The sequence below is a fragment of the Photobacterium sanctipauli genome (assembly GCF_003026495.1).
In the GTDB taxonomy this organism is placed as follows: Bacteria; Pseudomonadota; Gammaproteobacteria; order Enterobacterales; family Vibrionaceae; genus Photobacterium; species Photobacterium sanctipauli.
Window position 1 is genome coordinate 57,672 of record NZ_PYMA01000009.1, and the last position, 57,671, is coordinate 115,342.

Genomic DNA, 57,671 nt, shown 5'->3' on the forward strand with positions numbered 1-57,671 from the left:
AATGCGCTCAAACACTGCTCAAACAGCTGTCGAGCAAGGCTTTTCCCTAATGTAAACTCGTTAAATACTAGTAAAAAGTTATGCATTACAAACAAATTTAATAAATCCTTAAAATTACTATTGCAAAATAAACCCAGCTTCGTTAGTGTGAATAACAAGCAAGCGTTATATAAAGATTTATACAGAGTACATAGTTATGCGTATCCCAATGGTAAACCTACATCACCATCATCATCCTGATTAGTCTTTCGGGAGGATACGCCTCGCTCTGGAAGACGCAAAACTCTCTTCCAGCGGTCAGCGAAAAAACCAAATTCAGACCCTCGGAAGAGCACTCTTCCGAGGGTTTTTTCGTTTTTAGGCTCAACATCGAGTACAGGGATTAAAACAATGCAAACACAACGACTACGAATTGCAATTCAAAAGAAAGGACGCCTGAGCAAAGAGTGCCAAGATCTACTCAAACGCTGTGGGGTAAAATTCAACATGATGGGTGAGCGCCTAGTGGTTCACTCTGAAAACATGCCAATCGACCTACTGCTGGTTCGCGATGACGATATCCCTGGCTTGATCATGGATGGCGTGGTTGACCTTGGTGTAATTGGTGAAAACGAACTGGAAGAAGTTGGCTTGGAGCGCATTGCCCGTGGCGAGCCAGCTGAGTACACCAAACTGCGCCGTCTCGATTTCGGTGGCTGCCGCCTGTCTATCGCTATCGACAAAGATGCCCAATACAACGGCCCACAAGATCTACAAGGCAAGCGCATTGCAACAACCTACCCGCAACTTGTTAAGCGCTACATGGATGAGCAAGGCGTCGAATTCAGTACCTGTATGCTGAACGGTTCCGTTGAAGTCGCTCCACGTGCCGGCCTGGCAGACGCTATCTGCGACTTGGTATCAACCGGTGCAACCCTTGAGGCGAACGGCCTGAAAGAAGCAGAAGTGATCCTACGCTCGAAAGCCGTACTTATCCAGCGTGTTGGCGAGTTCTCGGCTGACAAGCAAGCCCTGATCGAGCGCCTGCTAACCCGTATGCAGGGTGTTATTCAGGCCAAGGAATCTAAGTACATCATGCTACATGCACCGACTGATCGCCTAGACCAGATCAAATCACTGCTACCGGGCGCTGAAGATCCGACGGTGATGCCGCTATCGCAAGATAAAACGCGTGTAGCCATTCACTTGGTCAGTTCTGAGAACCTGTTCTGGGAAACCATGGAACAACTCAAAGAGCTAGGTGCTAGCTCAATCCTAGTACTACCAATTGAAAAGATGATGGAGTAAGCCATGAAAACGGTTGTATGGCAATCACTGAGCGAGAACCAACAAGAGAGCCTGCTTGAGCGCCCGGCAATCACCGAAGGTGCCAACATTACTGCCATTGTCGCTGACGTTATCCAAGACGTGCGCAAGCGTGGTGATGAGGCGCTGCTTGAACTGACCGAAAAGTTTGATGGTCTAAAGCCCGCTTCTATCCGGGTGAGCCAAGAGGAAGTCTCAGCCGCCTCTGCTCGCCTGAGCGAAGAGATGAAGCAGGCACTGCAACAGGCCTATAGCAATATTGCGACCTTCCACAAGGCGCAAAAGCTCCCGACCCTACGGGTTGAAACCCAGCCGGGCGTGGTATGCGAGCAGGTAACGCGACCTATCAACTCTGTTGGCCTCTACATCCCAGGCGGCAGTGCGCCACTACCATCAACCGTTTTGATGCTTGGCGTACCGGCGCAAATTGCAGGCTGCCGTGAGGTCGTCCTCTGTTCGCCGCCGCCGATTGCCGATGAAATTCTATACGTCGCCGAGCTATGTGGCATCACTGAAATTTACAATGTCGGTGGTTCGCAGGCTGTGGCCGCAATGGCCTACGGCACAGAAACAGTTGCCAAGGTTGATAAGATTTTCGGCCCGGGCAATGCTTTCGTGACCGAGGCGAAGCGCCAGGTGAGCAACGACTTCCGTGGCGCGGCAATCGACATGCCAGCAGGCCCGTCGGAAGTACTGGTGATTGCCGATGATACCGCCGATCCAGACTTCATTGCGGCTGACTTGCTTAGCCAAGCCGAGCACGGCCCTGATTCGCAAGTGGTGCTGGTCACCCCAGACCCAAGCATTGCCGATCGCACCGCCGATGCTATCCAGCAGCAGCTTAAGGCGCTACCGCGTGCCGATATCGCCCGCGAAGCCCTAGGCTCAAGCATTTTGATTATTGCCGATAGCCTCACCCAGTGTGTATCTATCTCTAACCACTACGGTCCGGAGCACTTGATTGTCCAAACCCGCAACCCGCGCGAGTTGGTTTCGCAATTGGACAACGCAGGATCTATTTTCCTTGGCAACTGGTCACCAGAGTCGGTAGGCGACTATGCGTCAGGTACCAACCACGTACTCCCGACTTACGGTTACACCCGCACCTATTCAAGCTTGGGCTTGGCAGATTTCTCCAAGCGCATGACGGTACAAGAACTCTCCGCTAGTGGTTTGAGCGAATTGGCACCCACTGTTGTTGCCATTGCCGAGGCCGAAGGGTTGGATGCCCACAAGCGTGCCGTGACAATCCGGATAGAAAAACTCGCCGCACAGTCATCCCAGCAGGCAAAGTAAGGGACAAGATATGAGCATTGAACAACTTGCACGAAAAACCGTTCGCGAACTCACACCATACCAGTCGGCCCGTCGGCTGGGTGGTACCGGTGACATCTGGCTAAACGCCAACGAATCGCCATTTGCCAATGAGTACAACATTAAGTGCGACCGCCTAAACCGTTACAGCACTTGCCAGCCATCGGAGCTCATTGAAGCCTATGCCGATTATGCCGGTGTCCGCCCTGAGCAAGTACTGACATCCCGCGGTGCCGACGAAGGTATCGAATTGCTGATCCGCGCTTTCTGCGAGCCCAACCAAGACAGCATTCTTTACTGTCCGCCAACTTACGGTATGTACGCAATCAGTGCGCAAACGTTCGACGTCAATACCAAAACCGTGCCGCTGACCAGTGAATGGCAACTGGATCTCGACGGTATTCGCGACAACCTCGATGGTACCAAATTGGTGTTTGTTTGTAGCCCAAACAACCCAACCGGCAACTTGATCAACCGCGGTGATATCGAAGCCCTACTGGATATGACTGCAGGTAAAGCCTTGGTGGTGGTTGACGAGGCATATATTGATTTTTGCCCGGAAGCAACAACGGCCAACCTGCTTGATAGCTACCCTAACCTCGTTGTATTGCGCACCTTATCTAAGGCCTTCGCCCTTGCTGGCCTTCGCTGTGGTTTCACTCTTGCCAACCAAGAGGTTATCGAGTTACTGCTTAAGGTTATCGCCCCTTATCCGGTCCCAGTGCCGGTAACGGACATTGCAGTGCAAGCGCTGTCGCCAGCCGGCCGAGCTAAAACCAAATTCCAGGTGTTGGATATCAGTGCTAACCGTGCCTACTTGCAAGCAGGTCTTGGGATGCTGGACGGGGTCACCGTCTATGAAGGTTACGGCAACTACCTACTGGTGAAATTCCCAGACGCCGATGCGCTATTCAATGCGCTTTGGGATCACGGTATTATCCTAAGACGCTCACCGATTGAAAACTGTATCAGGATCAGTATCGGTAACCGCGACGAATGTGAAAAAACGCTGGCATTTATCCGCGAGCAGCTAGGACAGAATTAAGTATAAAGGACGTACATTGTGAGCAAGCAAAATATTCTATTTATCGACCGTGACGGCACCCTAATCGTTGAACCCCCTGTCGACTTTCAGGTAGACCGCCTCGATAAGCTCAAGCTAGAGCCTTTCGTCATCCCAGCCCTGCTGCAACTTCAGGATGCAGGCTACAAACTGGTGATGGTAACGAACCAGGATGGCCTTGGTACCGATAGCTACCCGCAAGCCGACTTCGATGCGCCGCATAACATGATGATGGAAATCTTCGAGTCGCAAGGGGTGAAGTTTGACGACGTCTTGATCTGCCCGCACTTCGACGAAGACAACTGCAGCTGCCGCAAGCCTAAACTAGGCTTGGTGAAAGAATACCTTCAGCAAGGGAAAGTGAACTTTGAGACTTCCGTTGTGATTGGTGATCGCCAGACTGATCTTCAACTGGCTGAAAACATGGCTATCCGCGGTATCCAATACAACCCAGAGACAATGGGTTGGCAACAGATCGTTAAAGATCTTACCACCCGCCCGCGGATCGCCGAGGTCGTACGCACCACTAAAGAAACCGACATCAAGGTGAAGGTCAACCTCGACGAAACGGGCGGCAACCGCATTGAAACCGGCTTGGGTTTCTTCGACCACATGCTGGATCAAATCGCGACCCACGGTGGCTTCCGCATGGAACTTACCGTCGATGGCGACCTGCACATTGACGATCACCACAGCGTTGAAGATGCTGCCCTGGCACTGGGCGAAGCCTTGAAACAAGCGCTCGGCGACAAGCGTGGGATTGGCCGTTTCGGCTTTAGCCTGCCAATGGACGAATGCCTAGCCCAATGCGCGCTGGATCTGTCCGGCCGCCCTTACCTTAAGTTCGATGCCCAATTCAGCCGCGAGCAAGTTGGCGACCTTTCTACCGAAATGGTACCGCACTTCTTCCGCTCGCTAACCGATACGCTGGCATGCACCCTGCACCTGTCGTCGGATGGCGATAACGATCACCACATCGTTGAAAGCCTGTTCAAGGCATTCGGCCGCACGCTGCGCCAAGCAATTCGCGTTGAGGGCAATGAGCTACCGAGCAGTAAGGGAGTGCTGTAATGACTACTTCAAACCAGCAGGTGGTGATCATCGACACCGGCTGTGCCAATGTGTCTTCTGTACGCTTTGCCATTGAGCGGCTTGGCTACACCGTCAGCGTCAGTAAAGACCCTGATGTTGTGCTCGCTGCCGATAAGCTATTCCTACCCGGCGTAGGCACGGCAAGCGAAGCCATGAAGAACCTTGAAGAGCGTGATCTTATCAACTTGGTCAAGCAGGTCGACAAACCGCTGTTGGGGATCTGCCTTGGCATGCAGCTGCTTGGCCAGCTGTCCGAAGAGCAAGGCCAAAATGGTGGCGAGCAGGTTAATTGCCTTGGCCTGTGCGAGGCATCGGTGAAAAAAATGGAAACCGGTGACTTGCCACTGCCACACATGGGCTGGAACACTGTGACCGCCGAAGACGGCCACCCACTCTTTAAGGACATTCCAGCAGGAAGTTATTTCTATTTCGTACACAGCTACGCAATGCCTGTGTTCGAAAGCGAACAACAAAGTGGTGGTCGCACGATTGCTCGTAGCGATTACGGCAACGCCTTCACTGCCGCAGTCCAGAGCGGTAATTACTATGGCGTGCAGTTCCACCCGGAACGTTCGAGCAAAGCCGGTTCGCAACTGATTAAAAACTTTCTTGAAATGTAAGGACACCAAAAGGACTTGTTATGATTATTCCCGCTCTCGATTTAATTGAAGGTCAGGTTGTCCGCCTGTTTCAAGGCGACTACGGCAAGGTCACCGAATACAAGGTTGACCCAGCCGAGCAGTTTAATTTATACCACCAAGCCGGTGCCAATTGGCTGCACTTGGTGGATCTAACGGGTGCAAAAGATACCTCAGCCCGTCAGCTCGACTTAATTGAAAAACTATTGGCAAGCACGCCGGCCAATATTCAGATTGGCGGTGGAGTACGCACAGAGCAAGATGTTGCCGACCTACTGAATGCTGGTGCACAACGTGTGGTGATCGGCTCAACAGCGGTTAAGCAGCCGGAGTTGGTAAAAGGCTGGATGGAAAAGTACGGCCCGGAGCACATCGTACTGGCACTGGACGTCAACATTGATGCCGATGGCAACCGCAAGGTGGCGGTGTCTGGCTGGCAGGAAGATTCGGGCGTGTCCATCGAGGCACTATTGGACGATTTCCTTAAGGTCGGCCTAAAGCACGTACTGTGTACCGATATCTCACGCGACGGCACCTTGGCTGGCTCAAACGTGGAATTGTATGTCGACCTGTGCGCGCAATATCCCCAAGTGCAATTCCAATCATCGGGCGGCATTGGCTCGCTGGATGATATCGCGGCACTGAAAGGCTCAGGCGTGGCCGGTGTCATTGTTGGGCGTGCGCTACTTGACGGCAAATTCACTGCCGAGCAAGCGTTCGCATTGTGGAATGAGTAAGGCAGAGGAGTAACACCATGCTAGCAAGACGTATTATCCCTTGCCTTGACGTCCGTGACGGCCAAGTCGTTAAGGGTGTGCAATTCCGTAACCACGAAATTATCGGTGACATCGTCCCACTGGCCAAGCGCTATGCCGAGGAAGGGGCTGATGAGCTGGTATTTTATGATATTACCGCTTCAAGCGATGGCCGTGTGGTCGACAAAAGCTGGGTTGCGCGCGTGGCAGAAGTCATCGACATCCCGTTCTGTGTGGCGGGTGGTATTAAATCCGCCGAGGATGCCAGCCGTATTCTGCAGTTTGGTGCCGACAAGGTATCCATCAACTCGCCAGCATTGGCCAACCCAGAGTTGATCACCGAACTGGCCGATAAATTCGGCGTTCAATGTATCGTGGTGGGTATCGACTCCTACTTCGACGCCGAAACTGGCAAATACCAAGTCTACCAGTTCACCGGCGACGAAAGCCGCACCAAGGCCACCCGTTGGGAAACCCGTGATTGGGTACAAGAAGTTCAGCGCCGTGGCGCAGGTGAAATTGTCCTTAACATGATGAACCAAGATGGCGTGCGTAATGGCTACGACCTCGACCAACTTAATATGGTACGTGAAGTTTGCCACGTACCGCTGATTGCCTCTGGCGGGGCGGGCGAAATGGTGCACTTTGCCGACGCCTTCAATAAAGCCAATGTCGATGGTGCCCTCGCCGCTTCGGTATTCCACAAACAAGTGATCAATATCGGCGAGCTTAAGCAGTACCTAAAACAACAAGATGTGGAGATCCGACTATGAGCCTAGCAAGCAGTATCAATTGGGAAAAAGTAGACGGATTAGTCCCGGCTATTGTCCAAGACAACACCAGTGGCCAAGTGCTTATGCTTGGCTATATGAACGATGAAGCGCTAAACAAAACCCTGGAAACCAAGCAGGTCACATTCTGGTCGCGCACCAAGGATCGCCTCTGGACCAAGGGGGAAACCTCGGGCAACGTACTACAGCTAAAAAGCATCAAGCTCGACTGCGATCAAGACACCTTGTTAGTGAAGGTTGATCCAATCGGCCCAACTTGCCACCTCAACACCACCACCTGCTTTGATAGTGATACCGCTGAAGAAGGACAAGTCGAGCAACCTGCCTTGGTGTTCCTTCATCAACTTGAGCAGGTCTTGGCTGCTCGTAAAGGTGCCGATCCAGATTCGTCCTACACTGCCAGCCTGTATGCCCGTGGCACCAAGCGTATTTCACAGAAAGTGGGCGAAGAAGGCGTTGAAGTCGCGCTGGCGGCGACGTCGGGCGATAAGGCGGAGCTAGTTTGCGAGTCGGCAGATTTGATTTATCACTTGTTGGTACTGCTTCAGGACCAAGGCCTGTCGCTTTCGGATATTACCGCCAAGTTGCAAGAGCGCCATAAATAAGCCGCTCGAAATGCAATCAATTAAAAAAGCTCGGAAGTATCCGAGCTTTTTTTATTCATCATACAGGATCGGCAACCCAATATTAGCGGCCAAGTGCTTCTTTATAGTGCTTGCGGCACACCGACACGTAGCGATCGTTACCACCAATTTCAACTTGGTCACCATCGGCAATCGCACGGCCCGTCTCGTCTTGGCGAATAACCATATTGGCCTTACGTCCACAGTGGCAAATGGTTTTCAACTCAACCAGCTTGTCCGCCCAAGCCAATAAATAGCGGCTACCTTCGAACAACTCACCACGGAAATCACTGCGCAAGCCATAACACAGTACCGGAATATGCAGTTTATCGACAACTTCAGTTAATTGGTAAACCTGCTCTTTGGTCAGAAACTGGCACTCATCAATTAACACGCAGTCAATTTTTTGCCCGTGTTGAATATCCAGGAGGCGCGCATATAAATCGTCAGCAGAATTAAATAGCTCTGCTTCTTCTTGCAAACCAATACGTGAGCTTACTTTTCCCTTGCCATAACGATCGTCGATTGCGGCAGTGAAAATGATTGGCGTCATTCCGCGCTCGCGATAGTTAAATGAAGACTGTAGCAGTGTGGTCGACTTACCCGCATTCATTGCTGAGTAATAGAAATACATCTGGGCCATTAAGCTTCCCTAGTCATACGATTGGTGCATCAAAAAATCTGCCGAGATGCTACAGAAAAGCCCTCGAAATTGAAAGGAGCAAGGTCAACAGTCGATACTTTAATTGCAGTTTTTAATCCACGTTCTCGGACTAACGATTGATTTTGCGATCAAAAAAGGCCTGCACCAACGCAGACCTTTTTATTGTTAAATATTGCGACGGTAATTACGCTTTCGCTGTTGCAGCCTGTGGACGGCGTGACAACCATGACAACAGTACACACACCACAATAAAGGCAATGGTCGCAGTCATAAAGGCAACAGCCAAAGAACCAGTAAAGCCTAGCACCAAGAAGCCGATTGCCGCGACTACCGCCATAGACAGCGCATAAGGCAACTGTGTCGCTACGTGGTCAATGTGGTGACAGCGCGCACCGGTTGATGACAGGATAGTCGTATCAGAAATTGGCGAACAGTGATCACCGAATACCGAACCCGCCAATACAGCACCAAGCATAGGTAGCATTAGCATAATGTCCGTTGCCGCCGCCAAATCACCCGCGATAGGTAGCATGATACCGAAAGTACCCCATGACGTACCGGTCGAGAATGCCATCAGGCCAGCCAGCAGGAATAGGATAGCAGGTAGAAGCATTGGGTTAATGCTGCCTTCAACCAGCGTCGATAGGTACTTGCCTGTTGCCATATCGCTAATTACGCTACCGATGCTCCAAGCAAACAGCAGGATAAGGATAGCGCCGAACATTGATTTCGCACCGATCCACATTGTGGAGGCCACATCTGAAGCAGGAATACGCTGGCGAAGAACTGGGATCAAAGCGGCAATAAAGCCAATTGAACCACCGTAAACCAGTGACATGCCCACATCAGTATTTTCAAAAGCACCAAGAATACTAAATGCCTGGCCATCAGCAGCCAATGCCTGGTAACCGGTGAAAACCATAAAGAAGAAGGTTGCGAAGATCAGCACCACAATCGGCATAACCAAATCAGACACACGACCATTTTTACTTTCTTCAATTTCTAGCTCGTCATTAATGTCTTTGGCGCGATTATTTTCATCGCCTTCATCGAAACCACGGCAATGGCTCGCATTTAATTCGTGCTTCTTCATTGGGCCCACATCAATTTGGAACCAAGCAACAACGAATACCATCAATAATGCAAATACCGCATAAAAATTCATTGGCGCAAGCTGAACGAATGCACCCAGAGGCGTATATTCAGTGACACCGTGAGTGGCTAAAATACCGCCAATCAAAGTGATAATATATGCACCCCAGCTAGATGCCGGCATTAGTACACACATTGGCGCAGCTGTTGAGTCAAGAATATAAGCCAGCTTTGCACGTGACACGTAATAACGGTCGGTAACAGGGCGGGAAATCGAACCTACTGCAAGACTGTTAAAATAGTCATCAACAAAAATAAATACACCCAGGAATGCAGCAAGTAGTTTTGCACCACGCTTACTTTTAATTTTGGTTTGTGCCCACTCGGCAAATGCGCGGGTACCGCCAGATAGCGTTAACAATGCTGTCGTCATGCCTAGCAAAATAAGGAAGGCAACGATGCTCATATTCCAGCTATTGATTGCGCCATCGTCAACAAATAACCCAAATGCCGTTGAACCAACGTAGCTGGCTGTACCGCTTAATGAGAAGTCAGTTAGAAGGAATGCGCCAAGCAGCACACCAACACCTAAAGACAGCAAAACACGTCGTGTTAAGATCGCAAGACCCAATGCTACCAAAGGCGGTAACAACGACATGGAGGAATGTGAAAAATCTACAATATTCATGATCTCTACTACAACCGATCCTGGTTGGAGATCTACTGTTGGCACGACTTCATGTCGTGATTAAGAGAGTGTTAGGAAGAGAAGTGACCCTTTTCCGACTCCACAGTAGCGCTCCATAGTTAATGTAATTATATACTATGGCAGTGTTGCCCCTATTCGGTGACAACCCCAGCAGGCAAGATTCGATATTCTTGCTTACTTCGGCACTGGCTCCTTTTACAAACCCTCATCGGAATCACCCTCCGGTTTGCTACTTATAGACAGTGCGCCTCTACCCTTAGTCAAGGTACGGTCAATTCTACGGAATAGAAATCCGATTGCAACAGGTTAGCGTGAAAAAATTAACAGAAATAGTGAATAGTCTTGCCGTACAGGTCAAAAAAAGACCAGAAATAGGGCAACACCCAGATACCAGTTAAATATGAAACAAATGGCAATCTTGTTTTGAAAAACCATTGCAAGAAACAGCTTTTGCAAAAATATTTTACATAATTCCACTGATAGATTTTATTACAAATGAGAATTCAGCCCACGAAATAGCAAAAAAACAAATCAAGAATACATTTTTTATTTGTCATCGCCTTATTAAAAGTATTATTATTGCAATTATCGATTTGTCACTGCTATTATTATTTTATAGTTTTAGACCAACAGGAAATAAAAAATGTCTGATGCAATGAAAGCGCTATTGAACCTTCGCAGCCTTCGCGCTCTATCTCGTGAATATTCTCTAGAGCAACTTCAAGAAGCGCTAGAAAAACTTCAAACTGTTGTTACTGAGCGTGAAGAAGCTGAAGCTGAAGAGCTAGCTAAAGAAAAAGAGCGTACAGAGAAACTTGCTCAATACCGTGAAATGCTTCTAGCTGACGGTATCGATCCTGAAGAACTACTAGCAAGCCTAAATAAAGCACCAAAAGCAAAGCGTGCTCAGCGTCCTGCTAAATACAAGTTCATCGACGAAAATGGCGAAGAGAAAACTTGGACTGGCCAAGGCCGTACTCCAAGCGCACTGAAAAAAGCGCTAGATGAAGGCAAATCTCTAGAAGATTTCGAAATTTAGTAATAACAACATTACTTATTCATATTACTAAAACCCAGCTCTTTGCTGGGTTTTTTGTTATCCGGTATTACCCAGCCTTTTATAACCCCAGCAACACAAGCAACTGAATTCATTTGGTATATTTATAAATTATATCCAGCTCAGCACTAACCTGCGTGCATTCAACCAAGATATTAGGCTTTGCTACTCATTTTATAGAGTAAACAGTCAGTGAAGGTTAGTTAATGTGACAATAAATAATATTGATTACCAAACCATTATAGATATTGGTATTTCGTATAAATTGTAAGGGTATAAAAAACCAGACAATTAAGTCTGGTTTAATTAGTCATACAATTTTAAGTCAAGCAACCGGTCATCGAATTTGATCGGCTAAATGACTTACGGCCAAGGCAAAGTAGTGCGAGCGATTCCATAGTAGTAGCGACTGGTAGTTGCCATACACTAAATAAGCCCGCCCTTTATTGTCATCCGGTTGAATAAGCCAAGCATTGATATCAACCTCGGGCAAAGCCTGCCCGTTCAAACGCCTTACACCCAATCGCTGCCAATCCGAAAGCTTGCGGGCTTTCTCTTTATCAACGCCGAGTAGGTTACGATCAATATTGCCAGGAATATTGACCTGACGCCCCCAGGTGTAATCGTCATTCCAATTGGCTTGCTTCAAGTAATTTGCCGCAGAGGCGAAAACATCGGCTTCGGTTTGCCAGATATCAATCTTGCCGTCATTATTTCCATCAACGGCATATGATAAAAACGACGTTGGCATAAACTGGGGTTGACCCATCGCGCCAGCCCAAGAACCTTTCATATCTTCAGGACTAATGTGCTTGGCATCCAATATTTCCAATGCAGCCATTACTTGAGTGCGGAAAAAAGCTTCCCTTCGCCCTTCATAGGCCAATGTCGATAACGCTTCAATGACATTGTAATTTCCCATCAAGCGACCGAAGTTACTTTCCACTCCCCAAAGCGCAACAATGAAGCGAGGTTGGACACCATATTGTTTTCCAATGCGCTCCAATGCCGGTTTATGCTTCTGGTAAAGATCATTCGCTTGTTTCACTTTCCAGTCAGGCACTGCCCTTGGAATATATTCATCCAATGTTAACTTACGCTCGGGCTGGTTTTTATCCGCCTTAACCGCACGCTCTGTAAAAGTAATACCATCAAAAGCAGAGTTGATAATTGCCTCTGAAATTCCTTTCTCTCGGGCTTCTACTTTCAGCCCTTCAACATACTTGTCAAAGCCTTCGTCAGCAGACAACGCCACTGAAGAAAAACCTAGTCCTAAGGCCACCAAGGCCGATATCAATCGCTTTTGCATATATCTACCTTTACATTTTCTTAGCAGCTTTATCTGCTTTATATTCTGCCAACAGGTTAGGTATTGGTGGCGGTACTTGTAAGTAATAGCCTGTATCTGCCAACGCAGCCTTCACCTTCTCTATATCAGCCTGAGCCAATTTTCGCTCACCTTCAAGTTTCAGTACCATCACAAACTGCGGCGTACCGAATGTCTTCATTAGACTCTCAGGTACCGCAGAAAAATCATCTTTCTTATTAATGTACAGATATGTACTGTCTTTTTTCGGGCTTTTGTAAATTGCACACAACATACGAATGTAACCTATTCGTTATAATGACTCATCATTCAGACCACAAGATCAAAGGATCATTCCCTTCCTAAATGGCTAACCGCCCTTCGGATGAGACGCTTGTCTGAATTTCCAACGCTAGAGCAAGGATAACTTGCCGATATACGCTTGGGAATATAACATGCTAGTACCTAAGAGATAACGTACCCGAACGGCTAATTTAAAAGCGGTCGTCCCAAATACATGGCAAAAACAGCAGAACTAAAAGGGGGCTCATTTACCCTCTCCGCCCTCCACCTGGTGGATGGCGATATAACGAAAGCCGCTGACTTTTTAAAACAAAAAGTTGAGCAGGCACCTAATTTTTTTGCTGCTGCACCTGTTGTTATAGATATCAGCCAAGCTGACAGCAGCATCGACTTTGCGCTTTTACAACAAAGCGTTAAACATGCTGGCATGATTCCGGTTGGGATCAGCGGCTGTAAAGATGTCGACAAACAGCAAGAAGCCAAAGACGCAGGGTTTGCCATCATGAATGCGGCACGGCAGGCGAAAGCAGCAGAGCCCGTGATGCAACCCACTAAGATCATCCGCACGCCGGTTCGCTCCGGGCAACAAATCTATGCCAAAAACTGCGATTTAGTGGTGATGAACCATGTCAGTGCAGGCGCTGAAATCATTGCCGATGGTTGTATCCATATCTACGGTACACTACGCGGACGCGCGATTGCCGGTGCGAATGGTCAACAGAACGCCACAATTTTTTGTCAAAACCTCCAATCAGAACTAGTCTCCATAGCAGGTAACTACTGGTTAAGCGACAAAATTCAGGATGAGTTCTGGGGAAAAAATGTTGTTGTCTCTCTAGCAGAAAATAATTTAAACATAGAGCACATGGCTCTATAACGTTTGATAAGGAATTTAAGATGGCGCGTGTTATCGTTGTTACCTCAGGTAAAGGTGGCGTTGGTAAAACAACCTCAAGTGCAGCTATTGCATCAGGCCTTGCCTTAGCGGGCAAGAAAACAGCGGTGATCGATTTTGATATCGGCCTGCGAAACCTAGACCTTATTATGGGCTGTGAGCGCCGTGTCGTTTACGACTTTGTTAATGTCATCAACGGCGAAGCTAACCTTAATCAAGCTTTGATCAAAGATAAGCGCGTAGAAAACCTTTACGTTCTACCTGCATCGCAAACCCGTGATAAAGACGCTCTAAGCAAAGAAGGTGTTGAGCGTGTGTTGAACGACATGGCCGATATGGGCTTTGAGTTCATCATCTGCGACTCGCCAGCAGGTATCGAAACCGGTGCGCTAATGGCGCTTTACTTCGCCGACGAAGCCATTGTCACCACCAACCCTGAAGTATCTTCCGTTCGAGACTCAGACCGTATTCTGGGTATTCTTGATTCGAAGTCGCGCCGTGCTGAAAACGCCGAAGAGCCAGTGAAAACCCACTTGCTTCTCACCCGTTACAACCCGGCGCGTGTTACCTTGGGCGAAATGCTAAGCGTGGGTGATGTTGAAGAAATCCTACACATCCCTCTTCTGGGCGTGATCCCTGAAAGCCAAGCCGTTTTGAACGCTTCGAACAAGGGTGAACCTGTTATCTTCGACAACGAGTCTGATGCAGGTATGGCCTATGAAGATACCGTTGCTCGCCTAATGGGTGAAGAGCGTCCGTTCCGTTTTCTTGAAGAAGAAAAGAAAGGCTTCCTAAAACGTCTATTCGGGGGTTAATGAACTATGGCTTTGCTAGAATTCTTTCGTCCGAAAAAACCGACCACCGCCAGTGTTGCCAAAGAGCGCTTGCAAATTATTGTTGCCGAGCGCCGCTCAAGTGGCCAAGGTACGCCAAGCTACCTGCCGCAGCTGAAGCAGGACATCTTGGAAGTGATCCGTAAGTATGTGGAAATCAGCCCAGACCAAGTCTCGGTCAACCTTGACCAAAAAGAAGAAGACTTGTCGGTGCTTGAGCTTAACGTCACCCTACCCGACGAAGACAAGTAACCCACTTCTACTTGCCGAACAAAAAATAAGCCCCGGACTTTTGACCGGGGCTTTCTTTATCCGCTGTTACGTTTCCCGCGAGGCATAGCGCCTTGCGAAATCACTATTTATCCAGTAGGGGTAATACTTTTTCTTCAAACAAGGCTTTACGCCAAGTTTTGAGCATATCCGGCAGATCGTCTTGCGGTCGCTCCTTCTTCCACGCCCAAGAGATCAGCTGGTTAATCTGCTTTTTCGACGCAAGGAATTCTGGCATCAGGCCGGTATCAGCTTCTACGCGGCTGACCACGTCTTTCAAGGTTTTAACCTTTTGCTTATAACCCGGAAAGTCCACCAGGCGGACAACCTTTTCAGGGTACTGCTCAGGCGACATATCTTCGACATCGTAAACCATTTTCAACAAACGGTTACCATGGCGCTGAACCTCCATCGGATCAAAACCTTCGTTGTTCATCACCGTTTTCGACTTGATGTTATATCGCGCCAGTTTCCAGATGTTTAACTCTTTAACGATGAAGTTCAACGCCAAGTCACGCTTGCGCGCTTCCAATACCCGCCATTTAGCCGCTTTCTGAAGCACCGCAAGCTGCTTCGGGTTTAGCTGCCAAGCATTTTTCACATCAAGGTATGCCTTGTCGGGATCAACGGTTTTCACCCGCTTTAACATTAAGCCGGCACACTCTTGCTCGAGCGCTTCAGACCAGCCCTTTTCGGCCACCAGCGGCTGCAATTTTTGGTATAGCGGCAACAGGTAGTAAACATCCGCAGCGGCATAGTCTAATTGCTTAGGGCTTAGCGGCCTTGCCAACCAATTGGTTCGCGCCTCGCCTTTATCCAGTTCAATCCCCAAGTAATCTTTAACCAAGGTACCGAATCCTGCCGACACACCGTAGCCAAGGAAGGAGGCCATGACTTGGGTGTCAATCATAGGCACAGGCAGACAGCCCGCGTAATGCTGGAATACCTCCAGATCCTCACCGCAGGCATGAAGTACTTTGGTCACCGACTGGTCACGCAGTAGCGCCCACAGCGGCTCCATGTCTTCAATTTCCAGCGGATCGATCAGGGTCAATAACTCACCGTCGAACAGCTGGATCAAGCCCAACTTAGGATAAAGGGTACGGGTTCTCACGAACTCGGTATCAAGCATAACTGCGGCTTGGTTTCGGGCGCTTGCACACACGGTTTCCAAGCGAGCAGTCGTTGTGACTATTTCAAAATTCACTATTCAATCACCAATAAAATGCCGGCATATAGCCGGCATTAGAGTATATAGATTATACGTTAAGCCTTAGGCTTGCTGAGCTTGCTTATCAGATTCCTCGCGCAATACACGGCGTAGGATTTTACCTACGTTCGTCTTCGGCAGCTCTTCATGGAACTCAACAATTTTAGGTACTTTATAACCAGTTAGGTGTTCGCGGCAATGCTCAAGCAGCTCTTCGCGAGTCAGGCTTTGATCGCGCTTCACCACACAGATTTTCACCACCTCACCAGAGATTTCGTGCGGCTGGCCAATGGCAGCCACTTCCAGCACCTTGTCATTCAATGCAACCACATCTTCGATTTCATTCGGGTATACATTGAAGCCCGACACCAAGATCATATCTTTCTTACGATCAACAATGTGCAGGAAGCCTTCCTCGTCAAAGCGTACAATATCGCCCGTTGACAGCCAACCATCTTCATCGAGAACTTCTTTCGTCGCTTCAGGACGCTGCCAGTAGCCTTGCATCACCTGCGGGCCACGTACCTGCAGCTCACCGGTTTGGTCGTTAGGCAGTACATTGCCTTCATCATCAACGATACGAACATCGGTTGACGGTACCGGCAGGCCGATAGAGCCATTATAGTCGACAAGATCATATGGGTAAGCAGCAACTAGCGGCGAACACTCGGTCAGGCCATAGCCTTCCAGCAGGTAGTTGTTGGTTGTCTGCTTCCACTTTTCGGCAACGGCGCGCTGGACTGCCATACCGCCGCCCACCGACAGGCGCAGGTTGCTAAAGTCAATTTCGTGGAAATCTTCGTTGTTCACCAGAGCATTAAACAGGGTGTTTACACCGGTGATCGCCGTAAACGGGTAACGCTGCAATTCTTTAACGAAGGTAGGAATATCACGCGGGTTGGTGATAAGCAGGTTACGGCCACCCATCTCGATAAACAGTAGGCAGTTCACCGTCAGGGCAAATACGTGGTAAAGCGGCAATGCCGTTACAATCAGCTCGCGGCCTTCGGTCAGTACCGGGCCATAAGCGCCCTTGGCCTGCATCACGTTCGCCAGCATATTGCGGTGAGTCAGGATGGCACCCTTGGCCACACCCGTTGTACCGCCGGTGTACTGAAGGAATGCGGTATCGTCACCAGACATAAACGGCTTCACATACTGCATGCGGCGGCCTTTGCGTAGTGCCATGCGCATGGAAGTCGCATGCGGCAAGTGGTACTTAGGCACCATCTTCTTAATGTACTTCACCACGAAGTTAACCACAGTGCCCTTCGGACGCGATAGCTGATCACCCAGGCTGGTTAGTACCACATGCTGAACGTTGGTGTTTTTCACCACGGTTTCCAGCGTATGGGCAAAGTTGGAAACAATCACGATTGCCTTGGCACCGGAGTCGTTTAACTGGTGCTCCAGCTCACGCGGGGTGTATAGCGGGTTGACGTTAACCACCACACAGCCTGCACGCAAAATACCAAACAGTGCAATTGGGTATTGCAGCAAGTTTGGCATCATCACCGCAACGCGGTCGCCTTTCTCAAGCTTGAGCTCGTTTTGCAGGTAAGCAGCAAATGCACGGCTACGCTCTTCCAACTTGCGGAAGGTCATAACCTGTCCCATGTTGATGAACGCCGTTTGGTCAGCATACTTTTGTACTGACTGCTCAAACATTTCAACTAGTGATGGGTACTGATCAGGGGTAATTTCTGCCGGTACATCTTCCGGATAGCGGTTAAGCCACACCTTATCCACTTGCACTCTCCTTTTATAATTGGCGACTCGCCATGACTATGCCGAGGGGTGGTAAATTATGCACACACCGTATATTACAGCATAATTAACAAATAGTTAGCATCAGACAAATTATGTCATTTCGTTAATTTGTGAACTAAACAGCAGAATCTGTTTAGCCACATCACAAGGGCTTTCCAGGTGACAATGGTGTCCCCCGTGAACCTCGTGCTGAATAATATTTTGCCAACCCGCCGATGCCAGTTGCACGGACTTAAGTTGGCGGTAGCCTTGGCTACCAATGATCGATAATACCGGGCAAGCCACCGACCCAACCATGGCCGAGGCATGGGTTGCAGCCATCCGGTAAAGGGAGTCGCAACGCAGCCGGTTATCGTGCCGCCAGTACCAACGCCCACCTTGCTGGTAGGTCGCTCTTGCCACTAGCGGCGTTAATTGTTCTTGGGTGAGTTGGTTCACGTTACAACGCAATGCCAATGCCTGCTCGAAGGATGCCATCGAGCGTTGCTGGCGTTGTGTTTCCCGCTCGCGGTAACGGTGCCGACTGAGCAACCCCTGCCTCAAACGCGCTGGCGCTTTCGATTCCGCTTCATGTAACGGTGCCAAGCCCTCAATCAGGACCAGCCCCGCCACCCGCTCACCAAAAGCAGCACTGTAGCAAACCGAAACCAACGCCCCGAGCGAATGGCCAAGAATAAACAGCGGCCGGTTGGGCAATAAACTTACCACCTGGTGCAGGTCGTCAACATAATCAACAAAGTGATAGTAGTTGCCTGACGCTCGGGGATCTGACCAACCGTGTCCCGGCCAATCAAAAGCCACCAAGTGAAAGTGCTCGGCTAGCAGTGGGAACAGCGGCGAAAAACTCTCGGCATTGTCTTGCCAGCCATGCAGCATGAGTAAAATCGGCTTATCGGCAGGGAGTTCTGCTATAGGCGTCACAGCACTAACAGGCTGCGGCATTGATAGCGAACATAAGCCATCCAAATTGAGCTCCGATAGCTGGAAGCGGATTTGCTGCATGTCTATGGTCATTTATAGCGTCACCCGCTCCCATACTTCACCACGGGTTGGACCATAGCCGATCGACTTCATCGAACAACGCGTGCCAATACAGTGATGGAAACGATCAAAGTCATCGAGCCAGATTTCCTGCTTCACTTTCCAAAGCTGGTTACCCGATGCCTTGATGACAGGAAACTGGTATTCATACTCGCCAATGCTGCCTTGCTCTTGGCCCGAGACCCGACCCACCACGGTGATCAACTTGCCCTTGTTATATTCAAGCGGCTCAAGAAAACCATCGACATAGGCCACATAGCGATGCTGCGGCTTGGCACTCAATTTAGGCTTGCCATCACCGCCAATTGGCAGGGCAACAATTTCCAACCGGGTTCGCGCCGCTTCATTGTTGATCCCGGCAATCACACCGCCTAGCAACACTTCATTGCCAACCTGCTTTTCAGGATCGGCAGCGATAACGGCCACATCGGTAATGGGTGTATCAGTCGTGGTTTGTAAGCTCGGCGGAAGCGAGGCGCAGCCTACCATAAAGGCAGTAACCAGCCCAAGAAATAGCGTTCTAAACATCAGAAACTCCAACGTAAGTGGCGAATATCCACCCAAACTAGGGTATATACTCAAATGCGATCAAACCAAATACGATCACACATAGACGTCGACACCCACCATCGCAGAGAGTTCATCCTTGCGCTGTTGGTGCATGACACCCATGTAGGAAGCCAAGGCATCGCGGTGCTTGCCTTCGGGCTGATCATATTGAATTCGGGAATGAGCATCTTCGATAAGCTCAGGGTCGCGAACAGTACTCGCAACAGCTTGGGCGACAGCTGTGGGTTTGGAAGAGGTAGGCGAAGACGGCGAATGGGGTTTCGCCTTGGGCTGTTGAGGCTGGATCGTTACGGGTAAACGCTGAATAGAAACCATAGAACTGTCCAGTTAGCCCTCTTTTCTTCGTTCGTTGTGCTAATTACGAGAATAGCACATGACTTATTATACGGTTAGGGCGAGGACACTGGTTGTGCCCTTCCCCTTTCCACTGATTTATTCGCGTCCAGGCAACTTTTTCCAAGTCACGGTATCGCGAACATATACAGGGCTAGCCTCTTCGGCTGCCACGGCTTCACCACGTGCTAGTGCAAATTTGGCAAGGTGAACCATATCCGCTGAATCCGGATACAAAACAGAGCCTTGTACCTGCACCGCTTGCAGCTGCGATAGTAGTTCAGGATAACTTTCCCAACCTGTACCAGCTGTAAACCAAGTGCCATTTTCTGCTTGGAATTGCTCAACCAACACGTCAGGCTTAACCACGATTTCACGGTCCTTAACCAGCCAGTCGCCGTTGCTCTGGCGGATGTACTGCCCCCAATAGACTTCGCCCATGCGCGCATCAATCGCCGCCAACACTTGCTCGGCCTGGTGGGTACGGTATGTCCCCTGCGCCATCGCCGCCAGTGTCGAAATGCCTAGCATCGGCAGATCAGCACCAAACGCCAGTCCCTGAGCAATACCAATACCAATGCGCACGCCGGTAAAGCTGCCCGGGCCACGGCCAAAGGCCAGCGCATCAAGTTGGTTGAGGCTTACGCCACCTTCTGCCAGCACGGCATCAACCATAGGTAGGATCTTGGTGGTATGCTCGCGTGGGGCATACTCACAGCATGAAATGATGTCGTCACCCACCATAAGGGCAACGGAACAGTTTTCTGTTGCAGTATCGACTGCAAGGATTTTGTTGCTCATTCAAGCCTCTGAATGCTGTTCTTCGTGATCAGCAGGCGCTACTGCATTATTCACGGAAGACAAAAATTGCCCAACGCCCGCCACGTCTCGGGTACGCGGAATAGGCGGCAGACTTCGTAAAAATACCGCGCCGTAAGGGCGGGTCACCAAACGGTTATCGCAAATTACCAACACGCCTTTGTCCTTCTTGTCTCGGATCAGGCGCCCGACCCCCTGCTTCAGGGTGATCACAGCATCTGGAATTTGCACTTGCGAAAATGGATCGCCGCCTCTTAGGCGGCAGTCTTCGATTCGCGCTTTCAACAACGGATCATCCGGTGCTGTAAAGGGTAATTTGTCGATGATAACACAGCTTAGGGCCTGTCCTCTAACATCAACCCCTTCCCAAAATGCCCCCGTCGCCACCAACAGCGCATTTCCGCGTTCCAAGTACTCTGCCAGTAGCTTTTGCTTGGTGGTTTCCCCCTGTACCAGAACAGGTAAATCCAACCTCGCGCGAAACCCTTCCGCCAGATCCCTTACCATCTGGTGGGAAGTACACAGGAAGAAACAGCGACCATTGTTGGCTTCAATCACCGGAGCGAGCATGTCGACCAAGCGATCAGCAATGCCGACACTATTAGGCTCGGGCAAAAAGCGCGGCACGCAAAGCAATGCCTGCTGCTCATAGTCAAACGGGCTCTCCAGCGAAAACTGCTGCTTGGGCGTTAAACCCAGCCGCTGGCTAAAGTGGCTGAAGTCGTCATTCACCGCCAGTGTTGCCGACGTGAAAATCCATGAGCCGCCCTGTTGCTCAATCTGCTCGTGGAACTTTTCCGCAACCGACAACGGGGTGATATGCAGGCTAAAATGGCGAGGCGTACACTCATACCAGTAGGAATAACCGGTGATCGAGGTGTCGCAAACCCGCTTTAACCGCTCCTTTAGCAACGTGGCTCGTTCAAAGGCGGTGTCAAGCAGCTGGCTTCGCCCCAAGGCCAATTTAAGCACCTCATGGGTCAAATCCAAGGCATCGGTCAGGCGGGTGATCTCGCGTTGGATCGCCGGGCTAGTAATCACCTCTCGCCAGTTTCCGCGAAAACCAGGCTCACCAAGTACAATGCGCATATCGGCGGCAGCTTGCGACAAGCGATCCGCCGTTTTCTGCAACTGGCGCATATCCTTGGCTTCGGTGCGATAGCCAATTTCAACATCTTTGGCTAATTCTTGGATCTGGCGGCTCGATAAGCTCTGGCCGAAATACTGGCTGGCAATATCGGGCATCTGGTGGGCTTCATCAAAGATGAACACTTCCGCCTCCGGGATCAATTCACCAAAGCCGGTCTCTTTAATCGCCAGGTCCGCGAGGAACAAGTGGTGGTTTACCACCACGACATCTGACTCCATCGCCTTGCGGCGCGCCTTCACGACGAAGCATTCCTCGTAAGACGGGCACTCGCGGCCGATACAGTTGTCGTTGGTTGAGGTGATCATCGGGATCACCGGACTGTCTTCGGCAATCGCATCACATTCACCCAGATCACCGGTTTTGGTGGAAGATGACCAAGTGCGGACCTGAACCAGTTGGCTTAGCAATTTAGGATCAGAATGAATACCATGGCTTTCGGTGATTTGGCGGCTCATACGGTCGAGGCAAAGGTAATTCGAACGTCCCTTGAGCAAGGAAACCAGACCGGTAAAACCGAGGGCATCGGTCATTAGCGGCAAATCGCGATGAAATAGCTGTTCCTGCAGGTTTTTAGACCCGGTAGAAATGATGGTTTTCTTACCGCTAACCAAGGCCGGGACCAGATAGGCGAAGGTTTTACCCGTGCCCGTCCCTGCTTCAACCACCAGCTGATCGTCTGCTTTTATCGCATCAGCGACGGCCTGGGCCATGTCAATTTGGGGCTGCCTAGCCTGAAAGCCGGGAATGGCTTTATCCAGCGCACCACCTGAGGCAAAGAATTTCGCTATCATCGCACTATGAGTATTGGTTATTTATACAGTAACAGCCGCCCATTATGCCAACTATCCAAAGCGACGACCATGACTAATTCATTATGTTTTTTCTTTGACCCCGAAAACAATCCGATGTAAATAAAAGGAAGGATTTACTTTATTTTAGTGCAAGGACAAGCATGGAAAAGAAAACACTGCTGACCGATTGCCCCGATGCAATGGGTCTGATTTCGAAAATAACCAACATTTGCTACAAGCACCAACTCAACATTGTTCACAACAATGAGTTTGTGGATCACTCCCACAGCCAGTTCTTTATGCGCACCGAGCTTGAGGGGTATTTCAATGACGAAACCTTCTTGTTTGACCTCGATCGCGCCCTGCCCGAAGGTAGCCATCGCAGACTCGTCGGCTCGCAGCGCAAGCGCGTGGTGATCATGGTTACCAAAGAGGCGCACTGCCTCGGTGACATTTTGGTCAAGGCCTTTGACGGCACATTGGACATTGATATCGCGGCGATTGTCGGCAACTACGACCACTTGGGCAGCCTTGCCGAGAAGTTCGATATTCCTTTCCACCATGTTTGCCACGAAGGGCTAAGCCGCGAAGAGCACGAGGCAAAACTGCAAGATGCCATCGACCAATACTCACCGGATTACATCGTGCTGGCGAAGTTTATGCGCATCCTCACCCCAAGCTTTGTCGCCAAGTACCCGAGCAAAATTATTAACATCCACCACAGCTTCCTGCCAGCGTTTATCGGCGCAAAGCCATACCAGCAGGCCTTTGAGCGCGGGGTGAAAATCATCGGTGCCACTGCCCACTTTGTTACCAACGATCTTGATGAAGGCCCGATCATTACTCAAAATGTCATCCCGGTTGATCACAACTTCAGTGCGGCAGACATGGCGCGAGCAGGCCGTGATGTTGAAAAGTCAGTATTAAGCAAGGCACTTGGCCTGGTTATCGATGATCGGGTGTTTGTCTATGGCAACCGCACCGTCATCTTGTAAGTGCCATTTGCCAAGCTAACTCTCGAATAAAGATCGGATGCAAACAAAAAGCGAAAGGCATGCAGCCTTTCGCTTTTTTATCTTAAACGTTTTAATTTCAATCTTTTATTTTAAAGTACCGCGCGCGAGGGCACTACGCCTGCTCACTGTCGATCACCGCTTTCAGCGAGCAAGGGTGCAACTTGATACACACACCGTCTTTCTTGAAGGCATAAGTTGGGTTCGGCAAACGCTCATGCTCACCCGAGGGGCTACTTGCCTTCACCTTAATCCCCTTCTCTGCCAATGTGTCCCACCCCTTGGCTAGCGCCGTAAAGGTGTTATCCAGTACCACCTTCAGCGCATCGGTATCCGCCGCTTTGGCCGGGATAACAAATTCAACATGCTCCCACCCTTCTTGCGGGTAAGGCTTGTTACCCGGATAGGGTAGCTCCAATGCCTCTATGGTCCAGCCGTCAACCTCAATCGGGGTATGAAAGCCAATCACAATAATTGGGCGGCCATTGATTTCATTATTCGACCACTCCTCACCGTAAGCCAACCAGGCTTGGTGCAGTTGCTCGGCGGTTGCCCAGTCATTCACCCGTAGGGCAATATGATCAGCCTGGTAGTTATCAAGCGACACCCCAAGCTCCAAGGCCAGCTGTTTTATTCTTGCCATGAATGCAGGTAGCTGAGCCAGCATCTGGGTTGGCAACAAACCTTTCTGTTCGAGTGTCTGCATGTTTTTTCTCCGCTTTAATGCCTCATTGTTTCGAACGCATAATTATCCATAGTTTTCAGGTTGAGAAAAGAACGAACTACGCCAGCACAAGCCTTGTAGGGCCTCGACTCGTGCATAATTTTCATCCGCATAGGAATGCAAAAAAAAAATCGCTCACATTCGCCTTTATACCTTGCCAAACCACCTAAATTTGTGGGTATTATTAGGGCAATGCAACCAGCGTATTCAAGATGTTCCCCGCTCAACTTCTTTGAGGCGGCCCCGTCAAAAATACTCACGTCAATGAAAACTCCTTTGGTGCTATCTTTATAGACCAGAGAACGTGATTATTTTTGACGGTTTTTGCTCTTGAATACGGTGACGTTTTTGCCTCGCCAACCCGAGTTGGCGTTACAAATGATTTGAAGGATAAGCGTGTGAACATTCAAGCACTAATTAACGACAAAGTCTCCCAGGCGCTAGAAGCTGCGGGCGCGCCTGCGGGTAGCCCGGCTGCGGTTCGTCAGTCTGCGAAAGCACAGTTTGGTGATTACCAAGCTAACGGTGTAATGGGCGTAGCCAAGAAGCTTGGCACCAACCCACGCGAGTTCGCACAAAAAGTCATTGAGCAACTAGACCTAGACGGTATCGCTGAAAAAGTGGAAATCGCAGGTCCGGGCTTCATCAACATCTTCCTAAGCAAAACTTGGCTTGCCGAGCAGGCAGACAAGGCCCTTGCCGACGAGCGCCTAGGCGTTGCTAAAGAAGAGCAGAAAACCATCGTTGTTGACTACTCTGCACCAAACGTAGCTAAAGAAATGCACGTTGGTCACCTACGTTCCACCATCATCGGTGACGCTGTTGTGCGTACCCTTGAGCACCTAGGTCACAAAGTGATCCGTGCTAACCACATCGGTGACTGGGGCACGCAGTTCGGTATGCTTATCGCAAACCTTGAGCGTGTTCAAAACGAATCTGGCGAAGTGTCAATGGAGCTGTCTGATCTTGAAGCCTTCTACCGTGAATCGAAGAAGCTTTACGACGAAGACGAAGAGTTTGCTGTTCGTGCACGTAACTACGTAGTTAAACTGCAGAGCGGTGACGAGTACTGCGCTGAAATGTGGAAGAAGCTGGTTGACGTTACGATGATCCAAAACCAGCGTAACTACGATCGCCTAAACGTATCACTCACCCGTGAAAACGTAATGGGTGAGTCAATGTACAACGACATGCTGCCACCAATCGTTGCAGACCTGAAAGAGAAAGGCCTAGCGGTTGAAGATGACGGCGCGCAAGTTGTGTTCCTAGACGAGTACAAAAACAAAGACGGCGAGCCTATGGGTGTGATCATCCAGAAGCGCGACGGCGGCTTCCTATACACCACAACCGATATCGCCTGTGCTAAGTACCGTTACGAGCAGCTAGGCGCTGATCGCGTACTTTACTTCATCGACTCGCGTCAGCACCAGCACCTAATGCAGGCATGGACTATCGTTCGCAAAGCTGGCTATGTACCGGAAGAAGTGAGCCTTGAGCACCACGCATTCGGCATGATGCTAGGTAAAGACGGTCGCCCATTCAAGACCCGAGCAGGTGGTACGGTTCGTCTGGCTGATCTTCTTGATGAGGCAGAAGTACGTGCAGCTAAGCTAATCGAAGAAAAGAACCCAGAGCTTGACGCTGAAGAAAAAGCAAAAATTGCCAACACAGTGGCAATGGCTGCAGTGAAGTACGCGGATCTTTCTAAGCACCGTACAACTGACTACATCTTCGACTGGGACAACATGCTAGCGTTTGAGGGCAACACTGCACCATACATGCAGTACGCCTACACCCGTGTAGCTTCAATCTTCAAGCGCGCAGGCGTTGACGCAGCCGAGCTTACTCACCCAGTAACTATCACTGACGAGAAAGAGCAAGCACTGCTTTCTACCCTACTTCAGTTTGAAGAAGCGGTACAAGGTGTTGCGCGTGAAGGCCAACCGCACCTAATGTGTACTTACCTATTCGAACTTGCAGGTAAGTTCTCAAGCTTCTACGAAGCGTGCCCAATCCTAAACGCTGAAGAAGCAGTGAAGCAGAGCCGTCTGAAATTGGCGCTACTTACTGCAAACACAATTAAGCAAGGTTTGGATCTACTAGGTATCGAAACGTTAGAGCGTATGTAATCAACATTCGCATATATATTGCTTTAGTTTATGACTAAACAATAAATACTCTAAAGCCTTCTGGGATATTCTCAGAAGGCTTTTTTTATTTTCCAAAGACATTTTTATAGAATAAAATTGTAGTTAGGATAGTGTGTTACATATATTCCGTGTCAGTATCGATTAATGATGTACACGCATTTTGTAATCTCCATAAGATTATCCACCCTGACTTCAAGATGAGGTCGCTACATCACTTTATCCCAATAAGATAAATGAATTTAAGGGATAGATACCAACCCCAAAAATAACGTCAAACATGGTTGGTACAACATTAGCGAAACTAGTTAGCCCGATTGGCTAACACATGATGGAATGCGTTTATGAGTAATGACAGCTTTTCGGAATCAACAGCCACGCTAAAAAAAGCCGTACCGTTGATGATTAAGCACAAGGTGCCGACTACCCCAACCAACTACGCACTTTGGTATACCTACACCTCGCAACAGATGCCACAGCTCAATGTCGCGCTAGATCAAGGTATCAAAGAGCTTGGCCATTGCACCCCAACCTTATGTGATGACCTCTACCAAGAGCACCTAGCCAGCGAAACAGACAAAGACATCAACCAGCTCAAGCTCAGCCTGACGGCGATGGCACAAGAGCTTTCCCACAGTATGGCTGAAACCCTGTCTGACACGAACAACTTCCACGATGTGCTTGAAAGCACATTTGGCAAGCTTGAAGGGTTGAACAAAGAAGGGCTGTCGATCGAAGAAACCATGAAGCTGGTAAAAGAGCTGATCCAAGAGTCGAAAAAGATTCGCCAATCGACAGGTTCATTCAAAGGCCAGCTCAATAACGCCCAAGAAGAAATTGCCACCTTACGAGAAGCGCTGAACAAGAGCCAGCAGCTGGTCAACGAAGATGCCCTAACCGGTATCAGCAACCGTCGCGCTTTTGACCGCGATATCGAAAGCTATCAGCAAAGCCAGATCCCGTTTAGCCTGATCATGCTGGATATCGACCACTTCAAAGAGTTCAACGATAACTTCAGCCATTTGCTGGGCGATCAGGTATTAAAGGCCGTGGCGCGCCGTTTGGTTGCCTGCTGCCAAGATTACGCCAAAGCCTACCGCTATGGCGGGGAAGAGTTTGCCGTTTTGCTGCCGTACAAATCGCTATCGTCAGCGCGCCAGCAAGCCGAAACCATGCGCAAGGCGATCGAGCGCATTTCTGTGCTCGACAAGCGCTCCGGCGAGCGCATTAATTCAATCACGGCCTCATTCGGTGCCGCCAGCCACCTCAACAACGAAAGCAGCCGACAAGTTATCGAACAAGCGGATCACTACCTGAACCAAGCCAAGCAACTGGGAAGAAACCGTGTACTGCCTTTGAATGGCTAGCCGTCACGGCTTTTCGTTGAAGCCGTAAAATAGAAATGCATAAAGGGGCTAAACCAATCACGTTTCGATACTGAACGGATTGGTTTAGCCCCTTTCTCTTATCTATCCAGTGTTACTGGCCGAAGCGCTGGCCACCGCTTTGCAGCCAAGCCAACTCTTCTTGGGTCGATAAGCGACCATAGACCGAATTACGGTGCGGGAAGCGGCCAAAGCGCTTCACCACTTCATGGTGGCTTACTGCATATTGGTAGAAGCCTTCAAAAACCATGGAGTGGGCTGGCGACACCGACTGGCGCAAATGGTCAAAACGGAAAACACACTCTTCCTGATCTTCTATCGCCTCCGAATGCTCCAGTGGCAAATAAAAGAAGACCCGCTCAATTGGGCTAAGGTGGGTATCTTGATTTTGTGCCAAGCCACGCTTACAAATCGCCAATGCCAGGGAGTCATAGCGGAAGGCAGCACTCAAGCCGCGATAAATATTGCGGGTAAACTGATCCAACAAGATGATCAGGGCCAGTGTCCCTCTCGGCTCATTGGTCCAATGGCTAAGCTGCCCTAACCCCGCTTGCGAAACCAACGCTTGGAAACGTTCGGCTATCATCTGATCGGTATCCTGCCCGCCTTTAAACCATAGGGCATTGCGATCGGTTGCGGTTACTTCTTCTTGTAACTCCCCGAACCAAAAATCCAGCACTTCTTGATATTCAGCCACCATAATTCGCTCCCCACCCTCATACTGTAATGATAAAGCATGTCTATGCGCTCTGCCGATAACGACAAATTACCGGTAAGTCATTGCTACTGCTAATTTTTCACACTATCTTACTGATGACAGCGTGGTTCCTTGTCGTTATCCTAACCTACTCATTCAGTTGAGTGATGTGGTAAAGCGTCAGCATGTGAGCTGCACAATACATTTAAGGAATATCCCAATGCAATTTACACTCCATTCGAGATTAGCAGCAGATACCAGCGTGCTAGGTAACTTTCCCCTGTGCCAAGTACTCCTGTCAAAAGAAGCGCTCGGCCCTTGGCTGATCCTGGTACCGCGCAAACCTGCACTGACAGAAATTCACCACCTTCCGGAAGATGAACAATTCCAGCTTATGCGCGAATCCAGCGCAGTGGCCCGCTTACTGGAAGAAGATTACCAAGCCGATAAGATCAACGTCGGCGCATTGGGCAACCTCGTCCCTCAACTCCATGTTCACCATATCGCGCGATTTAAAGATGATGTGGCCTGGCCGGGTCCTATTTGGGGAAACACCAACGGTACTCAGCGCAGCGATGAGGTGCAGCAAGCGTTGGTGGAAGAGCTACGTGCCGAATTAGGCCAACTCGACGGCTTCACCCCGACAGACGCTTAAGGCTGACGGATAAAGAAAAGGCAACCCGAGGGTTGCCTGTTATCTCTTTATTGGCACACTGAACTTAGCCGCGGATCACCGTGACCGCCAGCTCGTTGCTTTGCAAACAACGGTACCAAATATCTTTTGCGCTCTGGCAGCAACCATCACTTTCGCAGCCAACCAGCTCCTTGCCCACCTTACCCTTGCGGATCCATACGTCCAGCATGGCTTCTACACCATCCTCCGACAGGCCGAAGTGCAGGGCTAACGACTTACGACTCACCCTTTGCTGTTGTTCAATATACTGCTTTAGCTGCTGAAGGATCATGCTGTCACCAATTCCTGTGCCTGCTTCTGGCCTTGACGTTTAAAGACAATGAACAGTCCCGCATTGATTGCGGTAAATAGCGCAATCCACATCATGCTCGAGGCTGGATGATCTGCAAAGTGGGCGATCTGGTAGTAATACGTTGCACCGGTATAAGCGAGCAGCATAGTCCAGCCCGCAATGAACAACGAGAACTTCTGGCCAAATTCACGCACGTAGGCACCCATTGCCGCCGCACATGGTGTGTATAGCAAGATGAAGATCAAGTATGCCATTGCTGCCGCCGAGCTTACGAAATGTGCCTGAATATTCCCGAAGATAGATGCATCTACTTCTTGGTCTTCAGCAACAGCGGCGCTATCGCTCAGTTCACCCACATCGATACCTAGCGGATCCGAGTAGCTCAGGCCGGCAAGGTTAGCAGGAATACTTTCTACCGCTTCTTGCAAACTTGCCATCAAGTCAAATTCTGCCCCTTCCTCTTCACCCGCAGGGGCATAAAGGTTATTCAGCGTACCGACAACGGCCTCTTTGGCGAAGATACCCGTCATGATACCCACCGTTGCAGGCCAGTTGTCTTCTTGAATACCAATTGGTGCCAATACTGGTGTCACCACTTGTGCAGCCTGAGACAGAAGCGATTTCTCGGTATCTTCGTTACCAAACGAACCGTCTGTACCCATTGAATTAAAGAAGCTCAATACGGCCACAACCACGACGATGGTCTTACCGGCACCCAGCACAAATTTCTTCAGCTTCTGCCACGTCTTGATACCCACGTTGCGCATCGTTGGTAGCTCATAATCTGGCATTTCCATGATGAAGCTGTCGCTGCTACCTGGGTAGATAGTATGGCGAAGCGCCAAACCGGTTAGCACTGCGGCGGCAATACCCAGCAGGTAAAGCGCAAAAACTACGTTCTGGCCATTCTCAGGGAAGAAAGCAGCGGCGAACAATGCATAAACTGGCAAACGTGCGCCACAAGACATAAACGGCGCCATAGCAGCAGCTAGCTTACGCTCGCGCTCTTGCTCAAGGGTACGGGTTGCCATAATTGACGGTACGTTACAGCCAAAGCCAAGTACCAACGGCACAAATGCCTTGCCCGGCAGACCCACTTTCTGCATCACCTTATCAAGTACAAATGCCGCACGCGCCATGTAGCCCGAGCTTTCAAGCACCGCAAGGAACAAGTAAAGGCAGGCGATCACCGGAATAAAGGTGGCCACGGTTTGGACACCGCCACCGATCCCGTCGGCAATCACAGTTACCAACCAAACCGGCAGGTGGTCATCAAGCAGGTAATGGCCGCCATCCACCAGCAATGCGCCCACGCCAATATCGAAGAAGTCGATGAACGAGCTACCGATATTAATGGAGAACATGAACATCAGGTACATGACAACAAAGAAGAACGGGATACCAAATGCACGGTGCAGCAGTACCTGATCAATCTTGTCGCTCAAGCTACGACTTAGCTTGCCTTCTTGGCGACGAACCTTCTGGCATAGGTTATACAAGTAGCTGTAACGGGTATCGGCCACCTGAATATCAGGGTCGATATCTACCTGAAGCTTGTTGCGGGTGTTACACGACAGGTTTTTATGTTCTTCAGATAAAGTGTTGAGAATAAGAGTGTCGTTCTCAAGAACACGGATAGCTTGCGCACGCGGCTTCAACTGCTCATCAGCAAACAGCGGTTCAAGCTCAGCGATTGCCTGCTCAAAAGCCTGGCCGTAATCCAGTTTCAGTTCATTTGTCGCAATACCTTGCGCCAGCATTTTATGCAACTTGGTTTTGAACTCAGCCACTTGCTTCATGTTATTTGCAGACAAGCTCATCACCGGGCAACCCAGTGCTTTTTCAAGCTGCTTAACATCTAGTACCTGACGTTGGCGCTCGAGCACATCCATTTTGTTCAGCACAACCACCATCGGACGGCCTAGCTCGCGCAATTGTAGCGTCATGTACAAACTACGTTCCAAGCAAGAGGCATCAACCACATTAATGATCACATCGGCAGGCGTGGTCAGAATCGCACGCGAAGCAATCGCCTCATCAAGGCTGTTTTCGTCATTGGCGCTATCCAGGCTATAGATGCCCGGCAAGTCGGTTAGCGCGAAGTTATCACCAGCACATTCGTAGCGGCCTGTTTTCTTTTCTACCGTTACACCAGCCCAGTTACCGACTTGTTGCTTGGCACCAGTTAAACCGTTGAATAATGTCGTTTTACCGCTATTTGGGTTACCTACGGTTAAGATTTTGTATTCCATCATTAACACTCCACTTCAATGCTTTCGGCCAGCTGCTTGCGCAGTGCAATATCTACACCACGGACGCGAACCTGCAGTGGGTCACCTAGCGGCGCCACTCGTACAACACTGATAGGAGTATTGGGAAGAACCCCCATAACCATGAGCTTTTTGCGAGTAGCTGAAGATAAGTCGGACATACCTGTCACTTTACCTTCTGCCCCGCACGACAATTCAGACAGTTTCATACTAAACCACGACCCTAAATAAGAATAATTAGCATTTTTATCAATGTTACAGATTGAAACACAATTCAACTTGTTTTAAATCAATAAAAGGTTCTCATTTCAGAGTTCAATGTTTGCAATAGTGATCTGCATCATGTTGCAAAGGAGATATATCTTTAAGGAAGAAGGAATTCAATGCAGCACTAAAAGCAAATATTTTCAATAACTTAAATACATAATTAATTTATGCTGTTATGGAATGGATATATTGATATGCCGCCTGAATTGAATGAAAACCAATCATCACAGGCGGCGTGGAAGGAGTGGGGATACATTTACCCTATTAATATGTTTTAACGTCAACCGGGTTGGCAGAGCACTTATACACGGGAAAACGCAATATAAATTCGCTACCCACGCCTTGGTAACTGATCACCGAAATATCACCGCCGTACAGCTCAACCAGCTGCTTGACGGTGCTCAGCCCCAAACCGAACCCCGCCTCTGGGCTTAATTCCGGTTCTTCTTGGTAGTAGCTTTCAAACAAGTGGCTCTTGGTCTCTTCTGACATTCCCTTACCGGTATCGCTAACAGATATGACCAATTGCCCTTTCAACTCCCTAACGGCGACTGTAATACACCCATTCGTACTGGTGTATTTCAGCGCATTAGACAGCAAATTACCCAACATTATCTCAAGGTGATATGGCGCCATTGAAACACTCAGATCCTGCGTTTCATCTTCCAGGCACAGCGCTATCTGCTTGGCTTCGGCCTCAACCTGCCAACTCATGAAAGAGGACTGAATAATGGGGCTCACCCACTGCTCACATTGTTTTTCAGGTTCAACCAAGGCCAGAGCATCCCGAGATAGGATCTGGTCGGCAACATGCAACGAGTGGACGAGGTTCTTCTCGGCGGCCTCCAGTTTATCCTTATCGGCTCCCGTGCCATGCTGGCGTAAGCTAGACAATAACCCAAGCGCAAGACTAAGCGGTGTCCGCAACTCATGGGATAACTGTGCCATTGTATTTTGCCGCGTCGATAAAATACGCTGCAATTGCATGTTGCTCGCATTCAGTTGCTTTTTCTGCAACTCAATTTTGGCCGTCTTTCGAAACACCGCCTGCTTCAGTTGCAAATTCTGATCTTTAAACGCCCTTGAACGCCAAACAACCATTAACAAGATAACAAGCGTGGCAACAACAACCCCGAGTGTCATCAACCCCATGGATAGATACCACGGTCGTTCAACAGCAAAGCTATAGCGAGAGATCTCGCTGCCGTTGCGCCCCAACCGGTCTACTTTGGCCTCAAGGGTAAACTGCCCAGGCGGCAAAGTATCTATCAGTAACGTACCGCCATCTACCTGCTGCCACTCAGCGGGGACTTTGTCATCTTTGATTAAGCGATAAGATAATTCTGGCGGCCCATAATACGGGACGGTGCTAAATTCAAAGCTAATTGAAACGCCATAAGGGATGACTAATTGGTCATCAACCGCCCCGGCCAATTGACGTAAATCGTTATCGACCTTCACTTCGCTCAAAGTCAGTTGTAAGTTCGGCTCCTTAATTGCCAAGACCTGAGTGGGATCCACCTCCAGAACGCCCTGCCTGCTACCAAAAAGTAGCTTGCCGTTAATCCCCTGCATACAAGCTTGTGAGTAAAACTCACTGGTAATAATACCTTCAGGCGGCTTGAAGTGACGCTGCAAGCGCCCGGTGAAAGAAAGGTAAGATAGCCCCTTGCTACTGGTTACCCAAAGGCCACTGTTTCCCCCCACAACGCAATATGGGTTGGCCCGTACCCCAGAGATCGAGATATTTTGTAGCGCCAGCGGCGCCAAGGTTTGCGAATACTGCAGGCCATGATTGTTTACCACCCATAGCTGGCCAATACGATCTTCATAAATATCGAGTACGCCGCCTTCTTTGGTTGTGTCCTCAACCAAATACAAACGCCCTGCCTCGAACTGGTAAAGCCCATAATCTGTCCCTACCCATATTTGTGATTCGCTATCGGCAAAGACGGTTGTGACCAGCTCATCACCCCTAGGGTCTCGGAGCCAATGGCTGCCAAATGATATCCACTCGTCGCTATCAGGCCAATACCGATACAGCCGGGATGACATGCCCACCCAAACCGAGCCAAAATTATCAACCATCAAGCTCACCACTTTCCCTTGCTTGAATAGGTCAGGCACTTCCAATTGCCGCCATGTATCTGTCTGGCGCGCATAGATTTCGATTCCTCGCTCTGTGGCCAGCCATAACTCACGGCCACGCGGCACCATCTGGTTGATCTGCCCAAGAGCAGGTTGGTGCTTCACAATATTTAAGAACACGGAAAGCTCAAACAAGCCATTATCGGTCGCAAGCAACGTTCGGCCATCACTGGTCTGTACTAAATCATTGATTTGAGTTGCTGGTAGCAATCCTTCGTCGAGACCGTAGCGAAGGCGCTTCATCAAGGCTGTCGTAGGGGGTAAGTAATTCACTCCGTTATTGGTCGCAATCCACAAGCCGCCAGTGTCATCTTGCTGCAAGGCCTGCACCCTATTGCCTTCCAAGCTATACATGTCATGAAGGGAAGAGGCGTAGTGCGAGACCGATTTTGTATTTTGGTCAATAAGATAAAGGCCATTTTTACTGCCGACCCATAACCCAAGATCCGTTTGGGCAATCGCCGAAACCGATTGGCGTTGGCTTCGCCCGAGTTCCACTCTTACCCCTTGGCGGGATAAATACAATCCATTCAGGGTGCCAAGCCAGAGTTGTTGCTGTTCGTCTTGAAAAATATCGGTGATCTGCTGCTCAGCTAATAGCAGCTCAGACACGGAGTTATCAGCCCGATATTCATAGACCCCCCGACTCGGTGCGACAAACACAGAGTCGCTATTCGAATACAGGCCGGAGAGCTTTATTGGGTGGGGAAAAGCAATAAACTCAGGTTTTTGGCTGCGGTGTGCGATTCGGTATAAGCCCCTGCGATTGGCAAATACGGCACTGCCGTTAGCCTCCACAACATATTCCATGTCAACTTGGCTAATATTGAGCTTATATAAAGCCGTATTCGCTGGGGAGTAAAAATAAGCGTGCTTATCTTTTATCAACCATAAACTGCTGCCAATCATGACGGCATCGGTGACGCCGGTTAGAGGTTGGCCGCTTTTATCAACAGCTGGTTTGAGTTGTCGCCCGTCATAAAAAACCAAACTACCGCGAACATCGACAAACCATAGGCCGCCATAGGTGTTTTTGACGATGGTTTTAGCCGTTATTAAGCTTCCCGCTTCCTGATGAGGCAGAGGATAAAAAAGATGATTAGAGGCGGTGGCCGTCACAGCGTAAACACACGCAGCAAGCACAAAAAAACAACATGTTAGATGTTTTACAACCACTTTTTGCTTAGGGATAAATCGCAAACCTCAACCCACTTAATAACACACTTTCATATTATGCATTATCAAAATAGTGAATATAAGAGCAGATTTATAAAATGTGGTTCAGTACATAAAAAACGCACCGAAGTGCGTTTTTTATCAGACTTTCCCTTAGATTATTTTCATCAAGGTCAGCATATGTAGAACAGAATTTACGCGCGATTTACTTCAAACACTGAGTGAAGCTGTCACCCATTTGTCGAAGGAATTTAACGTAGCCGCCTTGCGCATCAGCAATATCGGTAGCCATAGGATCCAAGGTACCAATATTCACATCGGTACCGTTTACCACAGTCTTGATTACCGATGGCGAGAATTGTGGTTCGCTGAATACACAATGGGCATGGGCTTCTTTTAACGATTTACGAATCGATACCAGCGTTTTAGCGCCAGGGCGGCGATCCGGTTCCACCGTAAAATGCCCTAGGTTATTCAAGCCAAATTGCTCTTCAAAATAACCGTAACCATCGTGGAATACGTAGTAGCCTTTATCATGTACTGGCTTTAACTGCTGCTCAAGATCAGCCATTGTGGCCTTTACCTCATCGGTAAAGCGCTCCAAGTTGGCCTCATACTGCACTTGGTGTTCAGGATCGATTTCAATCAATCGCTTGGTGATAACACCTGATGCCTGAATCACCTGCTTCGGACCCAACCAAAGGTGTGGGTCGATACCCTCATGATTGTGGCCTTCATGACCGCCACCGTGGCTTGCGTGGTCTTCATGAGCATCATGATCGTGGTCATGGTCATGGTCATGGTCATGGCTAGCATGAGCATCATGGTCGTGGCCGTCATGACCTTCATGACCGTCATGACCTTCATGACCGTCATGACCTTCATGACCGTCATGACCTTCATGACCTTCATGACCTTCATGACCTTCATGGTTGTCATCACCGTAGTATCTAAAGTCAATCTCGTGGTGAGTCGTTAGCGCCAGTGTATTTTCCTTGCCATCCAGCATTTTGGTAAGGAACATTTCAAGTTCAGGACCTGCCCAAATCACCAAATCCGCATCATTTAGCTTTTTCGCATCCGAAGGGCGCAGTGCATAGTCATGAGGCGAAGCGCCAGCTGGCAACAATGTCGAACTGGTTGCCACGCCTGCCGTCAGTTCTTGAACAACCATGTTCAGCGGTTTTACTGTTGTCACAATGTTTAGCTCTTGTGCCTGAGCGTATGAAGAAAAAATCAATCCAATTGAACTGCATGATAGCAAAAAACGGCGCATAATAGGGTCCCGAAATAATTCTTGATTACAATACAGAGAATGAATGTTATATTATAACATCTCACTTTGGCAAATATCTTAAGCAAAGAAATGATGACATCCTTAGTTGAATTACAAGCTGTCACTGTGACCTTCGCCGAACGTCACGTGCTTGATCAGGTCTCCCTCAAACTAGAGCGCGGACAAATCACCACCTTGATTGGCCCAAACGGAGCGGGCAAATCAACGCTAGTGAAAGTGATCACCGGTTTACAAAAGCCAACAACAGGGAAGGTTATTCGCCCAAAAGGGCTCCGCTTAGGCTACGTGCCGCAAAAACTGGCCCTAAACAGCTCATTGCCACTGACCGTCGATCGCTTTATGCGCCTTGCGGGACGCTATCGCGAAGCCGATCGTATCCAAGCGCTTGAGCTGGTAAGCGGTAAGCATTTGCACCACAGCAATATGCACTCATTATCCGGCGGCGAAATGCAACGCGTGCTGCTAGCACGTGCCCTGCTGCAAAAACCCGATCTGCTGGTTCTCGATGAGCCGGTCCAAGGGGTTGATGTGAACGGCCAGTTGGAATTGTATAGCTTGATCCAGTCGCTGCGCGACAAGCTTGATTGCGCTATCCTCATGGTTTCCCATGATCTGCACTTGGTTATGGCAAAAACCGATCACGTCATTTGCCTGCATCACCATGTGTGTTGTTCTGGAGAACCAGAAGCCATCACCAGCCACCCGAAATACGTTGCCCTGTTTGGCCGTCAGCAAAGCGAACAATTGGCGCTTTACCACCACCATCATAACCACGAGCACGATTTATCGGGCAACCCCGTTGGCCCATGCCAACACAACCATACTGTAGAACAAGAGAAACAAAATGCTTGAGTTACTGTTGCCTGCGCTGATTGCAGGTATTGGCATTGCTGTACTTGCAGGGCCACTGGGCTCTTTCGTGGTATGGCGAAAAATGGCCTACTTTGGCGATACCCTTTCCCATGCCTCGCTACTGGGTATCGCACTGGGCTTCTTATTCAACATCAACCTCAACTTAGCCCTGCTAGTTTGCTGCTTGGCACTGGCCGTTATTTTGGTTAGCTTGCAAAAGCAAAAATATGTCGCCACTGATACCCTGCTTGGTATTTTGGCTCACAGTGCGCTGTCGTTAGGTTTGGTCGCTGTCAGCTTCCTCGATAACGTGCGGATTGATTTGATGGCGTACCTGTTTGGCGACTTGCTAGCAGTAACGACCAACGACCTTTACTGGATCTACGGCGGCGGCTTGTTGGTACTGGGCTTATTAGTCACCTTATGGCGACCACTACTTTCAATGACTATCAATGAAGAGTTGGCCCAGGTCGAAGGCGTAAACGTTGATCTGATGCGCCTGTTATTAATGTTGATGGTCGGTATTGTGATTGCCGTGGCAATGAAATTTGTCGGGGCATTAATCATTACTTCGCTGCTGATCATCCCGCCAGCCACGGCGAGGCGCTTCACCCGCAGCCCTGAAAGCATGGCTGGGTTAGCCTCAATTTTGGGGACGGTTGCCGTTATGATTGGCCTTGCCATGTCATGGCACTACGACACCCCGGCTGGGCCATCGGTAGTGGTTGCGGCCGCAAGCTTGTTCATCCTCAGCCAACTAAAGCGCGCTGAAGCTTAACCCCCAACTTATCCCTGTTAAATGCCTGCTTCCCAGCAGGCATTTTTATCGCCATTCACTTATACCAATCGATATAGGGTATTAGGTATTACCCCATTAATTAAACAAGCTACGGTGCTTGCTGTTGCAGGTACTTTTAATTCGCATCGCAACCGGCGTGCTTTTTGAAGGGGGCAAATATTCAAGCAGGCACTGGAAATAGGACTGATCTTTTTCTGATAGCATGAAGTTATCAATGTACAAACGATGGCAAGCATTGGTCATCAAGTTTGCCGCAGTGCCATTTTCGGCCAAGGAGACATGTTGAAGTACACAGTCTTCATACGCGGCCTTGTCTTCTGCGAACGAGGCATTCGCCGTGCCCAGCACCGCCAATAGACATATAGCAACCCACCTTTTCATACTTCCCCCTCGCCTACATCTCACCGCCAGCCAAAGGTGCTTTTGTACCCAGCCCAATCGGTAATGGAGCTAGTACTACAAGTGTAATCGGGATCGCCGTTCTCATCATCAATCAGTATCAACAGAAGGCAGCCCGGTAGGCGTTGGGAACCACAGGCATAAAAAAACCCGCCATAAGGCGGGTTTCTATCAAGCTTCAGTGTTGTAAGCGACTTACCAGCCAGTTACTTCACGTAGCGCTTTACCGATGTCAGCAAGGCTCTTCACCGTCTTAACACCAGCGGCTTCTAGTGCCTGGAACTTATCTTCAGCAGTACCTTTACCACCTGAGATAATGGCACCAGCGTGGCCCATACGCTTGCCTGGAGGTGCAGTTACACCAGCAATGTAAGAAACAACAGGCTTAGTGACGTTCTCTTTGATGTAAGCTGCCGCTTCTTCTTCAGCCGTACCGCCGATCTCACCGATCATCACAATCGCTTCAGTCGCAGGATCGTTTTCAAACAATTCTAGTACATCGATGAAGTTCGAACCCGGGATTGGGTCACCACCGATACCAACACAAGTAGACTGGCCAAAGCCCTCGTCAGTTGTCTGCTTAACAGCTTCGTAAGTCAGCGTTCCTGAACGAGATACGATGCCCACTTTACCTGCTTTGTGGATATGGCCTGGCATGATACCGATCTTACACTCGTCTGGCGTGATCACACCCGGACAGTTTGGACCAATCATACGAACGCCAGCTTCGTCTAGGCGTACTTTCACGTCCAGCATATCCAGTGTCGGAATACCTTCTGTGATAGTCACGATTAGCTCGATACCCGCATCGATAGCTTCTAGGATAGCGTCTTTACAGAACGGCGCTGGTACATAGATAACCGTTGCTGTCGCGCCAGTTGCCTCTACCGCTTCACGTACCGTGTTGAATACAGGCAAGCCTAGGTGCTTAGTGCCGCCTTTGCCTGGCGATACACCACCAACCATCTGCGTTCCGTACTCAATCGCCTGCTCAGAGTGGAATGTACCCTGACCGCCCGTGAAGCCCTGACAGATAACCTTGGTATCTTTATTAATTAGTACTGACATTATTTGCCCTCCGCTGCAGCAACTACTTTTTCCGCTGCTTCAGTTAGGGAAGTCGCAGCAATAATATTCAGGCCACTTTTCGCCAACGTTTCAGCGCCAAGCACGGCATTGTTACCTTCAAGGCGAACAACAACCGGTACTTCAACACCCACTTCTTCCACTGCACCAATGATGCCTTCGGCAATCAGGTCGCAGCGCACGATACCACCAAAGATATTTACCAGTACCGCTTTCACGTTAGTGTCAGATAGGATGATCTTGAATGCTTCGGTCACACGCTCTTTCGTCGCGCCACCGCCCACATCAAGGAAGTTAGCTGGCTGACCACCGTGCAGGTTAACGATATCCATCGTACCCATTGCAAGGCCCGCACCGTTAACCATGCAGCCGATGTTGCCATCAAGTGCTACGTAGTTAAGCTCCCACTGAGCCGCATGTGCTTCACGCTCGTCTTCTTGCGAAGGATCGTGCATTTCACGCAGTTTTGGCTGGCGGTATAGTGCGTTTGAGTCGATGTTAATTTTACCATCTAGGCAAAGCAGGTTGTCGTCGCCAGTAATAACCAGCGGGTTGATTTCAAGCAGGGCAAGATCGTAGTCTGCAAACATGTTGCCCAGACCAAGGAAGATCTTGGTGAATTGCTTGATTTGGTCGCCCTTCAAACCCAGTTTGAATGCAAGCTCACGGCCTTGGTATGGCTGAGGGCCAACCAATGGATCAATCGCAGCTTTGTGAATTAGCTCAGGGGTTTCTTCCGCAACCTTTTCGATTTCCACACCACCTTCAGTCGATGCCATGAAAACAATGCGTCGTGTACCACGGTCTACAACCGCACCTAGGTATAGCTCGTTTGCAATGTTAGATGCTTCTTCAACCAAGATCTTTGTTACTGGCTGGCCATTTGCATCCGTTTGGTAGGTCACAAGGTTTTTACCCAGCCACTTCTGAGCAAACTCTTTGATGCCTTCCTTGTTGTCATGCAGTTCAACACCGCCCGCTTTACCACGTCCACCCGCGTGAACCTGACACTTTACTACCCACTTATCGCCACCGATCTTACCGGCAGCTTCAGCAGCTTCCTGCGGTGTATCACATGCATAGCCTTCTGGAACTGGCAGACCGTACTCAGCGAACAGCTGTTTCGCCTGATATTCATGCAAATTCATGATGTTCTATCCGTTTTCATATCCCTGTGGGACTTGTTATATCCGTACGAAATACTCTTGGGTATTTCTTCGTGTGTCACCCATTATGAAATTCAGCCGGACGTCGAGCCTGCCCGGCTTCATAATCGGTGTTATACGTCTAGAAGTAGACGCGTTGGATCTTCAAGCAATTCCTTGATGGTCACTAGGTAACCCACTGACTCTTTACCGTCAACCAAACGGTGATCGTAAGACAGTGCTAGGTACATCATAGGCAGAATCTCAACCTTACCGTCAACAGCCATTGGGCGGTCAGCAATCTTGTGCATGCCCAAAATAGCAGACTGAGGTGGGTTGATGATTGGTGTAGACATTAGCGAGCCAAACACACCGCCGTTGGTGATGGTGAAGTTACCACCAGTTAGCTCATCAACCGTCAGCTTACCGTCACGGCCCTTGATAGCCAGTTCACGGATACCTTTCTCGATTTCCGCAAGGCTTAGCTTATCGCAGTCGCGTAGGACAGGCGTAACCAGACCACGTGGGGTCGATACTGCAATGCTGACATCGAAGTAGTTGTGGTAAACAATGTCGTCACCGTCGATAGAAGCATTCACTTCTGGGTAACGCTTCAGTGCTTCAACCACGGCCTTCACGTAGAAAGACATAAAGCCTAGGCGGATACCGTGGCGCTCTTCGAAGATGTCTTTGTACTGCTTGCGCAGGTCCATGATTGGCTTCATGTTCACTTCGTTGAACGTCGTCAGCATCGCTGTGCTGTTCTTCGCTTCAAGTAGACGCTCGGCAACACGCTTACGTAGGCGGGTCATAGGAACACGCTTCTCGCTACGGTGAGCCAGCGGCGCTTCTACTTTCGCTTCAGTGGCAGGCGCAGCTGGTGCCGGCGCGGCTTTGCCTTCTTTCACGAATGCTTCAACGTCTTCACGCGTGATACGGCCACCAACGCCTGTACCTTTCACGTCAGCCGCATTGATGCCGTGCTCGCCTAGTAGGCGGCGTACTGCTGGGCTTAGTGCTTCGTTGGTCTCTTCGCCTAGGGCTGCGGTGTTGCGCTTGTTTGGCGATGCTTCGGCTTCAGCAGGTACGTCCTTGGTTGGCTCGCCCGCTACTGCGCCAGCTTTGATTTTACCAATCAGCTGCTTAGTTAATACTGTTGTGCCTTCGCCTTCTAGAATTGCTTCAAGCACGCCATCTTCTGGTGCTGGTACTTCCAACACTACTTTATCAGTTTCGATATCAACCAGAACTTCATCACGTGTAACAACGTCGCCTGGCTGCTTGTGCCATGTCGCAACTGTCGCATCTGCAACTGATTCAGGTAAATCGGGAACCAGAATTTCGATCGTCATATCGGCTTTGTCCTTTTTGTTCCAGTTCTTATTAATCTGTAGTTAGTGCGCTTTCAATTAGCGCTTTCTGTTGTTTCAGGTGAACCGACATGTAACCCACAGCCGGTGAAGCAGAAGCCGGACGGCCTGCGTATTCCAACTGCGCGCCGGCAGGAAGTGCAGAACGGAAGTTGTGCTGGCTTGAGTACCATGCACCTTGGTTCTGTGGCTCTTCCTGACACCAAACGAAATCAGTAACATGCTGATAGTCTGCCAGTGCAGCTTCAACATCTTCTTTAGGGAATGGGTATAGCTGTTCAATACGAACGATGGCAACATCCGTCTGCTCGTTTTTACGGCGCTGCTCAAGCAGGTCGAAGTAAACCTTGCCAGAACACAGCACAACGCGTTTCACTTGCTTCGGATCGAGCTCATCAATCTCGCCAATTGCCGGCTGGAAGTTGCCACTTGCCAGTTCATCGAGTGTCGATGTACATAGCGGATGACGCAGCAGCGACTTCGGTGACATTACCACCAAAGGACGACGCATTGGGCGGAATACCTGACGGCGGATCATGTGGTAAACCTGGGCCGGTGTTGATGGGATCACCACCTGCATGTTTTGTTCCGCACAAAGCTGTAGGTAACGCTCAAGACGTGCCGATGAGTGCTCCGGCCCCTGGCCTTCGTAACCGTGTGGTAGCAGCATGGTCAAGCCACACATACGACCCCACTTTTGCTCACCAGAACTAATGAACTGGTCGATAACAACCTGGGCACCGTTGGCGAAATCACCAAACTGGGCTTCCCAAACCGTTAAACCACTCGGCTCAGCCGTGGCATAGCCATATTCAAAGGCAAGCACCGCTTCTTCAGACAACACAGAGTCAAATACCTGGAAAGGACCTTGCTTGTCGTGAATGTTCGCTAGCGGGATATAGGTACTCGCATCACCTTGGTTATGCAGTACAGCATGGCGGTGGAAGAAGGTACCGCGGCCAGAATCCTGACCCGTAATACGAATACGCTTACCTTCATCAACAATACTTGCGTATGCCAAGTTTTCAGCCATACCCCAGTCAAACGCCTTCTCGCCGTTCGCCATCGCTTGACGATCGTTGTACAGCTTCTGTACACGGCTTTGCAGCTTATGGCTTTCAGGGAACTGGCAAAGGCGATTGGCCAACTCTTTCAGGCGCGACACTTCAATAGCGTGTGGCCATTCGGCAGTCCAGTCGTGACCAAGATACGGTTCCCAATCCACTGAATGCAGTTTCATCGGGCGCCATTCTTTAACCACGCACTCACCGCGATCCAGCGCGTCACGATATTCATTGATCAAAGACGTTGCGGTCTCTAGCTCAATCGTGTCGTTGTCGGTTAGGTTGTCAGCATAAATCTTACGTGGCGTTGGGTGCTTCTTGATCTTCTGGTACATCAACGGCTGGGTCGCGTTCGGCTCATCCGCCTCGTTGTGACCGTGACGACGGTAACAAACCAGATCAATAACAACATCGCGCTTAAAGGCATTACGGTAATCAAGGGCAATGCGGGTGACAAACGCAACGGCTTCCGGATCGTCAGCATTCACGTGGAAGATCGGTGCCTGTACCATCTTCGCGATATCGGTACAGTACTGGGTCGAGCGTGTATCATTCGGGTTCGAGGTCGTGAAACCAATCTGGTTGTTCACCACGATACGGACCGTACCGCCGACACGGTAACCGCGTGACTGAGACATGTTGAAGGTTTCAGCAACAACGCCCTGGCCAGCAACCGCCGAATCACCGTGGATAGTGATAGGCAGTACTTGTGAGCCATCGCTGTCGCCTAGGCGATCCTGACGGGCACGTACCGAGCCAACCACTACAGGGTTAACGATTTCAAGGTGAGATGGGTTGAATGCAAGCACAAGGTGAACATCACCACCTGGGGTCGCAAAGTCAGCCGAGAAACCTTGGTGGTACTTAACGTCACCCGTACCCCATGTATCATCGTGCTTACCAGCGAACTCATCAAACAAATCCTGCGGCTTCTTACCCAGCACGTTGACAAGCATGTTCAAGCGACCACGGTGAGCCATGCCGACCACCACTTCACGGGCACCATTGGTACCAGCGTAGCGGATCAGCTCTTTGACCATCGGGATCATCGCGTCGCCACCTTCCAGCGAGAATCGCTTCGCGCCAGGGAACTTAGCACCTAGGTAGCGCTCTAGCCCTTCTGCTGCAGTTAGCTCATCAAGGAAAGTCAGTTTTTCATCTTTGGTAAATGCACCCTGACCCACAACTGATTCAAGACGCTGCTGGATCCAACGTTTTTCTTCAGTATCGGTAATGTGCATGTACTCGGCACCGATTGAACCACAATAGGTTTTCTTCAGTGCATCATATAGCTCAGACAATTTCATGGTCTCTTGGCCGATAGCAAAAGAGCCCACATTGAATGTTTCGTTGAAATCATCTGCTGTTAGGTTATGGAACTCAGGGTCGAGATCAGGCACTCGCTCCCTTTGCCATAGGCCTAACGGATCTAAGTTTGCATTTTGATGCCCACGGAAACGGTATGCGTTGATAAGCTGCAATACCTTAACCTGTTTAGCATCAACATCTGGATCGCTGACGGTAGCACTTAGATGGGTTGTTTCTTTAGCCAACCGACGGAAGTAATCACGAACACGTGAGTGAGGCTGCTCAACAGCAGTTTCATTCACTACAGGCAAATCACTAAATACGTGACGCCACTCTTCGTCTACTAAGTCTGGGTCGCTAAGATACAACTCGTAGAGATCCTCTACATAAGTTGCATTGGCGCCAGCCAGGTGTGAAGACTCAAGCCAAGCCTTCATAACGCCGTTCTGCATTGTTTTCCCTTAACCACTAGTTATCGCCGTTTGCACCGGTCTCGTTGCCGGGCTTAAAGCTGGCTCAAGAGAGCGAATCATAGAGCCAGCATATCGATAATTCGATAAATTATACTGCGCGTTTGAGCAGCATTGTTTTGATATGACCAATCGCTTTCGTCGGATTTAGTCCTTTAGGACAAACATTTACACAGTTCATGATGCCATGGCAACGAAAAACACTAAAAGCGTCGTCAAGATCAGATAATCGTTCATCTGTTGCAGTATCACGACTATCAATTAGCCAACGATATGCAGCTAGTAACCCAGCTGGTCCGATGAATTTATCCGGGTTCCACCAGAAAGATGGGCATGAAGTTGAGCAACATGCACACATAATACATTCATACAGTCCATCTAAATGGGCACGCTCTTCCGGTGCTTGCAAGTTCTCACGCGCAGGTGGCTGTGCGCCGTCGTCAATCAAGAACGGCTTCACCTTGGCATAGTTGGTGTAGAACTGATCCATGTCGATGATCAGGTCGCGGATCACCGGCAAACCCGGTAGCGGTCGGATCACGATAGTCTTTTCACCCGTCAACGCCGACAGCGGGGTAATACATGCCAGGCCATTCTTACCGTTCATGTTGATACCATCCGAGCCACATACACCTTCACGGCACGAGCGGCGGAAAGCCAGTGTCGGATCCTGCTCTTTTAGCAGGATTAGCGCGTCCAGCACCATCATGTCAGAGCCTTCAGGTACCTCAAGGGTATAGCCCTTCATGTGCGGCGCGTTATCTACGTCAGGGTTATAGCGGTAAATCGAAAAATTCAGTTTCATGCTTGTTTCCTCCCCTTAGTATGTACGCGCTTTAGGCGGAAATGCCTCACGATGAACCGGTGTCATATTTACATCACGCTTAGACATTGCTTCTGTCTCAGGGTTGTAAATTGAGTGGCATAGCCAGTTCGCATCGTCACGCTCAGGGTAGTCGAAACGGGCATGGGCACCACGACTCTCAGTACGGTAGTTTGCCGCCACTGCCGTCGCGTAAGCAGTTTCCATTAGGTTTTCAAGCTCCAGACACTCAATACGCTGGGTGTTGAACTCTGTTGACGTATCATCCAAACGCGCATCTTTCAGGCGGTCGCGGATAACTTTCAGCTCTTCTAGGCCGGTCGCCATCGCTTCACCTTCACGGAATACCGAGAAGTTGTTCTGCATACAGGTCTGCAGGTCTTTGCGGATCTGAACTGGGTCTTCACCCTTCTGGGTTGAGTTCCAGCGATTAACACGCGCTAGGGACGCTTCGATATCAGAGTCCGTTGCAGGGCGTGCTTCTGCCTGAGCCAATAGGGTTTCACCTAGGTGTAGGCCCGTTGCACGGCCAAATACCACAAGGTCAAGCAGTGAGTTACCACCAAGACGGTTAGCACCGTGAACCGAAACAGAAGCAATTTCGCCACAAGCAAACAAGCCTTGAACTTCCACGTCATCGCCAGCAGCAGTTTGCTTGATAGCCTGGCCCGAAACCTGAGTCGGGACACCACCCATCATGTAGTGACAGGTTGGGATAACAGGGATTGGCTCTTTAACCGGATCAACGTGAGCGAAGGTACGGGATAGTTCACAGATGCCCGGAAGACGGGACTCAAGCACGTCTTTACCAAGGTGGTCCATCTTAAGCTTAATGTGTGGACCCCACGGGCCATCGCAACCACGGCCTTCACGGATCTCAACCATCATCGAGCGGGCAACAACGTCGCGACCAGCCAAGTCTTTGGCATTCGGTGCATAACGCTCCATGAAGCGCTCACCGTCTTTATTCAGTAGGTAGCCACCCTCACCACGACAACCTTCTGTCACCAGTACACCGGCGCCAGCAATGCCCGTAGGGTGGAATTGCCACATTTCCATATCCTGCATTGGTACGCCAGCACGCAGCGCCATACCAACACCATCACCAGTATTGATGTGGGCATTCGTGGTTGAGGCGTAGATACGGCCTGCACCGCCTGTTGCTAGGATGGTTGCTTTTGATTTGAAGTAGCAAATTTCGCCAGTTTCCATGCACAACGCAGTACAACCTAAAATGGCACCGTCTTGATTTTTCACCAAATCAAGCGCATACCACTCAGAGAAAATCGTTGTCTTGTGCTTCACATTTTGCTGGTACAGGGTATGGAGCAATGCGTGGCCGGTACGGTCGGCAGCTGCCGCTGTACGTGCCGCCTGCTCGCCACCAAACGCCTTAGACTGGCCACCAAAAGGGCGTTGGTAAATCGTGCCGTTATCGAAGCGAGAAAATGGCAGACCCATTTTTTCTAGCTCAATGACAGATTTTGGTCCATTCTTACACATGTACTCGATAGCATTCTGATCACCAATATAATCAGAGCCTTTGACGGTATCGTACATATGCCACTGCCAGTTATCCGGGTGGGAGTTACCCAGTGCAACGGTGATACCACCCTGCGCAGATACGGTGTGGGAACGGGTTGGAAAAACTTTTGATAGCAACGCACACTTAAGGCCTTGCTCTGAAATTTGTAGTGCGGCGCGCATACCTGCACCACCAGCACCGATAACTACGGCGTCAAACTCTCGAACTGCAATGCTCACTTACGCACCCCACACAATAAAGAAACCAGAAAACAGGTAAACTAGAAGAACAGCAACAACACCAAACTGGATACCGGCACGTAACGCGGCAGGTTTAATATAATCAGTTAGTACTTGCCACAAACCAATCCAGGCGTGGATCAGAATGGATACCAATGCCAGCATGGTGAACACCTTGGTGCTCAACTTGCCCCAGAAGGCAGTCCATGTTTCAAAAGTTAGATCTGGCCCGAAAGCCAAAAAGCCAACAATATAAAGTGTGTATAAAGTGAGTATGATGGCAGTTGCACGGATCAGGATAAAATCATGAACACCGTTACGGCCAACTGTTGAGACATTGTTTACCATACTAGGCCTCCTGCGAAGACTGAAAGCACAGCAACGATAGCGAAACTGATTTTCGCGCTCGAAATGCCGGTTTCCATTTCTTCAAAATATCCCATATCCATTAGCAAGTGACGTACACCTACCACGATGTGGTAGAACAGCGCCGTCAAAATGCCCCAAAGCACGAATTTCGCAAAGAAGCTGTTCACGATACCAGCCGCACTTGCGAATCCTTCTGGGGAAGATAGAGAAAGGCCCAATAGCCAAAGTAGGATGGCTACAGCAACAAAGGTTATCACGCCGGAAACGCGATGGATGATCGACGCTATCGCTGTCAGGGGAAAGCGAATCGTCTGTAGATCGAGATTGACAGGTCTTGGCTTATTTACTTTCACGTTGATTGCCCACTCAGCTCCATTGAAGCAATTTTATTGTTATAACTCTCCGTTTCTACTAAGCCAACCAGCAGCAGTAACATATTTGCAACCCAAGGTTACGATAATGTTCTACCATCTTTGTAATACACAGTTTGACCTAACTTACTAAAACCATTGATAACTTAAGCACTTGTATCCGGCGGCGGCAGAACCAGAGACCTGTCGCGAGTATACGCCCCGCAACAATCAATTACAATTACCGCAACATGACCTCTAACACGCTTTTTGAAATTTGCACTTTTTAATCTAATTTTTTTAACAAGTGCACACAAAGAAAGCACAAAAATTGACATTCAAGCGCCATATCGGTACAACAAATGCACATCCGCCTTGGATTAGGATTATAAAAAAACAAAGGAGATTGTTATGGCAGACAAGAAAGCTACTCTTCACATTGAAGGGAAAGCACCCGTCGAACTGCCGATTATCGGGGGCACTGAAGGGCCCGAAGTAATTGATGTACGTAAGCTTGGCGCTAACGGTTATTTTACATTCGACCCTGGTTTTCTAGCCACTGCATCATGTGAATCTCAAATTACCTATATTGATGGTGATAAGGGTATTCTGCTTCACCGAGGCTACCCAATCGACCAGTTGGCCAATAACGCTGATTACCTAGAAGTTTGTTATATTCTTCTTTATGGTGAAGTCCCTACGCGCGATCAGTACGAAACATTCCGTACAACCGTAACGCGTCACACTATGGTTCATGAGCAAATCTCAAGCTTCTTCCACGGCTTCCGCCGTGATGCTCACCCAATGGCTGTAATGTGTGGTGTGGTTGGTGCACTGGCTGCTTTCTATCACGACTCTTTGGATATCAATAATGATACCCACCGTGAGATCACTGCATTCCGCCTGTTGTCAAAAATGCCAACGCTTGCGGCAATGTGTTACAAATACTCTATCGGTCAGCCGTTTATCTTCCCTCGCAACGATCTAGACTACGCAGAAAACTTCCTGCACATGATGTTCGCTACTCCATGTGAAGAATACGAAGTAAGCCCTGTTGTTGCCCGTGCGATGGACAAAATCTTTACGCTACACGCTGATCACGAGCAAAACGCTTCAACATCCACTGTACGACTAGCAGGTTCTTCGGGCGCGAACCCATTTGCCTGTATTGCTGCGGGTATCGCTTCACTTTGGGGCCCTGCCCACGGCGGTGCTAACGAAGCATGTCTGAAGATGTTGGAAGAAATTGGCAGCGTCGATAAGATCCCTGAGTTCGTTGAACGCGCGAAAGACAAAGATGACCCATTCCGTCTAATGGGCTTCGGTCACCGTGTTTACAAGAACTACGACCCACGCGCGACAGTAATGCGCGAAGCGTGCCACGATGTTCTGCAAGAGCTGAATATTCAGGATCCACTACTTGACGTAGCCATGGAACTTGAGCGTATTGCACTTTCTGATGAATACTTCATCGAGAAGAAGCTTTATCCAAACGTAGACTTCTACTCGGGTATCATCCTGAAAGCTATCGGTATTCCAGTATCAATGTTCACCGTAATCTTCGCCATGTCGCGTACTATCGGTTGGATTGCCCACTGGAACGAGATGCACAACGATCCGGGCAACCGTATCGGTCGTCCTCGTCAGCTATACACCGGTTACAACCAGCGTGAGTTCAGCCCGCTGCACGAACGTGAGTAATACTATCTAGATACGTATTATTGAATGAAAGGGCCTTCGGGCCCTTTTTGTTTTTATAAGCATGGTTCTATCTTTGAGGTTCTGAGGTTCTGAGGTTCTGAGGTTCTGAGGTTCTGAGGTTCTGAGGTTCTGAGGTTCTGAGGTTCTGAGGTTCTGAGGTTCTGAGGGAAGCTTTTTCGACCTAAGGCCGCCTGTCTAACTATTTTCTAAATGTTTTAGCACCATAGTACCGATCTTTTCCATAGCACCGCTCTTTACCCCATAGGGCCACAGTCCCGCTCTACCCCATAGCACCGCTCTTAAAACAACAAAAGGGCCCGAAGGCCCTTTTTTATTATCAACCGCTTGCGATTAAACGAACTTGATTTTGGTCATTTCTTTCAAGCCAGATAGTACTAGCGTTGGTAGTGATGCAGCCAGGAACACAGTCACTAGATGACCAGCAGCTAGCCCTTCAGTGCTGAAGATGAACTGACCAACGCCGGTGTAAATCACACCCAGAGACAGCGTGGCAGACAGTGCTACCGCACCCAACAGCGATTTGTTGGTGAATGGGTTCTTGCGGAACAGCGTGCTGAAGGTACGCGAGTCGAAGATGTGCCATAGCTGGCAGAACACAAGCATTGCGAATGCCATGGTCTGTGCATAGTTAGCACTTAAACCGGCTCCCATCGCCCAGTTGAATGCCAAGAAGCTCATACCACCCTGTGCCAAACCTCGGATCACAATACGGGTACCCAAGTGATCGCTGAAGAAGCTCTCGTTACGCTTACGCGGCTTACGCTCCATCAGGTCTTTTTCTTCTGGGTCAACACCAAGAGCCAATGCAGGCAGGCCATCCGATACCAGGTTGATCCAAAGGATCATCAGTGGTGTCAACGGCAGAGCAACCTCTGGCCCCATGAACAGGAAGGCAAACAAGATAACCGATACCTCACCCACGTTCGCGGTCAATGCCTGGCGGATGAACTTGCGTAGGTTATCGAAAATCTGGCGACCTTGGCGTACCGCTTTAACAATGGTGCTGAAGTTATCGTCCAGTAGGATCAAATCACCCGAGTCTTTCGCAACCGATGTACCCGTGATCCCCATTGCCACTCCGATATCAGCGCGGCGCAGTGCTGGGGCATCATTTACACCGTCACCGGTCATCGCTGCCACTTCGTTGTTGTACTGCTGAGCTTGTACGATACGTAGCTTGTGCTCAGGCGTCACGCGGGCGAATACTGCAACCTGCGGACAAATACGGCGCAGCTCGTCATCGTCCATCTCATCCAGCTGGCTGCCCGTCACAACCTTATCGTCTTCGCTGCGGATAATACCGATGTCACGAGCAATCGCGGCTGCCGTTAAAGCATGGTCACCGGTGATCATCACTGTACGAACACCAGCGTCGTAACAGCTGTTTACCGCTGCACGTACTTCTGGGCGAGGTGGATCCATAATGCCGTACAGGCCAAGAATGGTCACATCTTGCTCTAGCTCGGTGTGGTCGCGCTTCAGATCATCTTCCGATAGCTCACGGAAACCAACCGCCAGCGTACGTAGTGCTTGCTCAGCAAAATCTTGGATAGCGGCTTCGTAGTTAGCAACCATCTCTTCTGCTGGGTTGGCAGCAACTGCCAAGTTACCCTCAACAGATACAGGCTGGTGAGCAACCACTTCACCGTTAACCATAAAGCCAGAAGCATTGCGCAGTACCACATCTGGCGCACCCTTAATCGCTAGGAAGTGCTTACCCTGTGGGTCTTTAACGATAACCGAAGCCATCTTACGCGCAGAGTCGAACGGGAATTTCTCAACAATTGAGTAGCCGCCAGTTGATAGCATTTCTGCCTGCTGTAGGCCCGCTTTCGCTGCCGCAACAATCAGTGCACCCTCGGTTGGGTTACCGCGTACTGTCGACTTGTCGCCATCCTGAATGTACTCAGAATCATTACACAGGGTCGCAACAACCAGACCTTTCATCATCTCAGGGCTGTCTTTCGCATCAGTGCTGTGCGACAGCGGCTTGAATTCACCCTTTGGCGAGAAGCCTTTTCCGCTAACTTCCCAGTGACGGCCCGATGCATCGTAGGCTTTCATTACCTGCATTTGGTTCTGGGTCAATGTACCTGTCTTATCGGAACAGATAACGGTGGTAGAACCCAAGGTCTCGATAGCCGCAAGCTGTTTAGCCAATGCGTTGCTCTTCACCATACGGGTCGAGCCCATGGTCAGTACGATAGTCACCACCGTTGGCAGGCCCTCAGGGATTGCTGCAACAGACAGTGAAATACCGGTGTTCAGGATCTCAAGCCATGGCATACCGTGGTATAGACCGATAACACAAACAACGGCTACCACACCCAATGCCACTGTCATCAGTGTTTTCGCAATGGTATCCATACGCTCTTGCATTGGCGTTTTGGTTTCTTCGGTGTTGGCCATCATGTCTGCGATGTGACCAACTTCCGTCTGCATACCCGTTCCCACCACGATACCCAGACCAGTCCCTGAGGTTACCATGGTGGTCATAAAGCCCATGTTCTTCTGATCACCCAGGCTGATATTGCCGTCTTCCAGCGCCTCAGAAATTTTATCAACTGGCTCTGACTCACCGGTCAGTGCTGCTTCATCAATAGACAGGCGGTTAGCTTCGATAATTCGAACGTCGGCAGCCAGAATGTCACCAGTACTGATCTTCAGGACATCACCCGGTACGATATCGCGCGCCGGGATATCAACCCACTCGCCATTGCGACGTACCTGCGCCATTGGTGCTGCCATATCGCGCAAAGCTTCCATCCCTTTCTGGGCTTTGAACTCTTGCCAAAACGCAATAAGCACGTTGATAACAATAATGACACCGATAGCAACAGCATCAATTAAGTGACCAGTGAAAAAAGATACAATTGCGCCAAGACCAAGGATAAAGATCAATGGGTTCTTGAATTGGTGGGCCAAAAGTTCAAGTACAGACTTACCTGCCTGCTCTTGGAGCTCATTCGCACCGTATTGCTCTTGACGCTTGTTAACCTCGGCTGTGTTCAAGCCATTTTCGGTTGACGTATCCATCATGGATACCGTGCTTTCAACCGACTCGGTAAACCACTTTTTTGTCATGGGGGTTCTCCAATAAATAATTCAGCCAACACCAATGAAATAATGATTGGTTAAAAATATTCGCTGAATAGATAAAATTTAAAATTTGCGCTCGTTAATTAATGGCAAATGTTTACCTGCTATTTTTTTACATCTCTGAATATTGGCTGAATAACCAAACAGCGATACATCAAACGAGTAAATTTAAATTATCGAATTCATTCATTGTTGTAATTATATTTCGGACACCCACAACAGCATTCAGGATGATTCTTTGACCTTTATCAAAAATCATCACCCCAACCCATTAAAAACCCGTAAAATATTGAAAAAATCTATTAATTAGACTGAGATCTAACGGTATTAATACCTCCATTTTTCCGAATTATGAAATTTTACAACACAAAATAAAAAGGCTTGGCACCTCAATGCCAAGCCTTTCTCTGCTCTTGTTTTGTTAAAATTAACTTAAACAGGATTATCAATATCAATAAATTTAATATCGAAATTATGCTCTTTCGCTAAATACTCACCCAGTACTTTTATTCCATAACGCTCAGTTGCGTGGTGACCAGCACTATAATAATGAATACCTAACTCTCGGGAAATATGAACTGTTCTTTCGGAAATCTCGCCAGAAATAAATGCATCCAATCCTTTTTGAGCGGCTAATTCAATAAAATCTTGCCCGCCTCCAGTACACCAGCCAATCGTCTTAATTTCTTTTGGCGCGTATTCACTACCAATATGTAATGGTTCACGATGCAATGCAATTGCCAAGCGCGAAGCTAATTCTTCACCCGTCAACGGCTGCTCTAGTTGACCATAAATCGCCACCGAGTTTGGATTCCCTTCTTCAAGTCCGCCAAGCACCTCAATATCCAGCAACTTAGCCAGTTGCGCATTGTTCCCTAGTTCTGGGTGAACATCCAAAGGCAAATGGTAGGCATATAAGTTAATACCATTTTCAATCAGTGCCTTGATACGACGAAATTTCATGCCACGAATTTCAGCAGGTTCACCTTTCCAAAAATAGCCATGGTGAACCAAAATCGCATCCGCCTTTTCTTCAATCGCACGATCAATCAACGCCTGACACGCCGTCACACCGGTAATGATCTTTTTAACGTCTGACTTGCCTTCCACTTGAAGGCCATTCGGGCAGTAGTCTTTGATAAGATGCGGGCTCAACAAGCCGTTCAATACGGACTCAAGCTTTAAATTGTTCATGGTGTGTTCCTAATTGGGGGATTGACCGTATTCTATCGCGAACATAAGGCATTAAAAAAGCTGCATTCATGCAGCTTTTAAATCATTGCCAACGCATTCTCAGCATGGCTCAGTAACTTATAACCTAGTATAGTTCTTGAAGAGCATGCTCACTTTCTTCGAGCCATACCGGCTTATCACTGGTTTTTAGCCACACCCGGTGTAGGTAGCTATACAGCTTTGAGCGGGTATCTACAGAGGTGCAAACCATGATGGGAAAGGTAACCACGCCGACAACAACAACCAAGGTGCGGCGGAAATAAATATAAGGTTTCGAATAATGACGATACATGTTTCCTCCCCTATAACAACCAAAACCCATATTTACTGTATGGTTTCTTATTAGAGTAAACACCCTAATTTCGTGTGGACATGACAGGTCCATCGAAATGCTTGAGCCAGATCGCAACTACCAGGGCAAAAGGATGACGCTGAAATACAACACCACCAAAGATGACAACTACTTAGCCCGCACAAGCGATTGCCTGCTAACACTGCCACCCCTTCTCGCCGGCCATGCGGACATTGCCGACCAAGCCTGGTTCGATAGCTTTCGTACCCGTGCCGTATTGCCATCAGCCCAGGCTTACCAAGGCAACCATAGGCTTGGCTTTTTCTACCAATGGCTATGGCAGCAACTGATCGTCCACCATCCTGACTACACCCTTGTCGCCGAAGAGCTGCAACTCCAGCACAACAAGCAAACCTTGGGAGCGATAGACTTCCTGGTTAAAAACAAGATCAGTGGCGATCTTGAGCATTGGGAGGTCGCCATCAAATTTTATCTTGCCTGCGGCCAATCTTGGCCTGGCCCCAATGCTATTGATAACCTAGATAAAAAAGCATCCCGCATGCTGGACCACCAGCTACTGATGTCTCAACATCCGGCGTACGAAAACCAATTTGCAGCAAAGTATGGCACCCCGAAGGTACGGCGCTTGATCATGCAGGGCCGGCTTTTTTACCCCTGCCACAGTAGCGACATCGGTTCGGCAATCGCGCTCAACCCCAACGTGGCGACCGGAAAGTGGTGCTATTCAGCTCAAGCGGGCAAGCTTAACCTGCGGGCGATAGGCAAGCCGGATTGGATAGCCCCGCCAACTTTTGAGCAACTGGAAGACAACCCTCCCCTCAGTCAGGTAACACACCCTACCATGGCCGTCGCACCTGATAACCAAATATGGTTTGTGATGCCGGAACACTGGCCCAACGTATAGCGACTATTTATTCCACCGACGTAAGGTGAATAGCAGGCATAAAAAAACGCCCGCAAGCGGGCGTTTTCAATCAGCAATTCGATTTGGCTTACAGGCCTGCGTCAGTAAATACTTTACTCACGATTTCCTGTGCTTCCTTCTCGATAAGCGCAAGGTGCTCTTTGCCCTTGAAGCTTTCACAGTAGATCTTATAGATGTCTTCTGTGCCCGAAGGACGTGCCGCGAACCAGCCATTTTCGGTGGTCACTTTAAGGCCACCGATAGCAGCACCGTTGCCAGGCGCGTGGGTCAGGCGTGCCGTGATTGCATCACCTGCTAGGGTTTCAGCAGCTACCATTTCTGGCGATAGCTTGCTAAGTACCGCTTTCTGCTCACCGTTTGCCACAGCTTGAATACGGTTATACTCAGATGCACCGTGCTTGGCAGCCAACTCATCGTAGTACTGCTGTGGATTCTTACCCGTTACCGCTGTGATTTCAGCCGCCAACAGGCAAAGCAGGATACCATCTTTGTCAGTCGACCATGGCGTGCCGTCTAGACGTAGGAAAGATGCACCGGCACTTTCCTCGCCACCGAAGCCAAGCTTGCCGCTGTATAGGCCATCGACAAACCATTTGAAACCAACAGGTACTTCGCAAAGCTCGCGGCCAAGATCAGCCACAACGCGGTCAATCAATGCACTTGATACCAGCGTTTTACCAACTGCCACTTCCTGGCCCCAGTCTGGGCGGTGGCGATATAGGTAATCAATACATACCGCAAGGAAATGGTTCGGGTTCATCAAGCCAGCTGGCGTCACGATACCGTGGCGATCGTAGTCTGGGTCGTTACCGAAAGCGAGGTCATACATGTCTTTGTGCTCAAGCAGGCCAGCCATTGCATACGGTGATGAACAGTCCATACGCACTACGCCGTCTTTGTCCAACGACATAAAACGGAATGATGGGTCGATAGACTCATCCACCAGCGTCAGATCAAGGTTGTAGTGAGTGGCAATTTGGCGCCAGTATTCAATACCAGAGCCACCTAGCGGATCAACACCGATTTTTAGGTTGGCTTTCTGGATAGCAGCCATGTCGATAACATTTACCAAGTCATCAACGTAAGGGGCAACCAACTCACGCTCTTCAACCAAATCGCTTGCGAACGCCTCTTCGATAGCAACACGCTTCACGTCCACCATGCCGGCAGCAATAATGTCGTTAGCACGGGTTTCAATCGCAGTAGTCAGCGCGCCTTCAGCAGGGCCACCGTGAACAGGGTTGTATTTGATACCGCCGTCTTGTGGTGGGTTGTGAGATGGCGTGATCACAATGCCGTCAGCTTTTGCTTCGCTCGCCACGTTGTGGCAAAGAATGGCATGGGAAATACCCGGCGTTGGGGTGTAACCGCGACCTGCTTGGATCACCACCTGAACACCGTTTGCCACCAACACTTCAAGTGTCGAGGTAAATGCCGGCTCAGACAGTGCGTGGGTATCTTTACCTAAGAATAACGGGCCAGTCACACCATTGGCTTTGCGCACTTCAGCAACTGCTTGCGCGATTGCCCAGATGTGGTGCTGGTTAAACGTTCCTTTGTCGGCAGTACCGCGGTGACCAGAAGTACCAAATGCTACTTTCTGCTGCGGATTTTGAGCACTCGGCTCAATCAGGAAATAATTTGCCACCAACGCTGGAATGTTATGCATATCTTCTTGCTGGGCACGTTGACCAGCGCGAGGATGAATCGCCATTAACTTATCCTTGTAAAAGTTAGGCTTAACGCCTGTTAAATTTCACCGCAAACCTTCTCGATGATCTCTGCACCGAAGTTCATTTTGCCCATCAGTTGCTCAACCATCTGACGTTTACGATCAGTATTAGTATTCGTAATTACCCAGAATGGCGTCTCCGGGATTGATTTTGGCTTGGTTGTTTTACCACTTGCCAGCAGAGTGTCCTCACTCTCAGCAAAGTACACGCGAGTACGTCCTTTTATCGCGGCTGCTTCGGCAAAACCTTTCGGATCGATACGATAAAGCGAGGATAAAACCAGCATAAATCGGCCGATCGCCTTTTCCTGAGCGGCAAATTCATCAGAGATCAGCAGGCTACG

At 49.4% G+C, this 57,671-nt stretch carries 52 protein-coding genes, 1 riboswitch and 1 other annotated feature (1 of these 54 only partly in view); of the genes, 20 read left to right on the top strand and 32 right to left on the bottom strand.

All coding sequences use genetic code 11. The annotated features are described in order from the left end of the window. Window positions 1–219 precede the first annotated feature (219 nt). Window positions 220–355: a sequence feature (His leader region), on the top strand. A 35-nt stretch (window positions 356–390) separates the two neighbouring features. The 8 genes from hisG to hisIE are packed head-to-tail and all read left to right on the top strand — an operon-like array spanning window position 391 to window position 7,563. Continuing rightward, complete coding sequence (gene hisG, locus C9I98_RS14725; RefSeq protein WP_036818100.1) at window positions 391–1,287, top strand: ATP phosphoribosyltransferase; 897 nt, start codon at window positions 391–393, stop codon at window positions 1,285–1,287. A gap of 3 nt (window positions 1,288–1,290) precedes the next feature. Next, complete coding sequence (hisD, locus tag C9I98_RS14730) at window positions 1,291–2,601, top strand: histidinol dehydrogenase (protein ID WP_036818101.1); 1,311 nt, start codon at window positions 1,291–1,293, stop codon at window positions 2,599–2,601. A 16-nt stretch (window positions 2,602–2,617) separates the two neighbouring features. Beyond that, window positions 2,618–3,664 (top strand): histidinol-phosphate transaminase, encoded by a 1,047-nt coding sequence (hisC, locus tag C9I98_RS14735; protein WP_173424665.1) that lies wholly within the window; start codon window positions 2,618–2,620, stop codon window positions 3,662–3,664. An 18-nt stretch (window positions 3,665–3,682) separates the two neighbouring features. Then, complete coding sequence (gene hisB, locus C9I98_RS14740; protein WP_420848075.1) at window positions 3,683–4,753, top strand: bifunctional histidinol-phosphatase/imidazoleglycerol-phosphate dehydratase HisB; 1,071 nt, start codon at window positions 3,683–3,685, stop codon at window positions 4,751–4,753. Then, window positions 4,753–5,394 (top strand): imidazole glycerol phosphate synthase subunit HisH, encoded by a 642-nt coding sequence (gene hisH / locus C9I98_RS14745; protein ID WP_036818105.1) that lies wholly within the window; start codon window positions 4,753–4,755, stop codon window positions 5,392–5,394. Before hisB ends, hisH begins: the two co-directional genes overlap by 1 nt. Before the next feature lie 20 nt (window positions 5,395–5,414). Further along, window positions 5,415–6,149 (top strand): 1-(5-phosphoribosyl)-5-[(5-phosphoribosylamino)methylideneamino]imidazole-4-carboxamide isomerase, encoded by a 735-nt coding sequence (gene hisA / locus C9I98_RS14750; RefSeq protein WP_036818107.1) that lies wholly within the window; start codon window positions 5,415–5,417, stop codon window positions 6,147–6,149. A gap of 17 nt (window positions 6,150–6,166) precedes the next feature. Further along, window positions 6,167–6,940 carry an imidazole glycerol phosphate synthase subunit HisF gene (hisF, locus tag C9I98_RS14755; RefSeq protein WP_036818109.1) on the top strand — a complete coding sequence of 258 codons (774 nt, stop codon included), beginning with the start codon at window positions 6,167–6,169 and terminating at the stop codon, window positions 6,938–6,940. Beyond that, window positions 6,937–7,563: a bifunctional phosphoribosyl-AMP cyclohydrolase/phosphoribosyl-ATP diphosphatase HisIE gene (gene hisIE / locus C9I98_RS14760; RefSeq protein WP_036818110.1), complete on the top strand. Its 627-nt coding sequence runs from the start codon at window positions 6,937–6,939 to the stop codon at window positions 7,561–7,563. The genes hisF and hisIE overlap by 4 nt, the downstream gene beginning before the upstream one ends. Window positions 7,564–7,645: 82 nt before the next feature. Here hisIE and C9I98_RS14765 read toward each other — a convergent pair whose 3' ends face one another. Beyond that, the gene (locus C9I98_RS14765) at window positions 7,646–8,224 is read right to left on the bottom strand and encodes a thymidine kinase (RefSeq protein WP_036818112.1); all 579 of its coding nucleotides are present in this window, start codon (window positions 8,222–8,224) and stop codon (window positions 7,646–7,648) included. Between the two features lie 205 nt (window positions 8,225–8,429). Further along, the gene (locus tag C9I98_RS14770) at window positions 8,430–10,025 is read right to left on the bottom strand and encodes a Na+/H+ antiporter NhaC family protein (RefSeq protein WP_107272149.1); all 1,596 of its coding nucleotides are present in this window, start codon (window positions 10,023–10,025) and stop codon (window positions 8,430–8,432) included. 98 nt (window positions 10,026–10,123) lie between these two features. Continuing rightward, window positions 10,124–10,307: riboswitch (Lysine riboswitch) on the bottom strand. A gap of 382 nt (window positions 10,308–10,689) precedes the next feature. Here C9I98_RS14770 and C9I98_RS14775 point away from each other — a divergent pair. Beyond that, window positions 10,690–11,085, top strand: a complete 396-nt coding sequence (locus tag C9I98_RS14775) for an H-NS family histone-like protein (RefSeq protein WP_107272150.1) — start codon at window positions 10,690–10,692, stop codon at window positions 11,083–11,085. A 355-nt stretch (window positions 11,086–11,440) separates the two neighbouring features. Here C9I98_RS14775 and C9I98_RS14780 read toward each other — a convergent pair whose 3' ends face one another. Both C9I98_RS14780 and C9I98_RS14785 read right to left on the bottom strand, forming a co-directional pair. Beyond that, window positions 11,441–12,412 carry a lytic murein transglycosylase gene (locus C9I98_RS14780; RefSeq protein WP_036821211.1) on the bottom strand — a complete coding sequence of 324 codons (972 nt, stop codon included), beginning with the start codon at window positions 12,410–12,412 and terminating at the stop codon, window positions 11,441–11,443. A gap of 10 nt (window positions 12,413–12,422) precedes the next feature. After that, window positions 12,423–12,704: a YcgL domain-containing protein gene (locus C9I98_RS14785; protein WP_036821214.1), complete on the bottom strand. Its 282-nt coding sequence runs from the start codon at window positions 12,702–12,704 to the stop codon at window positions 12,423–12,425. 222 nt (window positions 12,705–12,926) lie between these two features. On the opposite strand from C9I98_RS14785, the gene minC reads away from it, so the two are divergent. The 3 genes from minC to minE are packed head-to-tail and all read left to right on the top strand — an operon-like array spanning window position 12,927 to window position 14,692. Beyond that, entirely contained in the window at window positions 12,927–13,589 is a 663-nt protein-coding gene (gene minC, locus C9I98_RS14790) for a septum site-determining protein MinC (RefSeq protein ID WP_036821217.1), read from the top strand. A 20-nt stretch (window positions 13,590–13,609) separates the two neighbouring features. Continuing rightward, window positions 13,610–14,422 carry a septum site-determining protein MinD gene (gene minD, locus C9I98_RS14795; RefSeq protein ID WP_036821220.1) on the top strand — a complete coding sequence of 271 codons (813 nt, stop codon included), beginning with the start codon at window positions 13,610–13,612 and terminating at the stop codon, window positions 14,420–14,422. Window positions 14,423–14,428: 6 nt separating this feature from the next. After that, window positions 14,429–14,692 carry a cell division topological specificity factor MinE gene (minE, locus tag C9I98_RS14800; RefSeq protein ID WP_036821222.1) on the top strand — a complete coding sequence of 88 codons (264 nt, stop codon included), beginning with the start codon at window positions 14,429–14,431 and terminating at the stop codon, window positions 14,690–14,692. Between the two features lie 103 nt (window positions 14,693–14,795). Here the strand turns inward: minE and rnd are convergent, their stop codons facing one another. From rnd to yoaA, 7 genes are all read right to left on the bottom strand, one after another. After that, a complete protein-coding gene (rnd, locus tag C9I98_RS14805) occupies window positions 14,796–15,917 on the bottom strand; it encodes a ribonuclease D (protein ID WP_036821225.1) in 1,122 nt (373 codons plus the stop codon). A 66-nt stretch (window positions 15,918–15,983) separates the two neighbouring features. Continuing rightward, window positions 15,984–17,669 carry a long-chain-fatty-acid--CoA ligase FadD gene (fadD, locus tag C9I98_RS14810; RefSeq protein ID WP_036821228.1) on the bottom strand — a complete coding sequence of 562 codons (1,686 nt, stop codon included), beginning with the start codon at window positions 17,667–17,669 and terminating at the stop codon, window positions 15,984–15,986. A gap of 111 nt (window positions 17,670–17,780) precedes the next feature. Next, window positions 17,781–18,704, bottom strand: coding sequence for an alpha/beta hydrolase (locus tag C9I98_RS14815; protein ID WP_245907167.1), 924 nt, complete (start codon window positions 18,702–18,704; stop codon window positions 17,781–17,783). Continuing rightward, window positions 18,705–19,259, bottom strand: a complete 555-nt coding sequence (locus C9I98_RS14820; RefSeq protein ID WP_036821230.1) for a Slp family lipoprotein — start codon at window positions 19,257–19,259, stop codon at window positions 18,705–18,707. It lies immediately after the preceding gene. Between the two features lie 75 nt (window positions 19,260–19,334). Then, window positions 19,335–19,616 (bottom strand): hypothetical protein, encoded by a 282-nt coding sequence (locus tag C9I98_RS14825; protein ID WP_036821233.1) that lies wholly within the window; start codon window positions 19,614–19,616, stop codon window positions 19,335–19,337. A 117-nt stretch (window positions 19,617–19,733) separates the two neighbouring features. Next, window positions 19,734–20,435 (bottom strand): tRNA (adenosine(37)-N6)-threonylcarbamoyltransferase complex dimerization subunit type 1 TsaB, encoded by a 702-nt coding sequence (gene tsaB / locus C9I98_RS14830; protein ID WP_036821236.1) that lies wholly within the window; start codon window positions 20,433–20,435, stop codon window positions 19,734–19,736. Further along, on the bottom strand, window positions 20,436–22,394 hold the full coding sequence (gene yoaA, locus C9I98_RS14835) for a DNA repair helicase YoaA (protein ID WP_036821239.1): 1,959 nt from the start codon (window positions 22,392–22,394) through the stop codon (window positions 20,436–20,438). Window positions 22,395–22,555: 161 nt separating this feature from the next. Here yoaA and purU point away from each other — a divergent pair, with 161 nt between their 5' ends. After that, a complete protein-coding gene (purU, locus tag C9I98_RS14840) occupies window positions 22,556–23,389 on the top strand; it encodes a formyltetrahydrofolate deformylase (RefSeq protein ID WP_036821243.1) in 834 nt (277 codons plus the stop codon). 133 nt (window positions 23,390–23,522) lie between these two features. Here purU and C9I98_RS14845 read toward each other — a convergent pair whose 3' ends face one another. Further along, window positions 23,523–24,113: a VOC family protein gene (locus C9I98_RS14845; protein ID WP_036821246.1), complete on the bottom strand. Its 591-nt coding sequence runs from the start codon at window positions 24,111–24,113 to the stop codon at window positions 23,523–23,525. Between the two features lie 416 nt (window positions 24,114–24,529). Here C9I98_RS14845 and argS point away from each other — a divergent pair, with 416 nt between their 5' ends. Together argS and C9I98_RS14860 are read left to right on the top strand one after the other, a co-directional pair. After that, window positions 24,530–26,260 (top strand): arginine--tRNA ligase, encoded by a 1,731-nt coding sequence (gene argS / locus C9I98_RS14855; RefSeq protein ID WP_036821255.1) that lies wholly within the window; start codon window positions 24,530–24,532, stop codon window positions 26,258–26,260. A gap of 362 nt (window positions 26,261–26,622) precedes the next feature. Next, the gene (locus C9I98_RS14860) at window positions 26,623–27,645 is read left to right on the top strand and encodes a GGDEF domain-containing protein (RefSeq protein ID WP_036828408.1); all 1,023 of its coding nucleotides are present in this window, start codon (window positions 26,623–26,625) and stop codon (window positions 27,643–27,645) included. A gap of 112 nt (window positions 27,646–27,757) precedes the next feature. Here the strand turns inward: C9I98_RS14860 and C9I98_RS14865 are convergent, their stop codons facing one another. Further along, complete coding sequence (locus tag C9I98_RS14865; protein ID WP_036830922.1) at window positions 27,758–28,363, bottom strand: DUF924 family protein; 606 nt, start codon at window positions 28,361–28,363, stop codon at window positions 27,758–27,760. A 217-nt stretch (window positions 28,364–28,580) separates the two neighbouring features. Here C9I98_RS14865 and C9I98_RS14870 point away from each other — a divergent pair, with 217 nt between their 5' ends. Beyond that, window positions 28,581–29,015 carry an HIT domain-containing protein gene (locus tag C9I98_RS14870; protein ID WP_036830920.1) on the top strand — a complete coding sequence of 145 codons (435 nt, stop codon included), beginning with the start codon at window positions 28,581–28,583 and terminating at the stop codon, window positions 29,013–29,015. Window positions 29,016–29,079: 64 nt separating this feature from the next. Here C9I98_RS14870 and C9I98_RS14875 read toward each other — a convergent pair whose 3' ends face one another. The 5 genes from C9I98_RS14875 to C9I98_RS14895 form a co-directional block, all read right to left on the bottom strand. After that, complete coding sequence (locus tag C9I98_RS14875; RefSeq protein ID WP_036830918.1) at window positions 29,080–29,325, bottom strand: FeoC-like transcriptional regulator; 246 nt, start codon at window positions 29,323–29,325, stop codon at window positions 29,080–29,082. After that, entirely contained in the window at window positions 29,322–31,598 is a 2,277-nt protein-coding gene (gene feoB / locus C9I98_RS14880; RefSeq protein ID WP_036830925.1) for a Fe(2+) transporter permease subunit FeoB, read from the bottom strand. The genes C9I98_RS14875 and feoB overlap by 4 nt, the downstream gene beginning before the upstream one ends. A gap of 2 nt (window positions 31,599–31,600) precedes the next feature. Then, a complete protein-coding gene (locus C9I98_RS14885; RefSeq protein ID WP_036830916.1) occupies window positions 31,601–31,825 on the bottom strand; it encodes a FeoA family protein in 225 nt (74 codons plus the stop codon). Between the two features lie 322 nt (window positions 31,826–32,147). Next, entirely contained in the window at window positions 32,148–35,150 is a 3,003-nt protein-coding gene (locus C9I98_RS14890; RefSeq protein WP_146153880.1) for a sensor histidine kinase, read from the bottom strand. Window positions 35,151–35,412: 262 nt separating this feature from the next. Beyond that, window positions 35,413–36,405, bottom strand: a complete 993-nt coding sequence (locus tag C9I98_RS14895; protein WP_342749926.1) for a zinc ABC transporter substrate-binding protein — start codon at window positions 36,403–36,405, stop codon at window positions 35,413–35,415. Between the two features lie 171 nt (window positions 36,406–36,576). Here C9I98_RS14895 and znuC point away from each other — a divergent pair, with 171 nt between their 5' ends. Together znuC and znuB are read left to right on the top strand one after the other, a co-directional pair. Next, complete coding sequence (znuC, locus tag C9I98_RS14900; protein WP_036823530.1) at window positions 36,577–37,356, top strand: zinc ABC transporter ATP-binding protein ZnuC; 780 nt, start codon at window positions 36,577–36,579, stop codon at window positions 37,354–37,356. After that, on the top strand, window positions 37,349–38,134 hold the full coding sequence (znuB, locus tag C9I98_RS14905) for a zinc ABC transporter permease subunit ZnuB (protein ID WP_036823532.1): 786 nt from the start codon (window positions 37,349–37,351) through the stop codon (window positions 38,132–38,134). Before znuC ends, znuB begins: the two co-directional genes overlap by 8 nt. 96 nt (window positions 38,135–38,230) lie before the next feature. Here znuB and C9I98_RS14910 read toward each other — a convergent pair whose 3' ends face one another. The 9 genes from C9I98_RS14910 to sdhC form a co-directional block, all read right to left on the bottom strand. Next, window positions 38,231–38,536 (bottom strand): VF_A0006 family four-cysteine protein, encoded by a 306-nt coding sequence (locus C9I98_RS14910; RefSeq protein WP_107272153.1) that lies wholly within the window; start codon window positions 38,534–38,536, stop codon window positions 38,231–38,233. A gap of 213 nt (window positions 38,537–38,749) precedes the next feature. Beyond that, a complete protein-coding gene (gene sucD, locus C9I98_RS14915; protein ID WP_036816522.1) occupies window positions 38,750–39,622 on the bottom strand; it encodes a succinate--CoA ligase subunit alpha in 873 nt (290 codons plus the stop codon). Beyond that, the gene (gene sucC, locus C9I98_RS14920; RefSeq protein WP_036816525.1) at window positions 39,622–40,788 is read right to left on the bottom strand and encodes an ADP-forming succinate--CoA ligase subunit beta; all 1,167 of its coding nucleotides are present in this window, start codon (window positions 40,786–40,788) and stop codon (window positions 39,622–39,624) included. Before sucC ends, sucD begins: the two co-directional genes overlap by 1 nt. 131 nt (window positions 40,789–40,919) lie before the next feature. Beyond that, window positions 40,920–42,137 (bottom strand): 2-oxoglutarate dehydrogenase complex dihydrolipoyllysine-residue succinyltransferase, encoded by a 1,218-nt coding sequence (odhB, locus tag C9I98_RS14925; protein ID WP_036816527.1) that lies wholly within the window; start codon window positions 42,135–42,137, stop codon window positions 40,920–40,922. A gap of 31 nt (window positions 42,138–42,168) precedes the next feature. Beyond that, window positions 42,169–44,979: a 2-oxoglutarate dehydrogenase E1 component gene (sucA, locus tag C9I98_RS14930; protein ID WP_036816529.1), complete on the bottom strand. Its 2,811-nt coding sequence runs from the start codon at window positions 44,977–44,979 to the stop codon at window positions 42,169–42,171. 109 nt (window positions 44,980–45,088) lie between these two features. Continuing rightward, entirely contained in the window at window positions 45,089–45,802 is a 714-nt protein-coding gene (locus C9I98_RS14935) for a succinate dehydrogenase iron-sulfur subunit (protein WP_036816532.1), read from the bottom strand. 15 nt (window positions 45,803–45,817) lie between these two features. Next, window positions 45,818–47,584: a succinate dehydrogenase flavoprotein subunit gene (gene sdhA / locus C9I98_RS14940; protein ID WP_036816534.1), complete on the bottom strand. Its 1,767-nt coding sequence runs from the start codon at window positions 47,582–47,584 to the stop codon at window positions 45,818–45,820. Continuing rightward, entirely contained in the window at window positions 47,585–47,932 is a 348-nt protein-coding gene (sdhD, locus tag C9I98_RS14945) for a succinate dehydrogenase, hydrophobic membrane anchor protein (RefSeq protein WP_036816535.1), read from the bottom strand. It abuts the gene before it with no gap. Continuing rightward, the gene (gene sdhC / locus C9I98_RS14950) at window positions 47,926–48,306 is read right to left on the bottom strand and encodes a succinate dehydrogenase cytochrome b556 subunit (protein ID WP_036816537.1); all 381 of its coding nucleotides are present in this window, start codon (window positions 48,304–48,306) and stop codon (window positions 47,926–47,928) included. The genes sdhD and sdhC overlap by 7 nt, the downstream gene beginning before the upstream one ends. Window positions 48,307–48,714: 408 nt before the next feature. Here sdhC and C9I98_RS14955 point away from each other — a divergent pair, with 408 nt between their 5' ends. Further along, a complete protein-coding gene (locus tag C9I98_RS14955) occupies window positions 48,715–50,004 on the top strand; it encodes a citrate synthase (RefSeq protein WP_107272154.1) in 1,290 nt (429 codons plus the stop codon). Window positions 50,005–50,355: 351 nt separating this feature from the next. Here C9I98_RS14955 and C9I98_RS14960 read toward each other — a convergent pair whose 3' ends face one another. From C9I98_RS14960 to C9I98_RS14970, 3 genes are all read right to left on the bottom strand, one after another. Further along, window positions 50,356–53,109 carry a cation-translocating P-type ATPase gene (locus tag C9I98_RS14960; protein WP_036823758.1) on the bottom strand — a complete coding sequence of 918 codons (2,754 nt, stop codon included), beginning with the start codon at window positions 53,107–53,109 and terminating at the stop codon, window positions 50,356–50,358. Between the two features lie 447 nt (window positions 53,110–53,556). Then, window positions 53,557–54,318 (bottom strand): Nif3-like dinuclear metal center hexameric protein, encoded by a 762-nt coding sequence (locus C9I98_RS14965; protein ID WP_107272155.1) that lies wholly within the window; start codon window positions 54,316–54,318, stop codon window positions 53,557–53,559. Window positions 54,319–54,442: 124 nt separating this feature from the next. After that, window positions 54,443–54,649 carry a DUF2517 family protein gene (locus C9I98_RS14970; protein WP_036818041.1) on the bottom strand — a complete coding sequence of 69 codons (207 nt, stop codon included), beginning with the start codon at window positions 54,647–54,649 and terminating at the stop codon, window positions 54,443–54,445. A 97-nt stretch (window positions 54,650–54,746) separates the two neighbouring features. On the opposite strand from C9I98_RS14970, the gene C9I98_RS14975 reads away from it, so the two are divergent. Beyond that, window positions 54,747–55,574, top strand: coding sequence for a DUF1853 family protein (locus C9I98_RS14975; protein ID WP_036818043.1), 828 nt, complete (start codon window positions 54,747–54,749; stop codon window positions 55,572–55,574). A gap of 88 nt (window positions 55,575–55,662) precedes the next feature. On the opposite strand, the gene pgm is transcribed toward C9I98_RS14975, so the two are convergent. Together pgm and seqA are read right to left on the bottom strand one after the other, a co-directional pair. Beyond that, window positions 55,663–57,309: a phosphoglucomutase (alpha-D-glucose-1,6-bisphosphate-dependent) gene (pgm, locus tag C9I98_RS14980; RefSeq protein WP_036818046.1), complete on the bottom strand. Its 1,647-nt coding sequence runs from the start codon at window positions 57,307–57,309 to the stop codon at window positions 55,663–55,665. Window positions 57,310–57,344: 35 nt separating this feature from the next. Next, window positions 57,345–57,671, bottom strand: partial view of a replication initiation negative regulator SeqA gene (gene seqA / locus C9I98_RS14985; protein ID WP_036818057.1) — the 3' portion only. It continues 225 nt past the right edge of the window; 327 of the gene's 552 nt are visible here — the last part of the coding sequence; the start codon falls outside the window, past its right edge; it ends in the stop codon at window positions 57,345–57,347.

Coding starts and splice junctions, on each gene's coding strand:
- hisG (WP_036818100.1), top strand. CDS start 391: ATGCAAACACAACGACTACGAATTGCAATTCAAAAGAAAGGACGCCTG.
- hisD (WP_036818101.1), top strand. CDS start 1,291: ATGAAAACGGTTGTATGGCAATCACTGAGCGAGAACCAACAAGAGAGC.
- hisH (WP_036818105.1), top strand. CDS start 4,753: ATGACTACTTCAAACCAGCAGGTGGTGATCATCGACACCGGCTGTGCC.
- hisA (WP_036818107.1), top strand. CDS start 5,415: ATGATTATTCCCGCTCTCGATTTAATTGAAGGTCAGGTTGTCCGCCTG.
- hisF (WP_036818109.1), top strand. CDS start 6,167: ATGCTAGCAAGACGTATTATCCCTTGCCTTGACGTCCGTGACGGCCAA.
- hisIE (WP_036818110.1), top strand. CDS start 6,937: ATGAGCCTAGCAAGCAGTATCAATTGGGAAAAAGTAGACGGATTAGTC.
- C9I98_RS14765 (WP_036818112.1), bottom strand. CDS start 8,224: ATGGCCCAGATGTATTTCTATTACTCAGCAATGAATGCGGGTAAGTCG.
- C9I98_RS14770 (WP_107272149.1), bottom strand. CDS start 10,025: ATGAATATTGTAGATTTTTCACATTCCTCCATGTCGTTGTTACCGCCT.
- C9I98_RS14775 (WP_107272150.1), top strand. CDS start 10,690: ATGTCTGATGCAATGAAAGCGCTATTGAACCTTCGCAGCCTTCGCGCT.
- C9I98_RS14780 (WP_036821211.1), bottom strand. CDS start 12,412: ATGCAAAAGCGATTGATATCGGCCTTGGTGGCCTTAGGACTAGGTTTT.
- C9I98_RS14785 (WP_036821214.1), bottom strand. CDS start 12,704: ATGTTGTGTGCAATTTACAAAAGCCCGAAAAAAGACAGTACATATCTG.
- minC (WP_036821217.1), top strand. CDS start 12,927: ATGGCAAAAACAGCAGAACTAAAAGGGGGCTCATTTACCCTCTCCGCC.
- minD (WP_036821220.1), top strand. CDS start 13,610: ATGGCGCGTGTTATCGTTGTTACCTCAGGTAAAGGTGGCGTTGGTAAA.
- minE (WP_036821222.1), top strand. CDS start 14,429: ATGGCTTTGCTAGAATTCTTTCGTCCGAAAAAACCGACCACCGCCAGT.
- C9I98_RS14815 (WP_245907167.1), bottom strand. CDS start 18,704: ATGACCATAGACATGCAGCAAATCCGCTTCCAGCTATCGGAGCTCAAT.
- C9I98_RS14820 (WP_036821230.1), bottom strand. CDS start 19,259: ATGTTTAGAACGCTATTTCTTGGGCTGGTTACTGCCTTTATGGTAGGC.
- C9I98_RS14825 (WP_036821233.1), bottom strand. CDS start 19,616: ATGGTTTCTATTCAGCGTTTACCCGTAACGATCCAGCCTCAACAGCCC.
- tsaB (WP_036821236.1), bottom strand. CDS start 20,435: ATGAGCAACAAAATCCTTGCAGTCGATACTGCAACAGAAAACTGTTCC.
- yoaA (WP_036821239.1), bottom strand. CDS start 22,394: ATGATAGCGAAATTCTTTGCCTCAGGTGGTGCGCTGGATAAAGCCATT.
- purU (WP_036821243.1), top strand. CDS start 22,556: ATGGAAAAGAAAACACTGCTGACCGATTGCCCCGATGCAATGGGTCTG.
- C9I98_RS14845 (WP_036821246.1), bottom strand. CDS start 24,113: ATGCAGACACTCGAACAGAAAGGTTTGTTGCCAACCCAGATGCTGGCT.
- C9I98_RS14860 (WP_036828408.1), top strand. CDS start 26,623: ATGAGTAATGACAGCTTTTCGGAATCAACAGCCACGCTAAAAAAAGCC.
- C9I98_RS14865 (WP_036830922.1), bottom strand. CDS start 28,363: ATGGTGGCTGAATATCAAGAAGTGCTGGATTTTTGGTTCGGGGAGTTA.
- C9I98_RS14870 (WP_036830920.1), top strand. CDS start 28,581: ATGCAATTTACACTCCATTCGAGATTAGCAGCAGATACCAGCGTGCTA.
- C9I98_RS14875 (WP_036830918.1), bottom strand. CDS start 29,325: ATGATCCTTCAGCAGCTAAAGCAGTATATTGAACAACAGCAAAGGGTG.
- feoB (WP_036830925.1), bottom strand. CDS start 31,598: ATGGAATACAAAATCTTAACCGTAGGTAACCCAAATAGCGGTAAAACG.
- C9I98_RS14885 (WP_036830916.1), bottom strand. CDS start 31,825: ATGAAACTGTCTGAATTGTCGTGCGGGGCAGAAGGTAAAGTGACAGGT.
- znuC (WP_036823530.1), top strand. CDS start 36,577: ATGACATCCTTAGTTGAATTACAAGCTGTCACTGTGACCTTCGCCGAA.
- znuB (WP_036823532.1), top strand. CDS start 37,349: ATGCTTGAGTTACTGTTGCCTGCGCTGATTGCAGGTATTGGCATTGCT.
- C9I98_RS14910 (WP_107272153.1), bottom strand. CDS start 38,536: ATGAAAAGGTGGGTTGCTATATGTCTATTGGCGGTGCTGGGCACGGCG.
- sucD (WP_036816522.1), bottom strand. CDS start 39,622: ATGTCAGTACTAATTAATAAAGATACCAAGGTTATCTGTCAGGGCTTC.
- sucC (WP_036816525.1), bottom strand. CDS start 40,788: ATGAATTTGCATGAATATCAGGCGAAACAGCTGTTCGCTGAGTACGGT.
- odhB (WP_036816527.1), bottom strand. CDS start 42,137: ATGACGATCGAAATTCTGGTTCCCGATTTACCTGAATCAGTTGCAGAT.
- sucA (WP_036816529.1), bottom strand. CDS start 44,979: ATGCAGAACGGCGTTATGAAGGCTTGGCTTGAGTCTTCACACCTGGCT.
- C9I98_RS14935 (WP_036816532.1), bottom strand. CDS start 45,802: ATGAAACTGAATTTTTCGATTTACCGCTATAACCCTGACGTAGATAAC.
- sdhD (WP_036816535.1), bottom strand. CDS start 47,932: ATGGTAAACAATGTCTCAACAGTTGGCCGTAACGGTGTTCATGATTTT.
- C9I98_RS14955 (WP_107272154.1), top strand. CDS start 48,715: ATGGCAGACAAGAAAGCTACTCTTCACATTGAAGGGAAAGCACCCGTC.
- C9I98_RS14960 (WP_036823758.1), bottom strand. CDS start 53,109: ATGACAAAAAAGTGGTTTACCGAGTCGGTTGAAAGCACGGTATCCATG.
- C9I98_RS14965 (WP_107272155.1), bottom strand. CDS start 54,318: ATGAACAATTTAAAGCTTGAGTCCGTATTGAACGGCTTGTTGAGCCCG.
- C9I98_RS14970 (WP_036818041.1), bottom strand. CDS start 54,649: ATGTATCGTCATTATTCGAAACCTTATATTTATTTCCGCCGCACCTTG.
- C9I98_RS14975 (WP_036818043.1), top strand. CDS start 54,747: ATGCTTGAGCCAGATCGCAACTACCAGGGCAAAAGGATGACGCTGAAA.
- pgm (WP_036818046.1), bottom strand. CDS start 57,309: ATGGCGATTCATCCTCGCGCTGGTCAACGTGCCCAGCAAGAAGATATG.